This window comes from Streptomyces sp. NPDC050439 (genome assembly GCF_040655335.1).
Classification (GTDB): domain Bacteria; phylum Actinomycetota; class Actinomycetes; order Streptomycetales; family Streptomycetaceae; genus Streptomyces.
The window spans coordinates 1,231,427-1,288,398 of record NZ_JBFAJT010000001.1 but is presented as its reverse complement, the minus strand read 5'-3'; the positions used below and the strand labels follow the sequence as shown (position 1 = coordinate 1,288,398).

General features: G+C 70.3%; 48 protein-coding genes and 1 pseudogene (2 of these 49 running past the window's edge). 23 read left to right on the top strand and 26 right to left on the bottom strand.

Annotated features, from left to right (window positions below; translation table 11 throughout):
* A protein-coding gene (locus tag AB0I66_RS05715) for an FtsX-like permease family protein (protein WP_363206700.1) crosses the window boundary here: on the top strand, positions 1-1,145 show its final stretch. Its footprint begins 1,426 nt before the window's first position; the window shows 1,145 of its 2,571 coding nt (coding positions 1,427-2,571); its start codon lies beyond the left edge, outside the window; it ends in the stop codon at positions 1,143-1,145.
* Between the two features lie 38 nt (positions 1,146-1,183).
* Here the strand turns inward: AB0I66_RS05715 and AB0I66_RS05710 are convergent, their stop codons facing one another.
* Positions 1,184-1,723 carry an ATP-binding protein gene (locus tag AB0I66_RS05710; protein ID WP_363206699.1) on the bottom strand — a complete coding sequence of 180 codons (540 nt, stop codon included), beginning with the start codon at positions 1,721-1,723 and terminating at the stop codon, positions 1,184-1,186.
* On the opposite strand from AB0I66_RS05710, the gene AB0I66_RS05705 reads away from it, so the two are divergent.
* Positions 1,695-1,859, top strand: coding sequence for a hypothetical protein (locus AB0I66_RS05705; protein ID WP_363206720.1), 165 nt, complete (start codon positions 1,695-1,697; stop codon positions 1,857-1,859). The genes AB0I66_RS05710 and AB0I66_RS05705 overlap by 29 nt on opposite strands.
* An 86-nt stretch (positions 1,860-1,945) precedes the next feature.
* Here the strand turns inward: AB0I66_RS05705 and AB0I66_RS05700 are convergent, their stop codons facing one another.
* On the bottom strand, positions 1,946-2,275 hold the full coding sequence (locus tag AB0I66_RS05700) for a hypothetical protein (RefSeq protein WP_363206400.1): 330 nt from the start codon (positions 2,273-2,275) through the stop codon (positions 1,946-1,948).
* A gap of 330 nt (positions 2,276-2,605) precedes the next feature.
* On the opposite strand from AB0I66_RS05700, the gene AB0I66_RS05695 reads away from it, so the two are divergent.
* Entirely contained in the window at positions 2,606-3,700 is a 1,095-nt protein-coding gene (locus AB0I66_RS05695) for a PLP-dependent cysteine synthase family protein (RefSeq protein WP_363206698.1), read from the top strand.
* A 24-nt stretch (positions 3,701-3,724) separates the two neighbouring features.
* On the opposite strand, the gene AB0I66_RS05690 is transcribed toward AB0I66_RS05695, so the two are convergent.
* Positions 3,725-4,213: an SRPBCC family protein gene (locus tag AB0I66_RS05690; RefSeq protein ID WP_363206399.1), complete on the bottom strand. Its 489-nt coding sequence runs from the start codon at positions 4,211-4,213 to the stop codon at positions 3,725-3,727.
* 65 nt (positions 4,214-4,278) lie between these two features.
* Positions 4,279-5,172, bottom strand: a complete 894-nt coding sequence (locus AB0I66_RS05685) for a DeoR/GlpR family DNA-binding transcription regulator (protein ID WP_363206398.1) — start codon at positions 5,170-5,172, stop codon at positions 4,279-4,281.
* 279 nt (positions 5,173-5,451) lie between these two features.
* Here AB0I66_RS05685 and AB0I66_RS05680 point away from each other — a divergent pair, with 279 nt between their 5' ends.
* Positions 5,452-7,749: a hypothetical protein gene (locus AB0I66_RS05680; protein WP_363206697.1), complete on the top strand. Its 2,298-nt coding sequence runs from the start codon at positions 5,452-5,454 to the stop codon at positions 7,747-7,749.
* Here the strand turns inward: AB0I66_RS05680 and AB0I66_RS05675 are convergent.
* The 4 genes from AB0I66_RS05675 to AB0I66_RS05660 all read right to left on the bottom strand — a co-directional run bounded on the left by AB0I66_RS05675 (position 7,709) and on the right by AB0I66_RS05660 (position 12,296).
* Positions 7,709-10,132, bottom strand: coding sequence for a right-handed parallel beta-helix repeat-containing protein (locus AB0I66_RS05675; RefSeq protein ID WP_363206397.1), 2,424 nt, complete (start codon positions 10,130-10,132; stop codon positions 7,709-7,711). The genes AB0I66_RS05680 and AB0I66_RS05675 overlap by 41 nt on opposite strands.
* Before the next feature lie 187 nt (positions 10,133-10,319).
* Positions 10,320-10,925 (bottom strand): hypothetical protein, encoded by a 606-nt coding sequence (locus AB0I66_RS05670; protein WP_363206396.1) that lies wholly within the window; start codon positions 10,923-10,925, stop codon positions 10,320-10,322.
* A gap of 74 nt (positions 10,926-10,999) precedes the next feature.
* Positions 11,000-11,824: an MOSC N-terminal beta barrel domain-containing protein gene (locus AB0I66_RS05665; RefSeq protein WP_363206395.1), complete on the bottom strand. Its 825-nt coding sequence runs from the start codon at positions 11,822-11,824 to the stop codon at positions 11,000-11,002.
* A 46-nt stretch (positions 11,825-11,870) separates the two neighbouring features.
* Entirely contained in the window at positions 11,871-12,296 is a 426-nt protein-coding gene (locus AB0I66_RS05660) for a DUF6643 family protein (protein ID WP_363206394.1), read from the bottom strand.
* Positions 12,297-12,589: 293 nt separating this feature from the next.
* Here AB0I66_RS05660 and AB0I66_RS05655 point away from each other — a divergent pair, with 293 nt between their 5' ends.
* Positions 12,590-13,900: a TerD family protein gene (locus AB0I66_RS05655; protein WP_363206393.1), complete on the top strand. Its 1,311-nt coding sequence runs from the start codon at positions 12,590-12,592 to the stop codon at positions 13,898-13,900.
* Between the two features lie 8 nt (positions 13,901-13,908).
* Here the strand turns inward: AB0I66_RS05655 and AB0I66_RS05650 are convergent, their stop codons facing one another.
* The gene (locus tag AB0I66_RS05650; RefSeq protein WP_363206392.1) at positions 13,909-15,084 is read right to left on the bottom strand and encodes a glycosyltransferase; all 1,176 of its coding nucleotides are present in this window, start codon (positions 15,082-15,084) and stop codon (positions 13,909-13,911) included.
* Between the two features lie 58 nt (positions 15,085-15,142).
* On the opposite strand from AB0I66_RS05650, the gene AB0I66_RS05645 reads away from it, so the two are divergent.
* Both AB0I66_RS05645 and AB0I66_RS05640 read left to right on the top strand, forming a co-directional pair.
* Positions 15,143-15,928, top strand: coding sequence for an aspartate/glutamate racemase family protein (locus AB0I66_RS05645; protein WP_363206391.1), 786 nt, complete (start codon positions 15,143-15,145; stop codon positions 15,926-15,928).
* Positions 15,929-16,001: 73 nt separating this feature from the next.
* On the top strand, positions 16,002-16,556 hold the full coding sequence (locus AB0I66_RS05640) for a hypothetical protein (RefSeq protein WP_363206390.1): 555 nt from the start codon (positions 16,002-16,004) through the stop codon (positions 16,554-16,556).
* Here the strand turns inward: AB0I66_RS05640 and AB0I66_RS05635 are convergent.
* On the bottom strand, positions 16,513-17,580 hold the full coding sequence (locus AB0I66_RS05635; protein WP_363206389.1) for an O-antigen ligase family protein: 1,068 nt from the start codon (positions 17,578-17,580) through the stop codon (positions 16,513-16,515). The two genes, AB0I66_RS05640 and AB0I66_RS05635, sit on opposite strands and share 44 nt — an antisense overlap.
* Before the next feature lie 219 nt (positions 17,581-17,799).
* Between AB0I66_RS05635 and lnt the strand changes: the two genes are divergently transcribed.
* Together lnt and AB0I66_RS05625 are read left to right on the top strand one after the other, a co-directional pair.
* Positions 17,800-19,416, top strand: a complete 1,617-nt coding sequence (gene lnt / locus AB0I66_RS05630) for an apolipoprotein N-acyltransferase (RefSeq protein ID WP_363206388.1) — start codon at positions 17,800-17,802, stop codon at positions 19,414-19,416.
* A 10-nt stretch (positions 19,417-19,426) separates the two neighbouring features.
* Positions 19,427-19,900, top strand: a complete 474-nt coding sequence (locus AB0I66_RS05625; protein WP_363206387.1) for an NUDIX domain-containing protein — start codon at positions 19,427-19,429, stop codon at positions 19,898-19,900.
* Between the two features lie 18 nt (positions 19,901-19,918).
* Here the strand turns inward: AB0I66_RS05625 and AB0I66_RS05620 are convergent, their stop codons facing one another.
* Genes AB0I66_RS05620 through AB0I66_RS05610 form a run of 3 tightly spaced genes read right to left on the bottom strand, consistent with a single transcriptional unit; the run spans position 19,919 to position 24,562 of the window.
* On the bottom strand, positions 19,919-21,481 hold the full coding sequence (locus AB0I66_RS05620) for a GMC family oxidoreductase N-terminal domain-containing protein (RefSeq protein WP_363206386.1): 1,563 nt from the start codon (positions 21,479-21,481) through the stop codon (positions 19,919-19,921).
* 22 nt (positions 21,482-21,503) lie between these two features.
* Positions 21,504-23,096 (bottom strand): APC family permease, encoded by a 1,593-nt coding sequence (locus AB0I66_RS05615; RefSeq protein WP_363206385.1) that lies wholly within the window; start codon positions 23,094-23,096, stop codon positions 21,504-21,506.
* Positions 23,093-24,562: an aldehyde dehydrogenase family protein gene (locus tag AB0I66_RS05610; protein WP_363206384.1), complete on the bottom strand. Its 1,470-nt coding sequence runs from the start codon at positions 24,560-24,562 to the stop codon at positions 23,093-23,095. Before AB0I66_RS05610 ends, AB0I66_RS05615 begins: the two co-directional genes overlap by 4 nt.
* A gap of 127 nt (positions 24,563-24,689) precedes the next feature.
* Here AB0I66_RS05610 and AB0I66_RS05605 point away from each other — a divergent pair, with 127 nt between their 5' ends.
* Positions 24,690-25,892: a methyltransferase gene (locus AB0I66_RS05605; protein ID WP_363206383.1), complete on the top strand. Its 1,203-nt coding sequence runs from the start codon at positions 24,690-24,692 to the stop codon at positions 25,890-25,892.
* 32 nt (positions 25,893-25,924) lie between these two features.
* On the opposite strand, the gene AB0I66_RS05600 is transcribed toward AB0I66_RS05605, so the two are convergent.
* A complete protein-coding gene (locus AB0I66_RS05600; protein ID WP_363206382.1) occupies positions 25,925-26,755 on the bottom strand; it encodes an oxidoreductase in 831 nt (276 codons plus the stop codon).
* Positions 26,756-26,863: 108 nt separating this feature from the next.
* Here AB0I66_RS05600 and AB0I66_RS05595 point away from each other — a divergent pair, with 108 nt between their 5' ends.
* Both AB0I66_RS05595 and AB0I66_RS05590 read left to right on the top strand, forming a co-directional pair.
* Entirely contained in the window at positions 26,864-27,796 is a 933-nt protein-coding gene (locus tag AB0I66_RS05595; RefSeq protein ID WP_363206381.1) for a LysR family transcriptional regulator, read from the top strand.
* A gap of 151 nt (positions 27,797-27,947) precedes the next feature.
* Complete coding sequence (locus AB0I66_RS05590; protein WP_363206380.1) at positions 27,948-29,024, top strand: glycoside hydrolase family 43 protein; 1,077 nt, start codon at positions 27,948-27,950, stop codon at positions 29,022-29,024.
* Here AB0I66_RS05590 and AB0I66_RS05585 read toward each other — a convergent pair.
* The 3 genes from AB0I66_RS05585 to AB0I66_RS05575 form a co-directional block, all read right to left on the bottom strand.
* Complete coding sequence (locus tag AB0I66_RS05585; protein ID WP_363206379.1) at positions 29,021-30,337, bottom strand: D-arabinono-1,4-lactone oxidase; 1,317 nt, start codon at positions 30,335-30,337, stop codon at positions 29,021-29,023. The genes AB0I66_RS05590 and AB0I66_RS05585 overlap by 4 nt on opposite strands.
* A gap of 32 nt (positions 30,338-30,369) precedes the next feature.
* Complete coding sequence (locus AB0I66_RS05580) at positions 30,370-31,572, bottom strand: histidinol-phosphate transaminase (RefSeq protein WP_363206378.1); 1,203 nt, start codon at positions 31,570-31,572, stop codon at positions 30,370-30,372.
* A gap of 70 nt (positions 31,573-31,642) precedes the next feature.
* Entirely contained in the window at positions 31,643-33,583 is a 1,941-nt protein-coding gene (locus AB0I66_RS05575) for a beta-L-arabinofuranosidase domain-containing protein (RefSeq protein ID WP_363206377.1), read from the bottom strand.
* A gap of 168 nt (positions 33,584-33,751) precedes the next feature.
* On the opposite strand from AB0I66_RS05575, the gene AB0I66_RS05570 reads away from it, so the two are divergent.
* Positions 33,752-34,408 carry a ThuA domain-containing protein gene (locus AB0I66_RS05570; RefSeq protein WP_363206376.1) on the top strand — a complete coding sequence of 219 codons (657 nt, stop codon included), beginning with the start codon at positions 33,752-33,754 and terminating at the stop codon, positions 34,406-34,408.
* A gap of 76 nt (positions 34,409-34,484) precedes the next feature.
* Here AB0I66_RS05570 and AB0I66_RS05565 read toward each other — a convergent pair whose 3' ends face one another.
* Both AB0I66_RS05565 and AB0I66_RS05560 read right to left on the bottom strand, forming a co-directional pair.
* Positions 34,485-34,982 carry a peptidylprolyl isomerase gene (locus AB0I66_RS05565; RefSeq protein WP_363206375.1) on the bottom strand — a complete coding sequence of 166 codons (498 nt, stop codon included), beginning with the start codon at positions 34,980-34,982 and terminating at the stop codon, positions 34,485-34,487.
* A 127-nt stretch (positions 34,983-35,109) separates the two neighbouring features.
* Complete coding sequence (locus tag AB0I66_RS05560; protein ID WP_363206374.1) at positions 35,110-37,593, bottom strand: alpha-L-arabinofuranosidase C-terminal domain-containing protein; 2,484 nt, start codon at positions 37,591-37,593, stop codon at positions 35,110-35,112.
* 263 nt (positions 37,594-37,856) lie between these two features.
* On the opposite strand from AB0I66_RS05560, the gene AB0I66_RS05555 reads away from it, so the two are divergent.
* From AB0I66_RS05555 to AB0I66_RS05540, 4 genes are read left to right on the top strand one after another with little or no spacing between them, the layout of a single operon-like run.
* Entirely contained in the window at positions 37,857-39,209 is a 1,353-nt protein-coding gene (locus tag AB0I66_RS05555) for an extracellular solute-binding protein (protein ID WP_363206373.1), read from the top strand.
* Positions 39,206-40,153 (top strand): sugar ABC transporter permease, encoded by a 948-nt coding sequence (locus AB0I66_RS05550; protein ID WP_363206372.1) that lies wholly within the window; start codon positions 39,206-39,208, stop codon positions 40,151-40,153. Before AB0I66_RS05555 ends, AB0I66_RS05550 begins: the two co-directional genes overlap by 4 nt.
* Positions 40,150-41,013, top strand: a complete 864-nt coding sequence (locus AB0I66_RS05545; protein ID WP_363206371.1) for a carbohydrate ABC transporter permease — start codon at positions 40,150-40,152, stop codon at positions 41,011-41,013. The genes AB0I66_RS05550 and AB0I66_RS05545 overlap by 4 nt, the downstream gene beginning before the upstream one ends.
* 36 nt (positions 41,014-41,049) lie before the next feature.
* Complete coding sequence (locus tag AB0I66_RS05540) at positions 41,050-42,567, top strand: alpha-N-arabinofuranosidase (protein ID WP_363206370.1); 1,518 nt, start codon at positions 41,050-41,052, stop codon at positions 42,565-42,567.
* Positions 42,568-42,593: 26 nt separating this feature from the next.
* On the opposite strand, the gene AB0I66_RS05535 is transcribed toward AB0I66_RS05540, so the two are convergent.
* Positions 42,594-43,532, bottom strand: coding sequence for an arabinan endo-1,5-alpha-L-arabinosidase (locus AB0I66_RS05535; RefSeq protein WP_363206696.1), 939 nt, complete (start codon positions 43,530-43,532; stop codon positions 42,594-42,596).
* Positions 43,533-43,632: 100 nt separating this feature from the next.
* Positions 43,633-45,021, bottom strand: coding sequence for a glycoside hydrolase family 6 protein (locus AB0I66_RS05530; RefSeq protein WP_363206369.1), 1,389 nt, complete (start codon positions 45,019-45,021; stop codon positions 43,633-43,635).
* 439 nt (positions 45,022-45,460) lie between these two features.
* Here AB0I66_RS05530 and AB0I66_RS05525 point away from each other — a divergent pair.
* From AB0I66_RS05525 to AB0I66_RS05515, 3 genes and pseudogenes are all read left to right on the top strand, one after another.
* A pseudogene (locus AB0I66_RS05525) lies at positions 45,461-47,347 on the top strand (glycoside hydrolase family 48 protein); the annotation flags it as partial.
* Positions 47,344-49,650 (top strand): xyloglucanase, encoded by a 2,307-nt coding sequence (locus AB0I66_RS05520; protein ID WP_363206368.1) that lies wholly within the window; start codon positions 47,344-47,346, stop codon positions 49,648-49,650. The pseudogene AB0I66_RS05525 and the gene AB0I66_RS05520, both read left to right, overlap by 4 nt.
* Positions 49,651-49,769: 119 nt before the next feature.
* A complete protein-coding gene (locus AB0I66_RS05515) occupies positions 49,770-50,783 on the top strand; it encodes a LacI family DNA-binding transcriptional regulator (RefSeq protein ID WP_363206367.1) in 1,014 nt (337 codons plus the stop codon).
* A gap of 68 nt (positions 50,784-50,851) precedes the next feature.
* Here AB0I66_RS05515 and AB0I66_RS05510 read toward each other — a convergent pair whose 3' ends face one another.
* The 4 genes from AB0I66_RS05510 to AB0I66_RS05495 all read right to left on the bottom strand — a co-directional run bounded on the left by AB0I66_RS05510 (position 50,852) and on the right by AB0I66_RS05495 (position 53,996).
* On the bottom strand, positions 50,852-50,977 hold the full coding sequence (locus AB0I66_RS05510; protein WP_363206366.1) for a hypothetical protein: 126 nt from the start codon (positions 50,975-50,977) through the stop codon (positions 50,852-50,854).
* 168 nt (positions 50,978-51,145) lie between these two features.
* Positions 51,146-53,047, bottom strand: coding sequence for a rhamnogalacturonan lyase (locus tag AB0I66_RS05505; protein ID WP_363206365.1), 1,902 nt, complete (start codon positions 53,045-53,047; stop codon positions 51,146-51,148).
* 227 nt (positions 53,048-53,274) lie between these two features.
* On the bottom strand, positions 53,275-53,694 hold the full coding sequence (locus AB0I66_RS05500) for a hypothetical protein (protein WP_363206364.1): 420 nt from the start codon (positions 53,692-53,694) through the stop codon (positions 53,275-53,277).
* 80 nt (positions 53,695-53,774) lie between these two features.
* Positions 53,775-53,996: a hypothetical protein gene (locus AB0I66_RS05495; protein WP_363206363.1), complete on the bottom strand. Its 222-nt coding sequence runs from the start codon at positions 53,994-53,996 to the stop codon at positions 53,775-53,777.
* Between the two features lie 605 nt (positions 53,997-54,601).
* Between AB0I66_RS05495 and AB0I66_RS05490 the strand changes: the two genes are divergently transcribed.
* Positions 54,602-55,504, top strand: coding sequence for a hypothetical protein (locus tag AB0I66_RS05490; protein ID WP_363206362.1), 903 nt, complete (start codon positions 54,602-54,604; stop codon positions 55,502-55,504).
* Here the strand turns inward: AB0I66_RS05490 and AB0I66_RS05485 are convergent.
* The gene (locus AB0I66_RS05485) at positions 55,476-56,045 is read right to left on the bottom strand and encodes a hypothetical protein (RefSeq protein ID WP_363206361.1); all 570 of its coding nucleotides are present in this window, start codon (positions 56,043-56,045) and stop codon (positions 55,476-55,478) included. The genes AB0I66_RS05490 and AB0I66_RS05485 overlap by 29 nt on opposite strands.
* A gap of 370 nt (positions 56,046-56,415) precedes the next feature.
* Between AB0I66_RS05485 and AB0I66_RS05480 the strand changes: the two genes are divergently transcribed.
* Together AB0I66_RS05480 and AB0I66_RS05475 are read left to right on the top strand one after the other, a co-directional pair.
* Positions 56,416-56,949, top strand: coding sequence for a SigE family RNA polymerase sigma factor (locus AB0I66_RS05480; RefSeq protein WP_363206360.1), 534 nt, complete (start codon positions 56,416-56,418; stop codon positions 56,947-56,949).
* Positions 56,949-56,972: the 5' end (the start) of a hypothetical protein gene (locus AB0I66_RS05475; RefSeq protein ID WP_363206359.1), read on the top strand. It continues 858 nt past the right edge of the window; 24 of the gene's 882 nt are visible here — the first part of the coding sequence; the start codon lies at positions 56,949-56,951; its stop codon lies off the right edge, out of view. The genes AB0I66_RS05480 and AB0I66_RS05475 overlap by 1 nt, the downstream gene beginning before the upstream one ends.

The following is a 56,972-nucleotide window of genomic DNA, read 5'->3' as shown; positions in this document are numbered from 1 at the left end:
ACCGGCTGCGCGGTGTCACCGGCGGACTCGCCCGGCGCAACGCCCTGCGCAGCCCCAAGCGGACCGCCGCCACCGCGAGCGCCCTGATGATCGGTGTCGCCGTCGTCTCGCTCTTCACGGTCTTCGGCGCCTCACTGAAGGCGACCATGGACCAGACGGTGAACCGCTCCTTCGCCGGTGACCTCGCCATCAGCACCCCGGGCTTCGGCGCGGGCGGCAGCGGACTCAGTCCCAGGCTGGCCCCCGCGCTCGCCGAGCGGCCGGAGGTGGCGACCGCGGTCGGCCTCGGCAAGGGCGCGGCGGAGGTCGACGGGGAAGGCCGCGCCCTGACGGTCACCGACCCGGGCCCCTTCGCCAAGTCCTTCGACCTCGGCAAGGTCGACGGGACGCTGGACGGCCTCGGCACCGACGGCATCGCGATCAACAGGGAGGAGGCCGGGAAGCAGGACCTGAAGGTCGGCTCCAAGGCCGAGCTCGCCTTCGCGGACGGCAAGAAGAACACCTTCACCGTCCGCGCGTTGTACGGCCGGTCGGAGCTCGCGGGGGACTACGTCATCACCCGCGAGGCGTGGGCGCCGCACCGTATGCAGGACGCCGACAGTCTCGTCTCCGTCAGCTTCGCGGCAGGCGTGAGCGCGGACGAGGGCAGGGCCGCGGTCTCCGAGGTCGCCCGGGAGTACGGCAATCCGGATGTGCAGACGCGTGGTGAGTACGCGCGGTCGGCGGCCGGCGGCATCGACATGATGCTCACGCTGGTCTACGCCCTGCTGGCGCTCGCCGTCCTGATCGCCCTGCTCGGCATCGCCAACACGCTCACCCTCGCCGTCCACGAACGGACCCGTGAACTGGGGCTGTTGCGTGCGGTGGGTCAGACCAGGGCGCAGCTGCGGGCCATGGTCCGCTGGGAGTCGGTGCTGGTCGCCGCCTCCGGCACGGCCGGTGGCCTGGTGCTCGGCGGCTTCCTCGGCTGGGTGCTCGTCAAGGCTTCGGACGGCGCGACGAGCAGTGCCTTCGCGTTCTCGGTGCCACCCGTGCAGTTGGCTGTGGTCGTCCTGGTGGGCCTGACGGCGGGAGCCCTCGCGGGTCTGCGTCCGGCGCGGCGGGCCGCACGCCTGGACGTGCTGCGTGCCATCGCCACCGAGTGACGTAGGACGCGCGCTCCACGGGGCCTGTCACCGCCCGGTCAGCCGACAACGGCCGACCGGGCGGGAGCATGTCCGGGCGCGTGCCCGTCGGCGAGGGACCGCGGTCCCGCACCCAGGTCCGCGAAGGGACCCGCGGTGGCCGCGCCGTACGCCGGATAGGTGGACGGCAGCGCGACGGTGGTCGTAGGGGCCGGGAGGGTGAACCAGACGACCTTGCCCGTGTCGCCGTGGGGGCGCACCCCCCAGCTCTCGCTGACGGCGGCGACCATGGCGAGCCCGCGGCCACAGGTCGCGAACGGCTCCGCGTCGTTGACCTCGGGAAGGCGGGGATCGTGGTCGTGCACGGAGACCGTGAGACGGTCGAGCAGCAGCTCGATCTCCACGGTGCACACCTTGTCCGGCTGTGCGTGCCGGTGCACGTTGGTCAGGAGCTCGGTCACACCGAGCGCGGCCTGGTCTATCAACGGATCGAGATGCCAGTAGCGCAACTGCGCCGATACGATTCTGCGGACCTGGCCGATCCGCGACGGCAGAGCCTGGAGCTCCACCGTGCAATATCTGCTTGGCTGGCTGATCACGACTGCGGCTCCCCGAATTGTGGTCCGGAAGAAGACGACGATCGGATCCAGCAGCGGCCGCGGGGTCTGCCGGTCGCTGTATGTGACCGGCGGGCTGGTTCGCAGCGTCATCGCCGATGAACCCAGAGTGATGTGAGACCAGAGTGACTCAGGGGGTGCGGGCGTGCAACTCGCACCGTCCCGGCCGGGAGCGCGCGGGCTCCTCCGGCACGTGCCCCGCGGTCAGGCAGGTGTCCGGTGACCCTTGGCCCTGCGCACCGCGTCTATGAACTTGCGGACCGTGGGCGGCCCCGCCTTGCCGGGCGCCGGATCATGATCGGCGAGGGTGAGGCGATAGCGCGTGCCGTTCAGTTCGGCAAGGGCCCGGTCGTCGGCGGCGAACCATGGCTTGCCGGCTCGCACCGTCTGCACGGGCGCGCTGTCGATCTCCCTGCCATAACTGGTCAGCAGCTCGAACCTGCCGTCGGTGATACGGATTTGACCCGCCCGGGTGAGGGAGCGCAGCCGTCGTCCGATCCGCACGCCTGTGGCCGTGAACTCCGGCTCCGCCATGACGTTCCGCCCCCTTGAGCGCTTCGGTATGTCGTTCCGTACGGGACCGCCTTCCCGTGCGGTGCAGTCTGCACGCACCTGACGTCGAGCACCAGTGCGTATGAAGACGTGGTCACCACTGGACCACATCTTCTCCCCAGTGTGTCGTGCCTATGTTTCAGTCAACTGTGGAAGGTGTGCCTTTGAGGTGCTCAAAGGTGTGTTTATGCAGGTGAGAAGCGTGCGGAAGGTGCCTATGATCGAGGTGTCCGGCCCGCTCCGAGCGCGGCCAGGTTGACGCCAAGGAGCCGCGCGGTGAGCACCACACAGCAGGATCAGGCCGACGAGCCGATGACCACGCTCGACGTGGACCGCAGCGACGCGGAGTACCGCGCCTGGCTCAAAGAAGCCGTGCGCAAAGTGCAGGCGGACGCCAATCGTTCCGCCGACACGCACCTGCTGCGCTTCCCGTTGCCGGAACAATGGGGCATCGACCTGTATCTCAAGGACGAATCGACCCACCCGACCGGCAGCCTCAAGCACCGTCTCGCCCGCTCGCTCTTCCTCTACGGCCTCTGCAACGGCTGGATCCGGCCGGGACGGCCGGTCATCGAGGCGTCCAGCGGCTCGACGGCCGTCTCCGAGGCGTACTTCGCAAAGCTGATCGGGGTGCCCTTCATCGCGGTGATGCCTCGCACGACCAGCGCCGAGAAGTGCCGCCTGATCGAATTCCACGGCGGTCGATGTCACTTCGTGGACGACCCACGCACGATGTACGCCGAGTCGGCCGCCCTCGCAGTCGAGACCGGCGGCCACTACATGGACCAGTTCACCTACGCGGAACGGGCCACGGACTGGCGGGGCAACAACAACATCGCCGAGTCGATCTACCAGCAGATGAGGCTGGAGCGCTATCCGGAGCCCGCGTGGATCGTCGCCACGGCGGGCACGGGCGGTACGTCGGCGACCATCGCCCGCTACGTCCACTACATGCAGCACGACACCCGGCTCTGCGTCGCCGACCCCGAGAACTCCTGCTTCTTCGACGGCTGGACCCACCACGACCCGGACGCCACCAGCGACTGCGGGTCCCGCATCGAGGGCATCGGCAGGCCGCGGATGGAGCCGAGCTTCGTGCCCGGCGCGATCGACCGCATGATGAAGGTGCCGGACGCGGCGAGCGTCGCCGCCGTGCGCGCCCTGGAGCAGGCGATCGGCCGCAAGGCGGGCGGCTCGACCGGCACCGGCCTGTGGAGCTCCTTGAAGATCGTCGCCGAGATGGTGGCCGAGGGCCGCACCGGAAGCGTCGTCACGCTCATCTGCGACCCGGGCGACCGCTACCTGGACAAGTACTACTCGGACGCGTGGCTGGCCGAACAGGGGATGGACATCACGCCCTACTCCGCCGCGATCAAGTCGCTCCTGGCGAACGGGACCTGGACCTAGAAGGCCGCAACTCCTGTGTGCGGCTCAGGCGTTGGCCGCGGACAGGCGCCGGTCCAGGGCGGTGGCGGCGTCGCGGAAGGCGCGGCCCATGCCCGGCCTGCCGAGCTTCAGGGCGAGGCGGAACGGCGCGACGCCGTCCGCGGCGAACGTCCACTGCACACGGGTGCCGGTCCCGGCCGGGGTGAGCCGCCACTCCTCAAGGAGGGCACGCACGCCCGGGGCGTTCGTCTCGTCGACACGGTAGGCGTACCGCTGGGAGGGTTCGGCCGCGACGATCGTCTCCCAGAAGCGGGTGCCGCCCTTGAGTCGGACCTCGCGGCCCTTGCCGCCGTCCGCGCAGTCGATGGGTTGGCACAGCGTGACAGCCGTGAACCACTCGGGCCAGGCGGTCATGTCGTCGGCGAGCGCGCCGTACACCGCCTCCGGGGGCGCGCTCACCTCACGCGCGAAGACCAGACGCAGCGGAGCGGACTCGACGAACCGCAGTCCCACGGGCTTCAGTCGGCGTGCCATCGAACTCAAGCCCCCAAGCGGAATCGGGTCGTTGACCGAGCACCGACACCATAGCTGGCGGGCTGTCAGATGTCTGCGGTGCTCCCGGCGTTCTCGGCTCGCCCCGCGTCCACGCCGTCTCCGACCCGCTCGTCGGCCCCCGGCTCCTCGGGCTCGCCCGTGATCACCAGACGCCGCAGCCGCTCGGAGATCTCCGTCCGCGCCTCCGCGGGCAGCCCCGCGTCCGTCACCAGCGTGTCGACCTGGTCCAGGCCGGCGAACGAACTGAGGCCCACCGTCCCCCACTTGGTGTGGTCGGCGACCACGATGACGCGGCGCGCCGACTGCACCAGACGCCGGTTGGTCTCCGCCTCCGCGAGATTGGGCGTGGACAGACCGGCCTCCGCCGATATGCCGTGCACCCCCAGGAAGAGCACGTCGAAGTGCAGCGCGCCGATCGCCTGGTCGGCGACCGGGCCGACCAGCGAGTCCGACGGCGTGCGCACACCGCCCGTGAGGACGACGGTCGCCGCTCCCTGGCGCTGGCCCGAGGTGCGCTGCGCGGAGTGGAAGACATCCGCGACCCGCACCGAGTTCGTCACCACCGTCAGGTCCGGCACGTCGAGCAGATGATGGGCCAGCGCGTACGTCGTCGTGCCGCCGGAGAGCGCGATCGCCGTGCCCGGCGCCACCAGGGAGGCCGCGGTGCGCGCGATGTCCTCCTTGGCGTTCAGCTCAAGACCTGACTTGGCCTCGAACCCCGGCTCGTGCGTGCTCGCCTCCACCACCGGGACGGCGCCGCCGTGCACCTTCTCCAGGACACCCTGGCGGGCGAGGGCGTCGAGATCGCGGCGGACCGTCATGTCCGACACACCCAGCTTGCGGGTCAGTTCATTGACACGGACCCCGCCCCTGCGGCGTACCTCGTCGAGGATCAGGGCGCGGCGCTGCTCCGCGAGGAGGTTCTGATTCTCACTCACGTCCGACCCGGCCCTTCTGCCTCGTCACACCCGTCGCGCCCGTCCATCACGCTTCCTCATCCTCGCATGTGCCGCCGACAGGCGGTCCACCGCCCGATTCCGCGCGGTCACCCGGAACGGGGAGATTACGTGATGGCTGGTGTGGACGGGGTCAGGAATGGAGATCCTTCTCTCTGACCACGCGCACATCGGGGGAAGCGAACAGTGGCGGCTGACCACAGAGAAGAGACGGCTCTCGAACTCCTCGTCCACGGGGTGGGGGGCACGACACCCGAAGAGATGCTGGGCGATCCGCGGACCGTGCGGATCTCCGGCGACGAGACGGCGGCCGTGTTCCGCCGCGCCGAGGACGCCGACGCCGAGAAACGCCCGGACGACTACCGGGGCAAGCCGGTCCCGGAGGCGTACGTCTGGTGCAATCTGACCTCCGGCAACGGCTCGCGGGCCCTGTGGCTCCTGCTGCTCCCGTTCATGGTGGTCAACCTCGCGCACTGGATGCGCCCCACCTCACGGCGCATGCGCAAGACCGTCCGGACGTACGGCCTCCTGGTGCGCCTGACCGGGCTCACCCTCACCGTCCTGCTGGTCGCCGCCGCCTGTGAGGTCGCCATCGACCTGATCGCCTGGCAGTGCGCGGGCACTCCCGAGTGCGCCGCCGAACGCTCCTGGCTCGGCTTCCTCGCGACCGACGCCTCCGGACACGGCGGCTGGTGGAGCCAGCCGGGACGCCGGCTCGCCTTCGCCGCCCTGCTGCCGGCCGCGCTCACCGGCCTGCTCTGGTATCTGTCCCAGCGCACCTGGAGCGCGTACGAGTCGCAGACGCCGCTGCCCCACCAGGACGACCCGGAGGAGGAGGCCGGCCGCACCGCGCTCGGCAAGCCCGGCTTCTGGTACGGCCGCCGCCTCGTGGCCCGCCTGCGCGCCGCGCACACGGCCGCCGGGTTTCTCACGGTCGCCGCCGCGGTCGGCGCCGCGGCCGCACGCCACGACCGGCGGCCCGGCGGCTCCGCGCTGCTCGACGCCCTCGGCTGGATCCTCGTCGTGACACTGGTCCTGGGCGGCGGCCTGGTCGCCCTGGTGGTCTGGCGCAGGGGCCGCAGCGAGAACAGGCTCGACCGGCACCTCGACGAGAAACTGATCCGCAGGCTGCCCCTCGGCGCGCTCACCCTGCTCGTCCTGACGCTTCTGTACGCGGGATGGTCACGCCCCGACTGGACCTCCGAGGGCAGGCTCCCGGGCAACGCGACCTTCGGCGGCATCGCCCTGGTCCAAGGGCTCCTGGTCATCGCGCTCGCGGTGGTCGCCCGCGCGCTCTACCGCACGGCCCCCGACCCGCGCACCGCCCTGCGTGGCTTCGCGGGTCCCTCCGTCGCCATGCTCGCCTGCGCGCTCGGCGGTGTGATGTCCGGGGGCGGCGCCCAGCGGGTCGCCGACTGGCTCGACGGCGCGGGGGAGCCGGGCTCCGGCGGCACCATCGACGGCCCGCCCGTGCTCCTGACCTGGCAGGCATCCGTCATCCCGCCCCTCCTCGTGGTCGTCGCCGCACTGTGCGGCTGGCTCGGCGTCCGCACCTGGCGGCGGGCACGCCGCGACCGGGAGGACATCCCCCTCGAATACCCCGGTGAGCCGAAGGACGCGGCCCGCAGCCGCCGCATCGCGGGCACACGCGCACGTGCCGCCCTCACCGACCGCGCGCCCCTCCTGGTGGGCATCACCTCGGCGGTGACGCTGCTGCTCGGCGCGGGCGCCCTGGTCGGCGCGTGGGTGAGCGAGGAAGTCCCGAGCAAGGCCGCACAAGGCCTGCCGCTCTTCTTCGAGGGCGCGGCCGAGACCTCGCAGGCGCTCGGCTCCTGGCTGATCGGCTTCGGCTTCATACTGTTCGTGACGTGGGGCCGCCGCGCCTACCGCGATCCCTCCGCACGGCGCACCATCGGCATCCTGTGGGACGTCGGCACCTTCTGGCCGCGCGCCGCCCACCCCTTCGCCCCGCCCTGCTACGCCGAGCGTGCGGTGCCCGATCTCACCTGGCGCATGCACACCTGGACCCGCGCGACGCGCGCCACCGGGGGCAGGCTCGTCATCTCCGGCCACTCGCAGGGCAGCGTCCTCGCCGCCGCTGCCGCCTGGCAGTTGTGGCCGTCCGTCCGCAAGAGGGTCGCCCTCCTCACCTACGGCTCACCCCTGGAGCGCCTCTACGGCCGCTGGTTCCCCGCCCACTTCGGCCCGGCCGCCCTCGGCTCCCTGCATCGCGAGGTCGACTGCTGGCGCAACCTGTACCGCAGCACCGACCCGATCGGCGGTCCCGTCCGGGTGCAGGCCGACGACGGCGGGCCGAAGGTCGACCACGACGCGCTCAAGGACCCCCTGGTCTACGGACGCACGGAGGAACACCCGCTCCCCGCACCGATCCTGGGCCACTCCGACTACCGGGCCGACCCCGCCTTCGCCGAGGAACGGGCAAAACTGCTCGCCCGGCTCAAGCCCGCCGTGCCGGCGCCGCGCGCCCTCGAACCCGCTGCCGAGCCCGTGGCGGCGGTCACGGCAGCTCCGGCAGATCCTCCGGATACAGCAGGGTGAGGTCGTCCTTGCTCGGTTCCTCGAACTGGGCGACCCGGCCCGCGTGCCGCTCCACCATCGCCTCGAACGTCTGGCGCGCGGTGCGGCCGTTGCCGAAAGCAGGACCCTTCGGAAGCGCCGTGAAGTACTTCAGGAGGGCCTCGCCCGTCCCCGTGTCGAGGTGGTACTCGTGCTCCTCGGCCTGCTGCTCGACGATCCGCAGCAGCTCCTCGGGGGCGTAGTCGCCGAAGGTGATGGTCCGTGAGAAGCGGGAAGCCACACCGGGATTGACCGAAAGGAAGCGCTTCATCTCGGCCGTGTAGCCCGCGACGATCACCACCACGGCCTCGCGGTGGTCCTCCATCAGCTTCACCAGGGTGTCGATGGCCTCCCGGCCGAAGTCACGCCCGGAGTCCTCGGGCGACAGGGCGTACGCCTCGTCGATGAACAGCACACCGCCGCGCGCCCGGTCGAACGCCTCCTGCGTGCGGATCGCCGTCGACCCGATGTGCTCGCCCACCAGGTCGACCCGCGACACCTCGACGAGATGCCCGCTCTCCAGGACGCCGAGCGAGGCGAGGATCTCGCCGTAGAGCCGTGCCACGGTCGTCTTGCCGGTGCCGGGGGAGCCGGTGAACACCAGATGGCGGCGCACGGAGGCGGCCTTGAGGCCGGCGAGCTGCCTGCGGCGCCCCACCTCGATCATGTCCGTGAGGGCGCGCACCTCGCGCTTGACGCTCTCCAGGCCGACCAGGGTGTCGAGTTCACCGAGCACGTCCTTGGAGGAGCGGGACGGCGGCTCGGGGGGTGTGGCCGTCGCGGGCGCCAGATCCGTGCGCTGACCGGGGATCGCGCCGAGCAGCCCCACGGACTGCTTGGCCGTCCGCGGAGCCGCCTCCGGCGCCGCGGAAGCCGAGGCCGCCGCGGTCCGGACCCCGCCGCTCTCGTCGCTCGTGCAGTCCTCGACGAGCGGCCCGTCCTCGGCGAACTCGAAGCCGCCGCGCGCGCACCGCTCCGTGCGGCACTTCTTCAGCGTCGTACGACAACCGTCGATGACGTGGAAGCCGTACCCCCCGCTGTCGGTCACCCGGCAGCCGTGCAGGCTGCCGCGGCCGCCCGCCGAGACGTAGAAACCCGCCTCCGCGGGTGAAGTGACCGTGCAGCGCTCCAGGGTGGGGTCGGCGCCCTTGGTGACGATGACGCCCGTCTGGACGCCGTCGACCGTGCAGTTGGCCAGGGTGCCGCCGCTGCCGTGGTCGCGGAACCACGCGCCGGTGGCGGCGTCGCGGATGCGGCAGTCGTCCAGCTGCGCCGTCGCGCCGTCGCTCACGGACACCGCCGTGTTGCGCACCTGGGAGAGATCGCTGTCGACTACGTCGGCGCGCGAGCCGCGGTCGAGAACGAACAAGGCGTCCGGCACGTCGTGCACCCGGCAGGACTCCAGGACGGCCGTCGCGCCGTCGCTGACCCACACCGCGGGGTAGTCGCCCGTGCTGTCGTGGATCTCGCACTGGTTGGCGTCCACGCGCGTGCCCGGGTCCCACACCGAGAGGCCGTTGCGCCCGAACTGGCGCACGGTGGAACGCGTGAGGGTCAGGACCGAGCGGGAACGCAGGTCGATCGCGTTCTCCGGGATGTCGTGGATGCGGCAGTCGGCCAGCGTGAGGACCGCGTCCGTGTCGAGCGTGACGCCGTCCGACGTCGTGCGGTGCACGTCGCAGTCCGTCAGATGCGCCGCGGCCCGCCCGGTGATCTGCACGCCCGAACCCTTGACCTCGTACACCTCGCAGCCGATGGCCTCCAGGCCCGAGTGCTCACCGGTCACCGAGAGCCCCGCGCCGGATGCGTGATGCACCCGGCAGCGCTCGAGGCGGGGGTGCGCGCCGCCGCGCACCGCTATGCCCGACTGTCCGGCCGAGACGACCTCGCACTCCTCGAAGACCCCGCCCCCGCCGTCGAGCACGGCGATGCCGATGCCGCCCGGGTTGTCGACCGTGCAGCGCCGCACGGTGGGGCGCGCACCGCCGCGCACCTCGATGCCGCTGGCGGAGCGAGTCACCACGCGTACGTCGATGAGTTCGGGCGCACCGTCCTCGACGAGCAGCGCGGGCGCGGCCGAGTCCTGGCCCTCGACATGCAGGTCCTGCACCACGGCGGAGGACCGGACGGTGAGCGGCACCCCGTCGGAGGGCGCGATGCGGACGGAGCCGGGGGAGCCCTCGGGGCCGCGCAGCGTCACCGCCCGCTGGACGACGAGGTTCTCGCGGTACGTGCCGGGGGCGATGGTGAGGACGTCCCCGTCGCTCGCGGCCTCCAAGGCGGCAGCGAGCGATGCGTACTCACCCGTGCGGCGCCGCCACCGCGAGGTTCCGGTGTGCGTCACCTGGACCGTGCCCTGTGCCATGGAGTTGCTCTGCCCCCACCTTGTCGTACGCGGGTCCTCACGACCTCGCGCAAGGCGCCGAAGAGTTCGGCCGGTCCACCGTAGCGCGCGCGGCGAGGGCGAGTTGACCCGATCGCCAGGCTCTCACCTGGTCATCGCCGCTCTCTCACCGGACCGGGAGGTCTCCACCGGTGCTGCGAGCAGGGCTTCATGAGCCGGTGCCGGTCCGTCCCCAGTCCGGGCCCGCCTTCTCCCAGGCCTGGTCCCAGCGGTCGTGACGCCGCACCACGATGCGCCAGACGACGATCCGGCGGGCTCCTTCGACGAGTCCGGCGACCGCCACGGCGGCGCCGATCCCGGCCAGTGCCGCGTGCGTGCTCGCGGTCGCGTCGTCCAGCGGGCGGCCGACCACCTGGCCGTGCTCGTCCGTCCAGAGCCGGAAGCGGTCGCCCGGGTCGGGGGACTCGAGGGCGGCCACCACCGTGCCGGTGTGCGCCGTGCCGTCCGGGGCGGTCCACTCGGCGAGCACACGGCTGTGCCTGTCGCGCGCGGAAGACGTCTCGGGATCGGGGTCGACCGGAGGTCTCGAAACCTTCTTGATCACCGTGCCCGCGACCTCGTGCCGCACCTCGCGCTGTTCCCGCACCGACTGGAGCAGGGCGTCCCGCGAGGCGTTGCCGACCGCGAAGCCGGCCAGCGGCACGGACACGGCGATGAGCAGCACGGCCACGAGGGCCACCCAGGCTTCGACGAGGTCGGTCCTGCGACGCAGCGGATTGCGCCGCCAGCGCCAGAGCCCGACGAGTGCTCGCACAGTCCTGCACCCCCTTCCGCGTCCGTCATGACCAACGACCGTGCCGGGCCTTCGAGTTCCCGAGCGGGCGACTCTCAATCGAGGACGGTGAACGCGTCGCCGACCCGGATCGATCCGGTCGTCTCCGGCACCAGATTCTGGCCGAACACCAGCTGGTCGCCGAAGCGGCGGTGCTTGGCGAGCGTGCGCAGCGGCTCCTTGCCGCGCTCCGCGCTGCGCTGGTCGGTGGTGGTCACGACACAGCGGCCGCACGTCTTGGCCACCCGGAAGGTGACCTCGCCGATGGCGACGCGGGACCAGTCGTCCTCGGCCCAGGGCGCCGTCCCGTCCACGACCACATTCGGCCGGAAACGGTTCATGGGAAGCGGCCCCTCGTCGGAGTGGTCGCCCTGCGCGATGAGCGAGTTCAGGGCGTCGAGGGAGGAGAGCGTGGTCAGGAGCAGCGGATACCCGTCGGCGAAGGAGACGGTCTCGCCGTCCTTGGCGTACGCCGGGTCGATGGGGCGCTTGGTCGCGGGATCGTCGAGGTGGACGAGCCGGGCGTCCGTGTCCAGGTAGGCGCTGAACCAGGCGTGCGCCGCCGGGTCCGCGGGCACCGCCTCGACCATGTCCTTCCAGATGTCCACCGTGACGGTCTCGCCGGGCGGTGGTACGGCGACCGTCAGCGGCTCCCGGCCGGGCGCGGACATGCGTATGCCGCCGCCGGGCAGGAGCTCGGCGGCGGCCAACGCCAGCCGCGGATGCGGCCGTTGCGTGACGATTCGTCCGTCGCTGTCCACCAGGACCCACCGCCGGTCACCCGCGAGCCCCCAGGGCTCGACGACGGCCTCACGCGGAGCGTGTCCCCCGACCGCCTTGAGCGGGTAGAAGTGGATCGAGTGCAGCGCTGGATTCGGCATGCGGCCATCCTGCCAGCAGCCACTGACAGGGGCGCATGCGGCCGAATCAGTAGCCGCGGTAGGGGCGGTTGTACGGGTCCTCGTACGTCGCCGGGGCGGGGCGGGGTGCCGCGGGGCGCATGGCCTCGTAGCCCGTTCCGGCCGGGGGACGCTGTTGTTGTTGCTGGGGACCCGGGTAGCCGCGCGGCGCCGACGGCTGCTGCGGGATGTACGGCGCGGGCGCCTGCTGCAGCGGTGCGGGCTGCTGCGCGTAGCCGTACGAGGGGTTGTGGTGGGACGGGGCTGCGGGCAGCGCGGGCAAGGCCGACTGCAGCGCGGGCAGGTGACTGCCCGTGTCGTACGCGGAGGGGACCCGGATCGGGGCGATCTGAGGAGTACCCCGCTCGGCGACAAGGGAGTCGTAGATCGGAGTGTCCGGGAAGGACGGCGCGGAGTAGTAACCGCCGCCATAGGTGGAGCGGGGGGAGGTCATGACACATAAGTTAAGCCCTTGATGTGCTGGTTGGGGAGACCGATAAGAGGGTTGTTTTACGTGTCGGTAGTGACCGGACGTCCCCAATGTGAGCGAACTTAGGAAAAATCGGTCGCGCAGCGACGTAGGGATCCTGTAAAAGCCAAGCTCCGTACGGGTTACCGGCGGTTGACGCACGGTTGACGTGATGGCCGTGCGGCAGGGTGTCGAGGGTGGACATGGGCCTCTCGGGGGTCCGGGTAATAGGTTGGTCATGAACGGGACGGCGGCCTGGCCGGACGTGGCGACTTGCGATGGGGGCGGACATGACAATGCCTAAAGGATCGAATGTTCCCGTGCCGGCACCTGCCGTGCGCGTCGAACTGGGGTGGGCCTCGGGAGCCGGGGTGCCGGACGCCGACGCGTCGGCCCTGCTGCTCGCCGCTTCCGGAAAGGTCCGCTCGGACGACGACTTCGTCTTCTACAACCAGGCGGTCCACACCTCCGGTGCGGTGCGCCACGAGGGCAAAAAGACCGACGGCGGCCGGGTGACCGACGCGCTCGTGGTGGACCTCGCGCGCGTGGAGCCCGCCGTGGAGACCGTGGTGCTAGCCGCCTCGACGGACGGCGGCACGTTCGGGCAGGTCCCCGGCCTCTTCATCCGGGTCGTCGACGCGGCGAACGGCGCCGAGATCGCGCGGTACGACAGCGAGGACGCGACCGTGGAGACGGCGTTCGTCCTCGGCGAGCTCTACCGCCGCCAGGGCGCGTGGAAGTTCCGCGCCGTCGGGCAGGGTTACGGCAGCGGACTCCAGGGCCTGGCCACCGACTACGGGATCTCGGTGGACGAACCGCAGCAGGCGCCCGCGCCCGCCCCGGCCGCGGTGCAGCCTCCGCCCGCTCCGGCCCCGGCCCCGGTGGCTCCCGCGGCCCCCGTCCAGGCCCCGCCGCCGCCCGCCGCGTCCCCCGCACCCGCGGGCCCGCCCGTGCGCCTGACCAAGGTCACGCTCACCAAGGACGCCCCGTCGGTCTCCCTCACCAAGCAGGGCGGCACCTCCGGCGCGATGCGCGTGAACCTCAACTGGGAGGTGCGCAAGCAGTTCAAGGGCTGGGCCAGCAAGCTCGGCCGGGCCGTGGCCATGCATGCGGACCTCGACCTCGACCTGTGCGCCCTGTACGAGTTGAGCGACGGCCGCAAGGGCGTCGTCCAGGCGCTCGGCAACGCCTTCGGATCCCTCGACCGGCCCCCGTATCTGCTGCTCGACGGCGACGACCGCACCGGAGCGGTGGCCAGCGGCGAGAACCTCACGGTCAACCTCGACCACATCAAGGACTTCAAGCGCATCGTCATCTTCGTGACGATCTACGAAGGCGCGCGCAGCTTCGCCGACCTGAACGCCACGGTGACCCTGCAACCGCAGCACGGCGCCTCCATCGACTTCTCGCTGGACGAGTGCACGGTGCCCTCCACGGTGTGCGCGCTCGCCCTGCTCACGAACAACAACGGCGACCTCTTCGTCCAGCGCGAAGCCCGCTACCTGGTCCCGGAGCGTGGCGTCAGCCCGCAGCGCACCATCGACTACGCGTACGGCTGGGGCATGAACTGGACGCCCGGCCGGAAGTAGCGGGGGTCTCAGTTCCGCTCGGGAGCGGGGTCGGGGCGGGTGTAGGTCCGCCCCTTCCACGCCGCTCCGCGCCCCCTGTAGTGCTGCACCGCCGAATCCACCGTCATGAGGAGGTAGAGGAAAGCGGTGAACGGCAGCAGGGGAGCGAGCCAGAGAGTCTGCCGGTAGTAGCGCAGCATCGGGACGTACGTCGCCGTCATCACCAGCCACGCGATGCCGCCGAGCACGGCCGGTGCCGCGCTGCCGGTGGCCAGGCCGCCGAGCAGCGCGACCGGGGGCAGCAGATAGATCAGGGCGAGCCCCAGGACCGTGCCGAGCAGGATCAGCGGATTGTGGCGGAGTTGGGCGTAGGCGCTGCGCGAGACCATCCGCCAGAGGTCGCCGAGCCCGGGGTAGGGGCGCACGCTGTCGACGCGCTCCGCGAGCCCCAGCCAGATGCGGCCGCCCGAACGCTTCACTGCCCGCGCCAGCGTCACGTCGTCGATCACCGCGTGCCGGATCGAGTCGGGGATCGCCGCGCGCTCGGCGGCGGCCGTGCTCAGCAGGACGCATCCGCCGGCGGCCGCGGCCGTGCGCGAGCCCTTCTTCGCGATCCAGCGGAACGGATACAGCTGCGCGAAGAAGTAGACGAACGCCGGGACGACGAGCCGCTCCCACATGCTCGCGACGCGCAGCCGCGCCATCTGCGAGACAAGGTCGAATCCGGCCGTTTCCGCCGCCGCGACCAACTCCCGCAGGCTGTCCGGCTCATGAGCGATGTCCGCGTCGGTGAGCAGCAGATAGCGGGGCGCACGCGCGCGTGCCAGGCCGATGCCGTGCCGTACGGCCCACAGCTTGCCGGTCCAGCCCGGCGGTGGCTCTCCCGGTGAACCGACGGTCAGCGGCAGGCCGCCGTGCCGGTCGGCGAGGGAGCGGGCCAGCGTCCCGGTGCCGTCCGAACTCCCGTCGTCGACAAGGAAGATCTCCGCCCGGCCCGGGTAGTCCTGGGCCAGCAGCGAGGGCAGGCTCTCGGGCAGCACGGAGGCCTCGTCGCGGGCGGGCACGACGACGCAGACCGAGGGCCAGAGGTCCGGTTCGCGGCGCGGCGGCAGACGCAGGTCGGTGCGCCAGAAGAAGCCCTGTCCCCACAGCAGCCACAGCCAGGCGGCAAGCGATGCGGCGGCGGTCCACACAACGGCGCTCATCCGCCGCAGTCTGCCCCACGCCACCGGGCCCAGGAGGCCGATCGACTATGGTGACCGGGTGAAGATCGCGCTCATGGACTCCGGTATCGGCCTGCTCCCCGCCGCGGCGGCGGTACGTCGTCTGCGGCCGGACGCCGATCTCGTCCTTTCCTCGGACCCCGACGGACTGCCCTGGGGACCGCGTACCGCGCAGGACATCACGGAGCGCTCGCTCGCCATCGCGGAGGCGGCCGCCGCGCACCACCCCCAGGCGCTGATCGTGGCCTGCAACACCTCGTCCGTGCACGCCCTGCCCGCCCTGCGCGCCCGCTTCGAACCCGACCTGCCCGTCATCGGGACCGTGCCGGCGATCAAGCCAGCCGTGGCCGGTGGTGGCCCCATCGCCATCTGGGCCACCCCCGCCACCACGGGGAGCCCCTACCAGCGCGGCCTCATCGAGGAGTTCGGCGGCGGCGTCGCCGTCACGGAGGTGCCCTGCCCCGGCCTCGCGGACGCCGTGCAGTCCGCCGACGAGGCGGCCATCGACAGGGCGGTCGCCGCGGCGGCGGCACTCACCCCGCGTGACGTAAGTGCCGTCGTCCTGGGCTGCACCCATTACGAGCTGGTCGGCGAGCGCATCCGCGCGGCCCTCCAGCAACCCGAGCTGCCGCCCCTTGTCCTGCACGGCTCCGCCGGAGCCGTCGCCGCCCAGGCGCTGCGCAGGGCCGGAGAGCTTCCCGGCCCCGGCAGCGGCACGGAAGGCGGCCTCACGGTCATCCTCAGCGGCCGTGCCGCCGAGCTGCCCCTCGCCGCGCACACGTACGCCGAAGGCAGGCTCCTGGCGGCGGCCACCCCCGCACGCTGAGTCTCGGACAAGTGGAGTGGTGACGCTCCGCGATGCCGTGCCTTCCCACCGGAACGTCGGTACTCTCGGTCGCATGAGGGACCACACCCACGGCGAGCGGGGCAGCACAGCCGACGCCCCGCCGGAAGTCTGGACCGGAAGCGCGACCAACCGCGTGCAGTGGCTGCTGGCCCTGGCCGGCGCTCTCTGCCTCGCGCTGGGGATCGAGCTGGCCGTCGACAACATGTGGACGTCCGGGATCGCCGCCCTCGCCATGTCCGTCGTGGGATGCATCGCCGCCGGGCTGCTGATCCTGTTCGGGACCCTCGCCTTCGTCCATGTGGCCGTGACGGTCGACAAGGACTGCCTGGAAGTGCGCTGCGGGCACATGGGCCTGCCGCGCCGCCGCATCCTCCTCTCCCACGTGGTGGGGGCCGAGTTCGCGCAGGTCGTCTGCCCCCGGCAGTGGGGCGGCTGGGGCTACCGCTCGCGGCCCGAGCTAGGCACCGCCGTCGTCGTCAGGCGCGGTGAGGGCCTGGTCCTCAGCCTGGGTGACGGCCGGAAGTTCACGGTCACCGTCGACGACGCCGAAGCCGCCGTACGGATCATTCGCCACCGGTTGTCCCTGGCGGGGCGCCAGGCGGCCTGACCTGCGCCGGTTCATCGGCCAGCGGTCGCGCCGTGGCGATGCCCGCGAGATAGCCCGCGCCCGTCGTCACCGCCGTGAGGCTCAGCGCGTTGCCGACCGACGCCACCGCGGCCAGCGCCGTCAGGGCCGCGCCCGCCGACAGGACGACCTGGGTGGAGCGCGGCGAGCGGTACAGGGCGTACAGAAGCCAGCAGAAGACCGCCGCGAGAAGGACCACGCCCACCAGGCCCTGCTCGGCCACCTGCTGCAACGGCGCCGAGTGGGGCTTGCCGTCGGTCAGGAGATGTTCGGCCACCGTCGGGCTGGCGTCGGCGAACCGGCCGGGGCCCACGCCCACCGCGGGTTCCTGGCCCGCGAGCGTCAGCGCGTCCTGCCACAGCTCGACCCGGTAGCCGTCGAGCTGACCCTCCAGGGACGCGCTCAGCCCCTCCGGCAGTACGTCGTCGGCGATCGCCCAGGTCAGACCGGTCACCACCGCCGTCGCGAGGGCGAGACCGGCCAGGCCGAGCACCCTGCGCCGCATCAGCGCGGTCGCCAGCGAGCACAGCAGGATCCCGGTGCAGGCGACGACTCCGGCCACCGAACCGAGCGCCGCCGCGGCCACCGATATGCCCACGGCGAGCAGCCGCATCGCCAGCCGCGCCGAGGCACTGCGGGCCGCCCATGCCGCGGCGCAGGCCGCCCCCGAGGCCAGGATCAGGAGCGCCGCCGTGGCGCCGGTGTGGCCGAGCGGCGCCGCGCTGACCGGGCCCGGCGAGAGCTGCGGGGCAGCGGCGGCGAGGCCCACCCCGGCCAGCGCACCGGCGCAGGGCGCGGCGACCGGCAGCAGCGCGCCGCAGATGCGGCCGCCCGCGTAGCCCGCGGCCACGGCGAGCACCGCGAGCAGCACCCCCTCGGGCCGGCCCCCGTGCACCCCCGCTGTGATCAAGGTCCAGGCGGCGCACACGCCGAGCAGCGCGCAGCCCGTCGCGTCGGACGCGCTGCGTCTTTCGTATGCCCCTGGCGGCCCGGCCGTAGCGGCCATCCCCGTTGTCCCCACCCCGTCGCCCCCCGCCGTATGACGGGCCCCGAACGCTGTGGCTCGATCCGGCCGCAGGTCAGGGACTCGGGCACACCGTAGTCGCTGGAACCGTGAGATGTGGACATCTTGCGCAGGAACGATCCGGCACGCGCGTGGACAGGACCCCCGCGGGGGGCACGACCGTCCTGTCTTTGTCCAAGTGACGCGCCGTACACTCCCCGAGTGACCGCCACCACCACCCCCGTAGACGAGTCGGAGCAGCTCGGGCCGCGGCCCGCGCCCGTTTCGCGCAAGGCCCGCTTCCTGCGAGCGCTCGTCCCGGCCGCCGCGGCGGCACTCTCCGGAGTGCTGCTCTACGTCAGCTTTCCGCCACGCACCCTGTGGTGGCTGGCCCTCCCCGCCTTCGCGGTGTTCGCGTGGTGCCTGCACGGCCGCGGCTGGAAGGCGGGCCTCGGGCTCGGCTATCTCTTCGGCCTCGGCTTCCTGCTGCCGCTCCTGGTGTGGACCGGGGTCGAGGTCGGGCCCGGCCCCTGGCTGGCGCTCGCCGCCATCGAGGCGATGTTCGTCGCCCTCGTCGGAGCGGGCATCGCCGCCGTCTCCCGGCTGCCGGGACATCCGCTCTGGGCCGCCGCCCTGTGGATCGCCGGTGAGGCGGCACGCGCGCGCGTGCCGTTCAGCGGATTCCCCTGGGGGAAGATCGCCTTCGGACAGGCGGACGGCGTCTTCCTGCCGCTTGCCGCGCTCGGCGGCACCCCGGTGCTCGGGTTCGCGGTGGTCCTGTGCGGCTTCGGCCTGTACGAGATCGTGCGCCAGGCCCTCGACTCGCGCTCCGGCGGCGTCCTGCGCCGCGGCGCCGCGGCAGCCGCCTTGCTCGCCGTTCTCGTCCCGGTCGCCGGCGCCTTCGCCGCACGCCCGCTCGTCAGCGACGACGCCGAGGACGGCACCGCGACCGTCGCGGCCATCCAGGGGAACGTCCCGCAGGCGGGCCTGGAGTTCAACGCCCAGCGCCGCGCCGTGCTCGACCACCACGTGCGGGAGACCGAGCGGCTCGCGGACCGGGTGAAGGCGGGCAAGGCGAAGCAGCCCGACTTCGTCCTGTGGCCGGAGAACTCCTCCGACATCGACCCGTTCACCAACCCGGACGCCCACGCGGCGATCGAGCGCGCGGTGAAGGCGATCGGCGCCCCCATCTCGGTGGGCGGGGTCGTCGAGTCCAAGGACGGCAAGCTCTTCAACGAGCAGATCCTGTGGGACCCGGAGAAGGGCCCCACGGACACCTACGACAAGCGGCAGATCCAGCCCTTCGGCGAGTACATCCCGCTGCGGGACGTCGTCGGCTTCTTCAGCAGCGACGTCGGCATGGTGCGCCAGGACTTCAGCCGCGGCACCGAGCCCGGCGTCTTCACCATGGCGGGCACCAAGGTGGGCCTCGCCACCTGCTACGAGGCCGCCTTCGACTGGGCCGTGCGCGACACCGTCACCCACGGCGCGCAGCTCATCTCGGTGCCCAGCAACAACGCGACGTTCGACCGCAGCGAGATGACGTACCAGCAGCTGGCCATGTCGCGCATCCGCGCCGTCGAGCACAGCCGCACCGTCACCGTCCCGGTGACCAGTGGCGTCAGCGCGATCATCATGCCGGACGGTCATGTCTCGCAGAAGACGAAGTGGTTCACCGCCGACTCACTCGTCGAGGAGGTGCCGCTGCGTTCCTCGCAGACCCCGGCCACCCGCTTCGGCACCCTGCCCGAGGGCATCCTCGTGCTGATCGCCGCGGGCGGTCTCGGCTGGGCGGTGACGGTCGGCGCGCGGGCCAGGCGCGCCCGCCAGGCCCGTTAGGGTCGACTGCATGGCAACTCCTGACTTCATCCGCACGATCCGGGCCGACGCCGGCCACCAGCTGTTGTGGCTTCCCGGAGTCACCGCCATCGTCTTCGACGACGAGGGCAGAGTGCTCCTCGGGCGGCGCTCCGACAACGGCAAGTGGTCGGTCATCGGCGGCATCCCGGACCCGGGGGAGCAGCCCGCCGCATGCGCGGTGCGCGAGGTCTTCGAGGAGACCGCGGTGCACTGCGTCGCCGAGCGCGTCGTGCTCATCGAGGCCCTGGAGCCGGTGACGTACCCCAACGGGGACACCTGCCAGTTCATGGACATCACCGTGCGCTGCCGTGCCGTCGGCGGTGAGGCCCGCGTCAACGACGACGAGTCGCTCGAAGTGGGCTGGTTCGCGCTCGACCGGCTGCCCGACCTGCACGAGGCCGGGGTCTTCCGCATCAAGCAGGCCATGGCGGAGGACCAGCCGACGTGGTTCGACCGGGGCTGATCCTTGTACCGCGGGGCCTCAGGTCGCCTTGATCATGTCGGCGCACTTCTCGCCGATCATCATGGTGGTGATGCACGGGTTGACCGCGGGCAGGAACGGCATGACCGAGGCGTCGGCGACCCGGAGCCCGGTGACGCCCTTGACGCGCAGCTGCGGGTCGAGCGGCGAGTCCGCGTCGTCCGTCGCGCCCATCCGCACGGTGCCCGCCGGGTGGTAGACGGTGTTGTGGGTCTGGCGGATGTACGCGAACAGCTCGTCGTCGGTCGTGGCGTCCGGGCCCGGGGCGAGTTCGGCGCCCGCCCAGTCCGCCATCGGGGCCTGCGCCGCGATCTCCCGGGCGAGCCGGAGCCCGTACGTCATGACGCGGATGTCGTGCTCGTGCGTGAAGTAGCGCGGGTCGACCTTCGGCTTGTCCCGGAAGTCGCGGGTGCGCAGCCGGACCGTGCCCATCGAGCGGGCCCGGGTGACGTTCGGGGTGAGGCAGAAGGCGTTGTCGGTGGTCGGGTAGCCGCGCCGGTAGGTGTTCATGTCGAAGGGCACCGAGCCGTAGTGGAACATCAGGTCCGGGCGGTCGAGGCCCGGTTCGGTGTCCGCGAAGATGCCGATCTCCCACCACTGGGTGGAGGAGGTGACCATCGGCTGCTTCGCCTCCCACATGATCACGCCCTCGGGGTGGTCCTGGAGGTGCGAGCCGACACCGGGGGAGTCCACGCGCACGTCCACCCCGCACTCCCGCAGATGCCCGGCGGGGCCGATGCCCGACAGCATCAGGAGCTTCGGTGAGTCGATGGCCCCGCAGGCCACGATCACCTCGCGGCGCGCGGTGACGCTGCCGCTGTGGATGGTGTCGGGCTCCAGATACTCGACGCCCGTGCAGCGCCGGTTCTCGTCGAACAGCAGCTGCCTGGCCTGCAGGCCGGTGCGCACCTCGAGATTGGGCCGCTTGCCGAGGATCGGGTGCAGATACGACACCGAGGCGGACGAACGGGTGCCGTCCGGACGGGAGTTGATCTGGAACCAGTGCGCGCCGCGCTTCACCGTCGTGCCGGTGTTGAACGGGGTGGTGGGGATGCCCGCCGCCGCGCACGCCTCCAACAGGGCTGATCCGCACGGATCGTTCGGCGGGACGCTCATGATGTTCACCGGGCCCGAGCGGCCGTGGTGGTCACCGGGCGCGTCGTTGGTCTCCAGGCGCTGGTAGAGGGGGAAGCAGTCCGCCGCGCTCCAGCCCGTACAGCCCAGCGAGCCCCACTCGTCGAGATCCTCGGCGGGAGCCCAGAACGCGATGCAGGAGTTGTGCGAGGAGCAGCCGCCGAGCACCTTGGCGCGGGCGTGCCGCATGAAACTGTTGCCGTTCTCCTGCGGCTCCACCGGATAGTCCCAGTCGTAACCGGACTCCAGGAGGGCCATCCAGCCCTCGAGGCGCAGGATGTTGTCGTCGCCGACGTCCGAAGGCCCGGCCTCCAGGACGCAGACGCTGACGTCCGGGTCCTCGGTCAGCCGCGCGGCGACGACCGCGCCTGCCGTACCGCCGCCGACCACCACGTAGTCGTACTCGGACCGAGAGCTCTCTGCGGGCATGGTGACTCCAGATCAGCGGGGTTCAGGGGGCGGCCGGGGGCGACGGGGGAGTGGTGGGGTCGACGGCCTCTTCTTCGAAGCGGTGCTCGGCGAGTACGCCCGCCTTGTGCCGCTGCACGAACCAGTAGTAGGCGAAGCCGCCGCAGGCCACGATGCCGATGAAGAGGAACGCGCCCCAGCGCAGGTACCAGTGCTGCGGTCCCGTCGCGTTGTAGACCTCCGCGCGGGGCCAGGCCAGGTTGAGGGACATGGCGGCGCCCCAGAGCACGGCCAGGATGTTGACGGGCAGGCCGAACCTGCCGAGCGAGAACTTGCCCTCGACGGGCTGCCACTGGCCGCGCAGCCGCCTGATCAGCATCGGCAGGGTGACAAGGAGGTAGGCCAGGTAGATCATGATGATCGCGATGCTCGTGATCACCGAGAAGATCTGCGGCTGGTTGATGTTGATGACCAGGATGGCGACGCCGACGACGCCGATGACGATCGCGGGCAGTACGGGGGTCTTGAACCGCGGGCTGACCTTGGCGAGCAGCGAGGACGCGGGCAGCGTGCCGTCGCGGGCCATGGCGAACGCGAGCCTGATGCCCGCCGCCTGCACGGCGAGTTCGCAGACCGTGATGGCGACGACCACGCACCACAGCACGATCTCGCCGATCGTGGAACCGAGCGTGCTCAGGACCACGTACTGCAGGCCGTCCACGGACAGTTCCTTCGCGTGCAGATCCGGCACGGCCAGGAGCGCGAACAGCAGGATGAGCCCGCCGATCAGGAACGAGAAGATGAGCGCCCGCAGGATCGCCCGCGGGGCGTTGCGGCTCGGGTCGAGCGACTCCTCGCCGAGCGAGGACGCGGTGTCGAAGCCGTACATCACGTACGCCGAGGCGAGCGACGCCGTCAGGAACGCACCGAAGTAGCCGAGGTTCTGCCCCTGGCCCAGGCCGCCGGTCTCCGTGATGGCGCTGGGGCCACGCGTGATGTGGGCGGCGAGCAGCACGATCAGGACGACGGCCGCGATCAGCTCGATGAGGACGCCCGCGGAGTTGATCCGGGCCATCAATTTGACGCCGAACGCGTTGACCAGGGTGGTGAACAGAATCAGCACGGAGCCGAGCAGCACCGCGTTCTTCGCCGCGTCGGTCGTCCCGCTGCCGTCCCCGATGAACTGGAACGTGTCGGAGATCTGCGGCAGCGTGATCTGGTACGCGAGGGCGACCGCCGCGAGGGACACCATGGTGGCCGTCAGCATCATCCAGCCGCCGAGCCAGCCGATGTGCTTGCCGCCGAGCTGCTTGGCCCAGTTGTAGACGGACCCCGCGACAGGGAAGCGGGCGGCCAGCTCGCAGAAGCAGAGCGCCACCATCAGCTGGCCGAGGAAGACCATCGGCCAGGACCACCAGTAGGCGGGACCGCCGAAGCTCACACCGAAGTAGAAGAGCTGGAAGGTGCCGGTCAGGATCGAGATGTAGCTGATCCCGGCGGCGAAGGTGTGGAAGTTGCCCAGGGTGCGCTTGAGTTCGGGCCGGTAGCCGAGCTTGCCGAGCGCGTCGTCGTCGTCCTGGTGCTGTTGCCGGGCGGCGTCGGCGGCCTCGGCGCCCTTGCCGGGATCCGTGCTCATTCGAACCACCTCTGTGGTGTCGGGGCGAGGTTGCGCCAGATGTGCTTGGCCTCCTGGTACTCGGCGAGACCGGCAGGACCCAGCTCGCGCCCGAAGCCGGACTGCTTCATGCCGCCCCACTCCGCCTGCGGCACGTAGGGATGGAAGTCGTTGATCCACACCGTGCCCGCGCGCATCCGGGACGCCACCCGGTGCGCCTTGCCGCCGTCCTGCGTCCAGACGGCGCCCGCGAGCCCGTACACGGTGTCGTTGGCGAGCGCGACCGCCTCGTCCTCGTCCCGGAACCGCTCGACGGTGAGCACCGGGCCGAACGACTCGTCGGTGATCACGGACATGCCGGGTGTGCACTCGTCGAGCACGGTCGGCGGGTAGTAGTAACCCTCCGAGAGGGCGGGGTCGTCGGGGCGCGCGCCGCCGCACCGCAACACGGCGCCCTCGGCGATGCCCGCCGCCACGTAAGCCTCGACCTTGTCGCGGTGCGCCGCGGAGATCAGCGGGCCGGTGCGGGCGTCGTCGTCGAAGGGGCCGCCGAGCCGGATGCGCTGGGCGCGTGCGACCACTTCGTCGACGAACCGGTCGTGCAGTTCGTCCTCGACGAGGAGCCGTGCCCCGGCCGAACAGACCTGGCCCGAGTGCAGGAAGATCGCCATCAGGGCGTAGTCGACGGCCGCCTCGAAGTCGGCGTCGGCGAAGACGATGTTCGGGTTCTTGCCGCCCAGCTCCAGGGCGACCTTCTTCACCGTGGGGGCCGCGGCGGCCATGATGCGGCGGCCCGTGACGAGCCCGCCGGTGAACGACACCATGTCGACCCGCGGGTCCTCGCTGAGCGGCGCGCCCGCGGTGGGGCCCGCGCCCAGGATCAGGTTGGCGGCACCGCCGGGCAGCCCGGCCTCGGTGAGCAGGCGCATCAGGATGATGGAGGTGTGCGGGGTCAGCTCGCTCGGCTTGAGGACGAAGGTGTTGCCGGCGCCGAGCGCGGGGGCGACCTTCCAGGCCGTCTGGAGGAGCGGATAGTTCCACGGCGTGATCAGCGCGCATACCCCGACCGGCTCGTGCACCACCCGGCTGTCCACCTCCGGGCTGCCGGCGTCGACGACGCGGTCGGTGCCGCCCGCCGCCGTCAGGTTGCCGAAGTAGCGGAAGCAGTTCGCGATGTCGTCCATGTCGTACTCGCTCTCCACGAGCCGCTTCCCGGTGTCCAGGGATTCGGCGCGGGCGAGCGCGTCCTTGTCGCGTTCGAGGAGGTCGGCCACGCGCAGCAGCAGACGGCCGCGTTCGGCCGCCGGGGTGCCGGGCCACGGCCCGGTGTCGAAGGCCTCGCGCGCGGCGGCGATCGCCGCCGCGGCGTCCTTCGGCCCTGCTTCGTCGACGGTGGCGACCAGGGTGTTGTCCGCCGGGCAGCGGATCTCCCGTGTCTGACCGTCCACGGCAGTGGTCCATGTTCCGCCGATGAACAGCTCCGGCATGACGGCTCCTCGGGGGGATGGGATGCGCGGGTGCTCCACCAATGGACGCTATGGAGAACGGCCCGCACGCGCACCACAGGAGCCGCTGATCGGGGCAGCCGCCCCACTCCGTTAGCCTGAAGGCACGATGAACCGGCTGAGCACGTCATGGGGCGCGTACGACCTCACACGATTTCCCGAGGACCCGCGCGACCCGCTGCGCGCCTGGTCCGCCGCCGACGCCTACCTGCTGCGGTATCTCGCGGGCGAGGACGGCGGGCCCGTCGGGGCCGAGGAGACGGCGAAGCCCGTCGACCTCTCCGGCACCGTGGCCGTCGTCGGCGACCGCTGGGGCGCGCTGACCACCGCGCTCGCCGATCACGGGCCGACGCTGATCACCGACTCGTTCCTCGCGCACGAGGCGACGCGGGCCAACGTGGCGCGCGCCGGGCTCGCGCCGGACGCGGTGCGCCTGACGACGACGGGTGACGCCCCGCCGAGCCGGATCGACGTGCTCCTGGTCCGCGTGCCGAAGAGCCTCGCGCTCCTGGAGGACCAGCTGCACCGGCTCGCGCCCGCCCTGCACGCGGGCACGGTCGTCGTCGGCACCGGAATGGTCACCGAGATCCACACCTCGACGCTCGACCTCTTCGAGCGGATCATCGGGCCCACGCGCACCTCGCTGGCCCGGCAGAAGGCGCGGCTGATCTTCAGCACGCCGGACCCGGAGCGCGACCCCGGCCCCAGCCCCTGGCCGCGCAGCTATGTCCTCGACGACGACTCCGGGGCGGGAAGGGGACTGACGGCCGTCAACCACGCCGGGGTGTTCTGCGCCGAGCGGCTCGACATCGGCACCCGCTTCCTTCTGCAGCACCTGCCGGCCGGCAGGGGAGCCGCGGATGGCGCCGCGTCGCACGTCGTGGACCTCGGCTGCGGCAACGGCGTGCTCGGGACGGCCGCCGCCGTCGCCGACCCCGAGGCCACGGTCACCTTCATCGACGAGTCGTACCCGGCCGTCGCCTCGGCACAGGCCACCTTCCGCGCCAACGTCGCCGAGACGACGCGGGCGCAGTTCATCGCGGGCGACGCGCTGGCGGCCGTACCCGCGGGGACGGTGGACCTCGTCCTGAACAACCCGCCCTTCCACACCCACCAGGCGACGTCCGCCGCGACCGCCTGGCGGATGTTCAGCGGAGCGCGCGCCGCGCTGCGCCCCGGAGGCGAGCTCTGGGTCGTCGGCAACCGCCACCTCGACTACCACGTGAAGCTGCGAAAGCTCTTCGGCAACGCTCAAGTCGCCGCGTCCAACCCCAAGTTCGTGGTCCTGCGGGCGGTCAAGCGCGACCGCTGACACCGGCCGCCCGCCGCACGCCCTCGACCGTCTCAGGCGTCGAAGGCGGTCGCCCGGGTCACCTTCTCCCAGGTCGCGATCTCCGCGCGGACCGAGTCGAGGTGGCCGACGACCGCGTCCACGGCGTCCTCGCCCAGCGGGAGGCGCAGCGGAGTCTCGTCGGCGTCGAGCGCGGTGATGATCGCCGCGGCGGCCTTCGCCGGGTCGCCGGGCTGCGTGCCGTCGCCGCCCGCGACCATGGTGCGGGTGGCGCCCGCCGTCGGCGCGTAGTCCGGGATCTCCACGGGGCTCGCACTGGTGTTGCCGAACAGGCTCGTCCGGAACGCGCCGGGCTCCACGACCAGGACCTTGATGCCGAGCGGCCCCACCTCGGCGGCCAGCGCCTCCGACATCCCCTCAAGGGCGAACTTCGTGCCGCTGTACGCCGAGAAGCCCGCGAAGGACATCTGCCCGCCCATGCTGCTCATCTGCACGATCGCCCCCGAGTGCCGGGCCCGCATGTGCGGAAGGACGGCGCGGGTCAGCGCGGCGGGACCGAAGACGTGCACCTCGAACAGGGCACGCAGCTCGGCGTCCGAGTCCTCCTCCAGGGCGCCGACGTGACTGCGGCCCGCGTTGTTCACCAGGACGTCGATGCGGCCGTGCCGATCGGTGACGTCACGTACGGCGGCCTCGATGCCGGCCGTGTCCGTCACGTCCAGAGTGAGGGCCTCGACCTGGTCGGGGTGGGCCGCGACCAGGTCGTCCAGGGAGGAGGCGTTACGTGCGGTGGCCACGACCACGCCGCCCGCGGCGACGGCCGCCTCGGTGATCGCCCGGCCGAAGCCGCTGTTCGCGCCTGTCACGAGCCATACCTTCGTCATCCTGAACTCCCGTTGTATGCAGGCCGGTTCACTCGTCCCCGGCTCCGTGGATCATCCTGCGGCAGAATCGGGTGGCCCGTCCAAGATCTGACGTGATAGCTGATGGTTATGGACTCTCATGGCGCAGAGCTGCACGGCAGGGACGTACACAGCAGGGACCTCCGCTACTTCGTCGCGGTGGCGCAGGAGCTGCACTTCACGCGGGCCGCCGAGCGGCTCTTCGTCTCGCAGCCCGCGCTGAGCAAGCAGATACGGTCCCTGGAACGGCAGCTGGGTGCCGACCTGTTCGTGCGCGAGAGCCGAGGCGTGCGCCTCACTCGCGTGGGCGCGACACTTCTGCCGTACGCCCAACAGGTGCTCGAACACTGGCGTTCGGCGGTCGGCGCGGTGGAGCACGCCAAGACCGAGGAGCGGGCGACGCTCTGCGTGGGCATGAGCACGCGACCGGCCCGCGGAGGCCTCCTGCCGGCGGTACGGTCCCGCTTCGGCGACGCCCGCCCGCAGGCCACGGTCCGCCTGCGGCAGGTGAGTTGGGAGGACGCCAGCGCGGGCCTGGCGGACGGCACGGCGGACGTCGCCTTCGTCTGGCTGCCGCTTCCGGACCTGGAGCGCTACGGCTGGGTGGTGGTCGCCGAGGAGCCGCGCCATGTCGCCCTTCCCGCGACGCACCGCCTCGCGGACCGGGACGAGATCGACTTCGCCGAGCTTCTCGACGAACCCTTCCTCGCGCTGCCCCGGAGTGCGGGCGCGCTACGGGACTACTGGCTCGCCCTGGATGCCCGCGCGGGTCACCCGCCGCGCGTCGGCGCGGAGATCGCCAGTACCGACGAGACGTACGAGGCGCTGGTGGACGGCCGCGGGGTCTGCCTGGTCGCCGCGGGCAACGCACCCCTGATCACGCTGGGCGGCGTCGTCACGCGTCCGGTCCGCGGCATCACACCCAGCCGGTTCGCCCTGGCCTGGCGTGTGGGTGACGACCGGCGCCCGCTGGTGGCCGCGTACATCAAGGCGTGCGGGGAGGCGCTGGGGCGGGCGGAGTAGGGACACGCGGACACCCGCCCAGACGCCCGCGGGCCCATCTCGTTGCATCTCGCCGCAACCGTTGACCTTGCCCCAACACCCCTTTACCGTTTCGGCGTTCGGAGTATCAGATGGCGTTCGAAATGACGAACGTCGGCGCGAGGGGAGCCGCATGGACCACAGTGAAGTACCCAGCCGCAGAACCGTGTTGAGGGGCACGCTGGCCGTCGGCGCACTCGCCGCCGCACCCGCCCTCACCGCCACGCCCGCGCTCGCCCAGGCGCCCGCCCACGCGGCGACCCGGGCCCCCGCCTACCGCAACCCGCTCGTCGAGCAGCGCGCCGACCCGCACATCCAGCGCCACACCGACGGCCACTACTACTTCACGGCGACATCCCCCGAGTACGACCGCATCATCCTGCGCCGCTCCCGCACCCTGCGAGGCCTGACGCGCGCGGACGAGTCCGTGATCTGGCGGCGGCACACCAGCGGCGACATGGCCTCGCACATCTGGGCTCCGGAACTGCACCACATCAACGGCAAGTGGTACATCTACTTCGCCGCGGCCCCCGCCGACGACGTGTGGAAGATCCGCATCTGGGTCCTGGAAAACGCCAACGCCAACCCCTTCAAGGGGACATGGGCGGAGAAGGGGCAGCTCACCACGGCCTGGGACACCTTCTCCCTAGACGCCACCACCTTCACCCACCGGGGCAGCCGCTACCTCGCCTGGGCGCAGTACGAGCCCGGCATGGACAACAACACCGGTGTCTTCCTCTCCCGCATGGCGAACCCATGGACCCTGACGGGACCTCAAATCCGGCTGACCACACCCGAGTACGACTGGGAGTGCGTCGGCTTCAAGGTGAACGAAGGCCCCTCCGTCATCCAGCGCAACGGCCGCGTCTTCCTCTCGTACTCGGCGTCCGCGACCGACTTCAACTACTGCATGGGGCTGCTCACCGCCGACACCCGCAGCGACCTCATGGACCCCGCGTCCTGGTCCAAGTCGCCGACCCCCGTCTTCACCAGCAACGACACGACCAAGCAGTACGGCCCCGGCCACAACTGCTTCACCGTGGCCGAGGACGGCCGCACCGACGTCCTCGTCTACCACGCCCGCCAGTACAAGGACATCGTCGGTGACCCCCTGAACGACCCCAACCGCCACACCCGCGTCCAGAAGTTCGGCTGGAAGGCGGACGGCGCCCCGGACTTCGGCATCCCGGTCGCCGACGCCGCCTCCTAGGAAAGCGGCCGAAGGAAGCGCCGCACGAAGGCGTTGCGGAACTTCCCCGCCGGGTCGAGTCGATCGGCAAGCGCGGCGAAATCCGCCGCGTGCGGATAACGGGCGCCCAGCTCGGCGGGGTCGGCGGCGAACACCTTGCCCCAGTGCGGACGGGCCTCCCAGCGCGCCATGTGCTCCTCCACGCGGGCGACCACCGGGAGCACGGCCGCCGCGTCAGGCACCCAGGTGAAGTGGAACGCCACGGTGTCGCGGCCGTGCGCGGGACTGAGCCACTGGCTGTCGGCGGCGACCGTGCGCACCTCGCAGACCTGGAGGACGGGCGCCACCTCGTCCCTGAGGGAGTCCAGGGTGTGCAGGGCCGCAAGGGCGTGCTCGCGCGGCAGCAGATACTCCGACTGGAGCTCGGCGCCGCTGCTCGGCGTGAACTCGGCCCGGAAGTGGGGCAGCCGCTCGTGCCACGGGCCCGGCACGCCCAGCTGCTGAGTGCAGTTGACGGCAGGCATGCCCGGCACCGGATGCTGCGGTGCCGTCGCGGGCGCCGCCCAGGGAAAGTCCACGGGAGCCTCGCCGCGCTGCTTGAGCCACACCTGGTCGAAGCGCGGCCCGCGCCAGTCGGTGAACAGACTCACGCTGTACGCCGCCGACGTCACCGCCTCGAAGTCGAGCCCTGCCAGCGGGAGTTCGCCGAACACGTGCTGGCTCACCCCGAAATCCGGCTCCAGATCGAGAGTGAGCGAGAGGACCACGCCGAGCACGCCGAGCGAGACGACGGAGCCGTCGAACCCGTCGTCACCGCGGTTCAGGACCACCGTCTCCCCGTCGGCGGTCATCAGCTCGACCGCACGGACGATCTCCGCGAGCGACTGATTGCCGTTGCCGGAGCCGTGCGTCCCGGTGGCGACCGACCCAGCCACCGAGATGTGCGGCAGCGAGGCCATGTTCGGCAGTGCGAGCCCGAATGAGGCTACGTAGCGGGCGAGTTGGGCGTACCGCACGCCGCCCGACACGCGCACGGTGCGCGCCGAGGTGTCCACGTCGACGGACGGCTCGAAAGCGGAGAGGGAGAGGAGGGACGCACCCGCCGTGTCACCGTCCACGTCGGCGATCCGGTTGAACGAGTGGCCGCTGCCGAGCACCCGCACCTGCCGACTGCCCGCGACGAGCGCCCGCAGGTCGGACAGCGACCCGGGCCGGTGCAGTTCACGGGCCGAGAAGGTGATGTTCCCGGCCCAGTTGGTCACGGCGCCCACGGTGCCGTCCCGGCCCGTGGTCGTGCTTCGTCGGCTGTCCGCGCCTGCCCCCGCTGTTTCCATGGTCACGATTTTACGGCTCGGGGTCGGCGGCATCAGGCCCGCATCACCAGCCGGTCCACCGCCGGGTTCCCCGAGCCGTAGGGGACCGGCAGCAGGCCGGGGTCGGCGCCCCCGGTCGCGTACAGCGCCTGTTCCAGGCCGCTGATCAGGGGCTGCACGTCGACCGGTGGGCGGACCACCAGGCGCAGGAAGCGGCTCGAGCTGCCGATCTTGTTGCCGCACTCGCGCACCAGGATGCCGTGCTCCGCGAGCAGCCGGTCCCGCAGGACCGCTCCGTCCACCCCGTCGGGCAGGCGCACGTACACGAAATTGCCCTGCGAGGGGTAACTGGTGAGTCCGGGCAGCCGGCCGAGGTGCCAGATCATCTCTTGGCGGTCGCGGCGCACCTGACGCAGGCTCAGGTCGTAGGCGTGGCGGTGCTGTCTCAGCATGAACACCACGGTTTCCGCGAAGGAGTTGAGGTTCCACTTCGGCAGTGCGGCGCGCACCCGGCCCGCGAGGCCGGGGTTGGCGACGAGGTAGCCGAAGCGCACGCCGTGCAGCCCGAAGTTCTTGCCGAGGCTCCGCAGCACGATGACGTTGGGCCGCAGGACCGCGTCGTCGACGACGCTCGACTCCGGTCCCGCGTCGGCGAATTCCAGGAACGACTCGTCCACCACGACCAGGTCGAGATCCTGCAGCGCGTCGAGCAGCGCGAGCACCGAGCGGCGCGGCAGCATGCCTCCGTCCGGGTTGTTGGGGTTGCAGATGACCGCCGTGCGGGAGCCGCGGGCCCGTACGAAGTCGACGAAGGCCGCCGGATCGAGCGCGAAACCGTCGGCCTCCGGGAGGAGGTACATGTCGACCCGTTTGCCGGTCTCCATCGACTGATCGGTCCACCGCCCGAAGGTCGGCACGGGCACCGCGAGCGCGTCACGCACCAGCAAGTGGTCGATCCAGGTGATGAGTTCGGTCGAGCCGTTGCCCATCACGACGGTCTGCGGGTTGAGCCCGAGCACGGCGCTGAGCTCGGCGGTGATGGTGTCGGCGCCGCTCGGGTAGTACGTGAGGATGTCCCGCAGCCGGCCGCCCAGCTCCTCGTACATCTCGGGTGTGGGGAAGTACGGGTTGCACGGGATGCAGAAGTCGACGAGCGGACGCCCGCTGTCCGCCGCCGCCCTGTTCAGCGCGGAGTACGAGGGGGTGTGCGCGGTGGACGCGCGGAAGAGGGCGGTGACGTTGCCCGCGTCTGCCATGGGAGGACTCCGGATGGGGGAGGGTGGTGTCTCCCGTACATACGTACGCGGGTGAGGGTGTGCTCATCCGTCAGCCCCGTGGAATCCAGACCCGCATGGCCCCCTCTTCCCGGTGCGCCCACGCGTAGTAGGGCACCGCCGTCAGCGGGGTCGGTGTCCCGTCCGAGCGGCGCCGGCCGGTGGCGGTGACGACCGTGACGCTGCCCAGGAGGTCCGGGCGATGCTCGGCGACGGTGCGCCCGTCGGGTGTCAGAGTCACCGCGTCCAGACGCAGGCCCACCGGCTGATCAGCGCTTTCCAGGCAGTACACGAGGGGTCCGCGCTCGATGGCGAGGCAGCCGCGCACGGCGTCCACCCGTGGGTCCGGTTCCGTGAGGCGTACATCCAGGGCGAGGTCGAGGACGACGCGCTCGCCGGGCAGCCAGCGACGGCGTATCCGCAGCCAGCCGCCGTCCGCTTCGGTGCGGTCCTGCCGGTCCGGCGCGGCCACCGTGAACTCGGCGCACCAGGAGGGGATGCGCAACGAGAGCGTCCACTCGCGGTCAGCCGGTGCCGCGTCGACGGTGACCGTGACGCGGCCCTTCCACGGATAGTCCGTCCCGACCGTGACGGCACCGCCCGTGTCCGTCGCGTACGAACCCGTCGCGTACTGGTGCAGCTGCAGGCCGTCCGCGTCGCCGCTCGCCACGTAGTGGGGGAGCGAGGCGAGCAGCCGCATGACGTTGGGCGGGCAGCACGCGCAGCTGAACCACGGCGTGCGGCGGGGCGCCTGGTCGCCGGTGCGGGTCTCGTGATCGTCGCGCACCTGGAGCGGGTTGACGTACAGCCAGCGGTCGCCGTCGAGGGCGACCCCGGACAGGAAGCCGTTGTAGAGGGTGCGCTCGACGAGATCGGAGTAGCGGGTCTCGCCCGTGAGCAGCGCCATCCGCCAGGACCACTGCACGGAGGCGATGGCCGCGCAGGTCTCCGCGTACGCCCGGTCCGGCGGCAGCTCGAAGGGTTCGCCGAACGCCTCGCCCTCGTGGCGTGCGCCGACACCGCCCGTGAGGTACGTCTTCGTCCCGGCCATCGCGTGCCAGAGCCGTTCCAGGGCCTCGCGCAGGGCCTCGTCGCCCGTCTCCGCGGCCAGGTCGGCGGCCCCCGCCAGGAGGTACAGCTGACGCACGGCGTGCCCCGTGACGGTCGGCGCCTCCCGCAGGGGCAGGTGGTCCTGCCAGTACGCCGGCCCCGGATCGCGGGCGCGGTCGATGCCTTCCGCGAGCAGTCCGTGGCCGCGGCGGTCGGTGAGGTGGCCCGCGAGATCCAGGAAGCGCCGCTCGCCGGTCTCGCGGTACAGCTCGACGAGGGCGGTCTCTATCTCCGGATGCCCGCAGATCCCGTGCTTCTTCTCCGCTCCCTCGCTCGTCGCGTCCGGTCCGAAGAGGGAGTCGATGTGCGCGGCGAACCGGACGGCCACGTCCAGGAGTTCACGGCGCCCGGTGACCCGGTGGTGGGCGACGGCGGCCTGGATCAGGTGGCCCGCGCAGTACAGCTCGTGGCCCCAGTCGAGCCCGCTCCAGCGCCGGTCGGGGCGGGCGACCTGGTAGTACGTCTGGAGGTACCCGTCGGGGTCCTGAGCGGCGGCGACGAGCGAGGTCAGCCGTTCCACGTCCGCGGCGAGACCGTGCGGGTCCGGCTCGTCGGCCAGCTGCCAGGAGGCGGCCTCCAGCCACTTGTGGACGTCGGAGTCCTGGAACGGGAAGTCCCCGGCGAAAGCTCCCGCGCCCTGCGCCGCGGCACGCAGGTTGGCCAGGTTGCCGGCCTGTTCGAGGCGCGCGGGTCCCTGCGGGATGCTCACCGAGGCGTTGGTGTGCCGCCGGGCGGCCCAGAAACCGCCGGTGATCCGTGCGGTGGCCGCCGGGCGCAGCGCGGTGTGGGCGTGGGAGCGGAGGCGGATGGGCCCTTGCGAGCCCTGGGGCTCCTGAGACCCCTGTGATTCCTGGGGTGCGGGCGGGGGCGTGAGATCGGGCATACGTGCCATTCCTCGGTGCCATGTGCGTTCGATATCTAGAACATCGTTCGGACATCTGCTACTGGCGCTGACGCTACCGTGGGCCGCGGGGCCCGGGGGAGTGGTCGGCCGCATCCGGCACTTTCGCCTCACGCCCGGCCGCGGTCGCGGCTCCTACGATCGGGGGCCATGAGCCTCCGCCTGCTGATCTACAGCCGAACGACCGCCTACCGGCACGCCTCGATCCCCGCCGGGGTCGCCGCCCTGCGCGAGCTCGCCGCCGGAATGGGCTGCCCGGCCGACGCGACCGAGGACCCGGCCGCCTTCGAGCAGGATCTTTCCGGCTACGCGGCGATCGTCTTCCTCTCCACCAGCGGCGACGTCCTGACCCCGGCCGGGCGGTCGGCGCTGCGCGCGCACCGGTCGGCGGGCGGAGGTTTCATGGGCGTTCACGCCGCGGCCTGCACCGAGTACGACTGGCCTTACTACGGAGAGCTCCTCGGCGCGCGCTTCGCCCGCCACCCCGTGCTCCAGCCCGGCCGCCTGATCGTCGAGGACCACGCGCACCCCGCCACCGAACACCTCCCCACCACCTGGGAGTTCACCGACGAGTGGTACGACTTCCGGGCCTCGCCGCGCGGCGCGGTGCGGGTCCTGGCGTCCGCCGACGAGACCTCGTACGAGGGAGGCGGCATGGGCACCGACCACCCCCTCGTGTGGTGTCACGATCACGGCGGCGGTCCGGTGTTCTACACGGCCCTCGGTCACGCCGACGAGGCCTACGCGGACCCCGTCTTCCGCGCGCACCTCCTGGGCGGCCTGCGGCATGTGACCGGCATCGGCTGACGGGGCCCGGCATGGGTGAGCCCCCGCCCGGTGGGGGCGGGGGCTCATGCACCAGGTGCCAGAGGTACCAGGGGTGCTAGAGGGTGCCGGAGGCGGAGATGGCGACCTCGGCCTTGGTGGCGCCCGACTGCGAGCCGAAGCTCTCGATCTTCTTGACGAGGTCCATGCTGGCCTGGTCCGCGACCTCACCGAAGACCACGTGCTTGCCGTCGAGCCAGCTCGTGACGACCGTGGTGATGAAGAACTGCGAGCCGTTCGAGTTCGGGCCCGCGTTGGCCATCGAGAGCAGGCCCGGCTTGGTGTGCTTGAGGTTGAAGTTCTCGTCGGGGAACTTCGCGCCGTAGATGCTCTTGCCGCCGGTGCCGTTGCCGGCGGTGAAGTCACCGCCCTGGAGCATGAAGTCCGGGATGACGCGGTGGAACTTCGAGCCCGCGTAACCGAAGCCCTGCTCGCCGGTGGCGAGCGCGCGGAAGTTCTCCGCGGTCTTCGGCACGACGTCGTCGAAGAGGTTGAACGTGATGCGGCCTTCGGGCTTGCCGTCGATGGTGATGTCGAAATAAGCCTTGATTGTCATGGTCCTCATCCTGTCATTGCCCTGTCCCCACTCGCCAACCGAACCCCCCGAAGGGCCTGCCTTAACCCGTTTGACCAGGCATGACGGCGTTTGTGCGCAGGGCGCGAGCCGCGCTGAACGATCTTCTTCAGCCGGTTCTGACCCGCATGAACGTGATCGAGTTCGCCGGGAACGTGTACGAGAACGTGTCGGACACGCCCCGGAACGTCGAGGTCACCGGCTTGACCGGGGTCGCGTCCTTCGTGTTCTCCGCGGCCGGGTCGGCGGCGAGCGTGGTCACCCTGGCGCTGGGTCCCACCTTCGTGGCCGCGCCGAGGGCGATCTTGGTGCGCGCATCCGAACCCTGTGCGTTGACGACCTTGACGATGAGGTCACCGGTGGCCTTGTCGCGCGTGACGACCTGGCGGAACGGCTCGGCGGGCTTGTCGTCCGTGAAGGAGCCCCACTTCTCGCCGTCGAGGAAGAGGGTCACCTGGCGGCCCCGTACCTCCACGCGCAGGTCGTAGGTGTGGCCCGTCTCGATGGCCGTCGTGTCCTGGACCATGGTCTGCTTCGCCCCGTCGACGCTCTTCTCGACGGCCGACTGGGTGTTGTTCCAGCCGCCCAGGTTCCACCAGTAGTGGTTGCCGGTGTCCTTGACCCCGAAGGCGACCATGAAGCCCTCCTTGCCGGACTTCTTGGTGGCCTTCACGCTCAGGTCATAGTTCTGCCAGCTCTTGTCGCCGGCTGTGACCAGGGTGTTCTCGGCGGCCTCGTCGGACTGGACGTACGCACCGTCCTGGATGGCCCACGTGCCCTTGTCAGCCGCCTTGCTCCACTGCTCGTCACCGGCGGAGAAGTCGTCGGTCAGGAGCGTCCTGCCGTCCTCGCCGGTGACCTTCACGTCGTCGTACGCGGCACTGGTCGCCCAGGTGGACAGGCCGACGGCGCCGGTGATGGGGCCGGATGTGGCGGGGGTGCCGGAGGCCGTCGACGGCACGACCTCGTCGCCGACGTTGCGCATGAAGAGCTTCTGCGTCTCGTAGTTGGCCGAGCCCCATGACTGGTCGTTGTCGTACCAGATCATGTTCGGCTTCCACTGCACGTAGTCCTCGTTGGCGAGCAGCGGGGCGTACGAGGCGAGCTTGACGACGTCCGCGTTGCGCTCCAGGCCCGTCATGAAGGCGGCTTCGGAGAGGGCGTTGGAGAACTTGTTGCCCTGCGAGGCGTACTCGCCGAGGAAGACCTTCGGGCCCGTGCGGTCGTAGGAGTCGTAGCGGTCGTTGTTCTCCAGGAACCACTGCGGGCTGTTGTAGTAGTGCTCGTCGACCATGGCGACGTCGGCGTCACGGTTGAGCTGCCAGGCCTTGTCGAACGTCGAACCGCTGTCGTCAGGGCCGGAGTTGGAGATGACGGTGATGTCCGGGTACTTCGCCTCGATGGCCGCGCGGAACTCCTTGAAGCGGGCGAAGAACTCCTCGGGGAGGTTCTCCTCGTTGCCGACTTCCAGGTGGGTCAGGCGGAAGGGCTTGGGGTGGCCCATCGCCGCCCGCTTCTTGCCCCACTCGCTGGTGGCCGGGCCATTGGCGAACTCGATGAGGTCCAGGGTGTCCTGGATGTGCCGCTTGAGGAGCGCCGGGTCATCGGTGGCCTTGTTCTGGCCGCAACCGGTCACCAGGGCGGGCACCACGGGCAGCGGCATGGCGCCGGTGTCCTCGGCGAACTGGAAGTACTCGTAGTACCCGAGTCCGTAACTCTGGTTGTAGCCCCAGAAGTTGGCGTTGGTGGCGCGCTGTTCGACCGGCCCGATGGTGTCCTTCCACTGGTAGGAGCGCTTGCGCTGCCAGCCGGACTTCTCGTCGTACGCCTCGTGCGAGCCGGTGTTGACCAGGCAGCCGCCGGGGAAGCGCAGGAAGCCGGGGTCCAGGTCGGCGATCTTCTGGGCGAGATCCTTGCGCAGGCCGTTCGCGCGTCCCTTGAAGGTGTCGCGGGGGAAGAGCGATATCTCGTCGAGGGCGACGGAGGCGCCCGAGGTGACCGCGAGCCGGCCGGTGGCGGAGGTGCGGCCCGCCGTGAAGGTCGCCTTGTACTTCGCCCAGCCGCCACGCGCGGTGACACGGCGGGCCGGGGCGAGGTCGCCGGAAGCGTCGCGCAGGCCGAGGGTCAGCGGCGCCTTCTGCGCACCGCTGGTGCGGGCCCAGACCGAGAAGTCGTAGCGCTTGCCCTTGGTGACCGCGATGCCGGTGTTGTAACCGGAGTTGGTGACGGTCGAACCGCCCTCCAGGGAGAGGTAGTTGCGGTTACGGGCATTCAGGCGGCCGTCGTCGTTCACGACCTTGGCGGCGCCGGACGTGTCCCAGGAAGTCAGCGGTGTGTAGGCGGTGTTGTCGGCGGTGGAGTACTCGAAGGAGCGGTTCTGCACGAGCTCGGCATAGAGGCCGCCGTCCGCCGCGCGGTTGATGTCCTCGTAGAAGACGCCGTACATCGAGTCGTCGATCTTCGCGCCGGTGCGGGCCGGGTCGACGTCGATGGTGTAGTCGGTGGGTTCGGCCGCGGCCGTGGGTCCCGCGGCGAGCGTTCCGGCGAGCAGGGCCCCCAGGGTGAGCCCGAGTCTCCATCGTCTGCGTGCCATGCGTACCCCAGTCCTGTGCGGTATATCGAACGTTGGTCAATGGGTCGAACGGAAACCTAGGCAGCGGAGAGCAGTGCGTCAACGCCTGGCACAGGAAGTGGCCGAGGTGGGTGCCGGGGTTCGTGATCTCGAACAACTGCCGTGCAATTCGGGGGACTTCACCCCGGGCTCTGTCCGAACCGTTGACTGGCCCCGCGTTCGACCTTACGGTCCCGTTCGAAGTTGCGAGCAGCATTCGAAATATCGAACAGAAGTGAGCCGCAATGTCACCACCCCTCCCGAGCCGACGAGGTGTGCTCGGCGGCATCGGAGCGCTCGCCGTCGCGGGCAGCTTCGGACTCGCCGCCGCGAATCGCAGCGCGTCCGCGATCGCGTCGGACGCGGACGTACGGGTCCGCTACTGGAATCTGTTCTCCGGCGGCGACGGCGCCAACATGATCGCGATGCTGGACGCGTTCCGCGCCGCGAACCCCCGGGTCGACGTCAAGGACTCGACCCTCCAGTGGGGCAACCCGTACTACACCAAGCTCGCCATGGCCGCTTCGGGGAACCGCGCCCCCGACCTCGCGGTGATGCACCTGGGGCGGATACCCGGCTTCGCGCCCGGTCGGCTCCTCGACCCCTGGGACGTGCGGCTGCTCGCCCGCCACGGGGTGCGCGAGGCGGACTTCGACCCGGTGCTGTGGAAGCGCGCCGTGGTCGACGGCAAGCTGTACGGCCTGCCCCTCGACATCCACGCCCAGCTCTGCTTCTACCGCCGGGACGTGTGCGAGAAGGCGGGGCTGCTCGACGCGGGCGGCGACCTCGCGCAGGTCACCTCGACCGAGGACTGGTTCAAGGCGCTCAAGGCCGCGAAGAAGGCCGTCAAGGGTGACGTGCACACCATCGGCATCAAGGCCGACGAACCCAACTTCTCCTGGTGGTTCTTCCTGTCCTTCTACACCCAGCTCGGCGGCACCTGCCTCAGCGCCGACGGCCGGGACGTCACCCTCGACACCGACAAGGCCACCGAGGTCCTGGAGTTCCTGCGCCGGCACCTGACCGACGGCTACTCCACGGCGATCGGCATCGCCGACGCCGAGGCGTTCGTCAACGGCTCCGCCTTCACCTGGGAGGGCAACTGGTCGGTGCCCGTCTTCAGCGGCGCGAAGCTCAAGTACGGCGCGACGCCGCTGCCGCCCGTCTTCGGGAAGCCCGCCACCCACACCGAGTCGCACTGCTTCGTCCTGCCGCACCAGGCGCAGCGCGGCGGCGCCACCAACGAGGGCGCGCACCAATTGGCCGCGTACGTCGTCAAGAACGCGACGGCCTGGGCGCGCGGCGGCCACATCCCCGCGGATCTGCCGACGCTCGACGACGAAAAGTACGTGGCACTCAAGCCGCAGTCCGAGTACGTGTCCGCCATGGACCACATGGCGGTCGAGCCGCCCGCCTGGTTCGCGGGATCGACCGGGCTCCTCGCCCAGCGCATCGGACCCGTCATCGCCTCCTCCAACGTCGGCTCCGCCAAGCCCGACGCCACCGCGCGCCGCATGAAGGACGTACTCGAAAAGCTGGTCGCGATGAAGAACCCGATGGAAGGCAGAGCCGCCACCGAGGGAGGGTCCGCCGCATGAGCGCCGTCGACACCGCGGTGGCCCCGGCCGCCGTACGGTCCGCCCCGGCGGCGGACGCCGATTCGCTGCGCGCCCGGCTGACGCGCCGCGTGCAGCACGGCGGCTGGTTCGTCGCCCCGTTCCTCGTCCTGTTCGCGCTGTTCGTGCTGCTGCCGATCGGCCGCGGCCTGTGGCTGAGCTTCACCGACGCCAACATCTCCGGCACGGGCGAGAGCTTCGTGGGCCTCGACAACTACCGCGAGGCACTCGACAGCCCGCTGCTGTGGGACTCCCTCGGACACAGCGCGTACTTCACCCTGCTCGTGGTGCCCTGCATCGTCGTCCTCGCGTTCCTCCTCGCGATGCTCGCCCACCACATCGAGCGCGCCAAATGGCTGTGGCGGCTGTGCTTCTTCGCCCCTTTCCTGCTGCCGTCGACCGTCGCGGGCAACCTGTGGCAGTGGCTGTTCAACCCGGGCACCGGAATGATCAACCACGTCTTCGGCCTCGACACGCCCTGGCTCACCCAGAAGTCCACCGCCATGCTCGCCGTCGTGATCACCACCCTGTGGTGGACGGTCGGCTTCAGCTTCCTGCTCTTCCTCGCGGCGCTGCAGAACATCCCGAGGCATCTGTACGAAGCCGCCGAACTCGACGGCGCGGGCGCCTGGCAGCGGATGGTGCACATCACCCTGCCCATGCTGCGCAACATCACCGGCCTGGTGATCACGCTGCAGATACTCGCCTCACTCCAGGTCTTCGACCAGGCCGTGGTCATGCAGGACTTCGGCCCGGGACCGGAGGAAAGCACCCGCACCTTCGTCCAGTACACCCTCGAAGAGGGCTTCACCGCCTACCGCGTGGGCTACGCCTCGGCGATCTCCATCATCTTCTTCGTGCTCATCGCGGCCGTCGCCCTCGGCCGGATGTGGCTCCTGCGCAAGCGTGAGGAGGGCGTGCGATGAGTGCCACGGCCCCGGGCAGAACCGCCGTACCCAAGAAGAAGTGGACCCCGAGCCAGATCGTGCTCACCGCGCTCGGCGCCGCCGTCTCCGCGCTGTGGATGACGCCCCTGCTGTGGGCCCTGTTCACGTCCCTGAAGTCGGAGACCGAGGCGGTCGAGGTGCCCACCCACTGGGTGCCCGAGGAGTGGACGGGCCAGGCGTGGAAGGCGCTCTTCGAGAGCGGCAACATCGCCAACTGGTTCGTCAACTCACTCGTGGTCTCGGTCTGCGTCACCTTCGTCGTGGTGTTCGTCAGCGCGCTCGCCGGGTACGGCTTCGCGCGCACCGAGTTCCGCGGCAAGAACGTGCTCCTCGGCCTCGTGATGGCGGGCCTGATGGTGTCGCCCGCCGTGCTCGGCGTCCCGCTCTTCACGACCGTTCAGTCCATGGGGATGGTCGACACCTACTGGGGCATGATCCTGCCGCAGTGCGCGCCCGCCGCGATGGTCTACATCCTCTACAAGTTCTTCCAGTCGATCCCGCACGAGCTGGAGGAGGCCGCGTACATCGACGGCGCCGGACGCTGGCGGGTCTTCTTCACGATCGTCCTTCCGCTGTCCAGGCCCTCGCTCTCGGCCGTCGGGATCTTCACGTTCATCGCGTCCTGGAACAACTTCCTGTGGCCGTACATGGTGACCAACAACCCCGACCTGATGACGATGCCGAACGGCATCGCGACCGTCATGAACTCCTACGGCATCCAGTGGGCGCAGCTCATGGCGGGCGGCCTCATGGCGGGCCTGCCCCTGATCGTCGTCTTCGTCTTCTTCCAGCGCCAGATCGTCAGCGGCGTGGCCCACACGGGCCTGGCCGGACAGTAAGCACCCCTGCACCGCAGCCCCGTCGAAAGGTCACGCATGGCCCCCCGCACCGCCCGCTTCACCCTCGACCCCGCCTTCACGGTGGGCGACGTCGACCCCCGGATCTTCGGCTCCTTCGTCGAGCACCTCGGCCGCTGCGTCTACACCGGCATCCACGAGCCGGGCCACCCCACGGCCGACGAGGACGGGCTGCGCACCGACGTGCTCGACCTGATCCGCGAGCTCGGCGTGACCGCCGTGCGCTACCCCGGCGGGAACTTCGTCTCGGGGTACAAGTGGGAGGACTCCGTCGGCCCCGCCGACGAGCGGCCGCGCCGCCTCGATCTGGCCTGGCACTCCACGGAGACCAACCGCTTCGGGCTCTCCGAGTACATCGCGTTCCTGCGGAAGATTGGCCCGCAGGCCGAACCGATGATGGCGGTGAACCTCGGCACGCGAGGCGTCGAGGAGGCCCTCGAACTCCAGGAGTACGCCAACCACCCCGCCGGCACCGCCCTCTCGGACCGGCGCGCGGCGCACGGCGACAAGAACCCCTTCGGCATCCACATGTGGTGCCTGGGCAACGAGATGGACGGGCCGTGGCAGACCGGCCACAAGACCGCCGAGGAGTACGGGCGCCTGGCCGCCGAGACCGCGCGCGCGATGCGCCAGGCGGACCCGGACGTCGAGCTGATCGCCTGCGGCAGCTCCGGCCAGTCGATGGAGACCTTCGCCGCGTGGGAGGCCACGGTCCTCGCCGAGACCTACGACCTCGTCGACCACATCTCCCTGCACGCCTACTACGAGGAGACCGACGGTGACCGTGACTCGTTCCTTGCCTCCGCCGTCGACATGGAGTCCTTCATCGAGAACGTCGTCGCCACCTGCGACCACGTGGGCGCCCGTCTGAAGTCCAAGAAGAAGATCAACCTCTCCTTCGACGAGTGGAACGTCTGGTACCAGTCCCGGCCGCACCCAAAGGTCGAGGAGAGCCTGCGTGACTGGCCCGAGGCCCCACGCCTCCTGGAGGACAACTACACCGTCACGGACGCGGTCGTCGTCGGCTCGCTCCTGATCGCCCTCCTGCGGCACGCCGACCGGGTGGCCGTCGCCTGCCTGGCCCAGCTGGTCAACGTCATCGCGCCGATCCTGACCGAGCCCGGCGGCCCGGCCTGGCGGCAGACCACCTTCTTCCCCTTCGCGCAGGCCTCACGGCACGGCCGCGGCCAGGTCCTCGACGTGCGCGTGGACTCGCCCGCGCACGGGACGCGGAAGTTCGGCGAGGTGCCCCTGCTGCATGCCACGGCTGTCCGCGCCGACGACGGCACCGTCACCGTCTTCGCGGTCAACCGCAGCCAGAGCGAGTCGCTGCCGCTCGAAGTCGCTCTACACGGCCTTGAGTTGGTGGACGTCATCGAGCACAGCGTCCTTGCCGACGCGGACCCGGACGCCCGCAACACCCTCGCGGAGCCGGAGCGCGTGACCCCGCACGACGTCACCGGGACAGCACTCCAGGACGGCACACTGAGCGCCGTCCTGGAGCCGCTGTCCTGGAACGTGATCCGCCTGGGCTGAGCTGGGCTGAGCCCTTCACGCGTGGATCAGTAGGCGACGGGCCACCCCGAGCTCCAGTTCAGGAGGTTGACGCCGAGCTTCGGGGTGCCGTTGTCCTGGCCGTCGTAGTAGTGGTAGACGAGCAGGTCGCCGTCGGTGTCCTTCATGACCGACTGGCCGCCGGGGCCGATGTAACGGCCGTGGCTCTCCTGGACCGGTGTGCCGCCGTTGTTCATCATGCCGACGCCGTTCTTGTCGACGTACGGCCCGGTGACCTTGGCGGAGCGGCCCACCTTGATCTTGTACGTGGAGCTGGTGCCGGCGCAGCACGTGTCGTACGAGGCGAAGAGGTAGTAGTAGCCGCCCCGCTTGACGATGTAGGGCGCCTCGACGGCCTTGGTGCCGGTGGGGCGCGAGGCGAGCGAGCGCCGGGTGGTGTCGCCCGCGTACTGCTTGCCGGTCGAGGGATCGATCCGGATCATCTTGATGCCGGTCCACCAGGAGCCGAAGGACAGCCACCACTTGCCGTCGTCGTCCACGAAGAGATTCGGGTCGATGGCGTTGTAGTCGCTGGAGGTGGTCGAGGTGTAGACGGCCCCGTAGTCGGTCCATGAGCCCGGCTCACCGGTGGCGGAGCCCGCGAGGCCGATGGCCGACTTGTTCGAGCCGAACGACGAGACGGAGTAGTACATGAGGTACTTGCCGCCGTGGTACGAGATGTCGGGCGCCCACACGTCCCCGGTGGAGTTGTAGTTGTTCCACCAGCTCGGCCGGGTGGGGAAGGCGGACCCGCTGCGGCCGAAGGCGATGCGGTCGGTGGAGGTGCGCAGCTGCAGGCCGTCGCCGGTCGAGTAGAGCAGGTACTTGCCCGATGAGGTGCGGGCCAGGGTCGGGTCGTGCACGACGATGTCCCCGGTGACCTGACCGGGGTTGGGATAGGCGCTCGCGCTGCCCGGGACGAGGGCGAGCAGGGCGGCGGCGGGCAGGGCGACGAAGGCTCTGCGCCGGAATCGGGTGGGGGTGCGGCTGGGGGTACGGCTGGGGGTGCGGCTCACTCCGGTCTCCTCGGGGTGGGAAGAGGCGCGCTCACAGCGCCGGATACGCGTTCGTCAGAAGCTCCTGGAACTGCGCCGAGAACCACTTCCCGGAAACCGGCGCCTCGGGCAGCGCGCCGGAGGGGTTGAAGCCGTTGCGCGAATTGCCCTGGTAGGCCGGGTCACACATGCGGTCGAAGCCCTTGCCCTCGTCGTTCGGGATCTCCTTGCTCGACCCGTCGGACTCGCCCGGCGGCTTCATCCACACATAGGCGTCGACGCCGGACTCCGGGGCCACGGTGGGCCGTTCGCCGAGGCCCGCGCCCGACTGGTTGCACCAGTTGCCGATGTGCAGGCGTCGGTCGTGACGGCCGCCCTCCACATAGGTGTCGACGTCCGTGGCGGGTCCGGGGCCCGTGGGCCGGTCCGCGCCGCCCCAGCCGTTGCGCGAGGTGTCGATGAGCATGCCGATGTCGGACCTGAAGCCGGTGGAGACGAGCTGGTCGCGGAACGACTGGGCGAAGCTGAGCTCGTCGACGGAACGGTTCCAGTCCACCCACGTGGACTCGCGGACCGACCGGCCGTTCACGGAGTCGCCGACGGTGAAGTTGGTCTCCTTCAGGGCGCTGTAGTTGGCCGTGTTGGTGATGAAGCCGTGCACGTTGTCGACGCTGCCGCCGTCGGCGGTCGCCGCCTCGTGCATGACTTGGGCGGACGCGGCGAAGTTGTCGTCCCAGCCGATCCAGCCGTGGTGGCCCGCGTCCACGTAGTTGTAGACGTTCGGCACCGCGCCGAGCTCGCGCAGCGCGTAGCCGACGCCCTTCACGTAGTTGCCGTTGGCCTTCATCACGTCGCACTCGGGTGTCGCGGTGGGGCGGCTGCCGGTGTTGGTGACCAGGTTGGGCAGCGAGTCGATCTCGACGGTCGTGACGATGCGCAGGTTCGCGTACTTGCTGTCGGCGAGGATCGCGGCGATGGGGTCGATGTAGTCGCTCCGGTACCTGCCGATCTCGGTCGGGCCGAGCTCGCCGTTGGAGGCGAGCGCGGCACAGTCCCGGCCCGGCAGGTTGTAGATGACCAACTGGATGACACCCGCGCCCTGTTGGAGTGCCTCGTCGAGGTGGTCGCGCAGCCCCATCGCGTCGCCGGCACCCTCGATCGCGGCGATCCGGTCGAGCCAGACGCCGGTGGGCTGGTCCGCGACGGCGTCCCCGCCGGGCTCGGCGGCGGCCTTCGCCGACCACTCGGGGTTCACGTAGGGCTTGGCGCCCGAGTACGGATTGTCGACGCGGGCCGCGGCGGACGCCGTCCGGGTCGCACCGCTTCCGCTGTCGCTCACGGCCAGCGCGGTGCCGCCGGTGGTGGCGAGGACGGTGGTGAGCGCCGCCAGTAAGAGGGAGCGGGATCTGCGGTGCCGGGTGTGCGTACGGCTACGGCTCATGGTGGGGGTGTCCCTTCGGGCGGGTCGGATGGGGGGAATCAGCCGTCGAGCGCGGTCGGCCGGTCGCCAAGGAGTCGCCGCCGGGAACAGAAAGGTTGTCGGGTCTTTCAGATTGTTCGGATCGCCTCCGTCGAATTCATTCGACAACTCCCTTTCGTGTGCGAGCTCTTGACATCGGACCCGTCCCGCTGAATTTTGGGAGCGCTCCCACCGGTGCTCCCACTGATTACCCAGCTCCCCGTCCGGAGCTCGCCCCCATCGAGCCGTCAGGAGATCTCCCCGCATGTCCGCATTCCCCCCATCCCCCCGCTCGGGCCCCTCCAGACCGGAAATCAGCCGCCGCAACCTGCTGACCCTCGGCGCCGGGGCCGCGCTGGCACCCGTCATCGTGGCCCTCAACCCCGCAGGTCACAGCGCCCAGGCCGCCCCCGCGGTCACCGAGTACGAACAGCGTTTCCTCGACCTGTACGCGAAGATCACCGATTCCGCCAACGGCTATTTCTCGCCGGACGGCATTCCCTACCATTCCGTCGAAACCCTCATTGTCGAAGCCCCCGACCACGGGCACGAGACGACATCCGAGGCATACAGCTATCTGCTCTGGCTGCAGGCCATGTACGGCAAGGTCAGCGGCGACTGGACACGTTTCAACGCGGCCTGGGAAACCATGGAGAAATTCATGATCCCGTCCCATGCCGACCAGCCGACGAACAGTTTCTACAATGCGGCGAAACCAGCCACGTACGCGCCCGAACACGACCAGCCGTCCCAGTACCCCGCCCGTCTCGACCCCGCCGTCCAGGCCGGCGCGGACCCGATCGCCGCCGAGCTGAAGAGTGCGTACGGCACCGACGACATCTACGGCATGCACTGGCTCCAGGACGTCGACGACGTCTACGGCTACGGCGGCGAGACCGCGGGACCCGTCTACATCAACACCTTCCAGCGCGGCTCCCAGGAGTCGGTCTGGGAGACCGTCCCGCACCCCACGCGCGACGAGTTCGAGCACGGCGGCAACAACGGCTACCTCGACCTGTTCACCGGCGACGCCTCCTACGCCAAGCAGTGGAAGTACACCAACGCGCCCGACGCCGACGCCCGAGCCGTCCAGGCCGCCTACTGGGCGCACGTCTGGGCCTCGGCCCAGGGCAAGGAGTCCGAGGTCGCGGCGACGGTCGCCAAGGCGGCCAAGATGGGCGACTACCTGCGCTACGCCCTGTTCGACAAGTACTTCAAGACCATCGGCGACTGCACCGACCCGTCCGGCTGCGCGCCCGGCAGCGGCAAGAGCGGCGCGCACTATCTGCTGTCCTGGTACTACGCCTGGGGCGGCGCCACCGACACCTCCGCGGGCTGGGCCTGGCGCATCGGCTCCAGCCACAACCACGGCGGCTACCAGAACCCCCTCGCCGCCTTCGCCCTCAGCGCCTACGCCCCGCTCGCCCCCAAGTCGGCCTCGGGCAAGTCGGATTGGGCCAAGAGCCTGACCCGGCAGATCGAGTTCTACCGCTGGCTGCAGTCCGCCGAGGGCGCCATCGCGGGCGGCGCCACCAACAGCTGGCAGGGCCGCTACGCCCAGCCCCCGGCCGGAGCCCCCACCTTCTACGGCATGGCCTACGACGAGAAGCCCGTCTACCACGACCCGCCGTCCAACCAGTGGTTCGGCTTCCAGGCCTGGTCCATGGAGCGCGTCGCCGAGTACCTCCACGAGACCGACGACCCCGCCGCGAAGACCGTCATGGACAACTGGGTGAAGTGGGCGCTCTCCGAGACGAAGATCGCCGCGGATGGCACCTACACCTTCCCCTCGACGCTGAAGTGGTCCGGCCGGCCCGACACCTGGAACCCCTCAAGTCCGGGCGCCAACACGGGACTTCACGTCTCCGTGGTCGACCGCACCAACGACGTGGGCGTGGCCGGCGCCTACGCCAAGACCCTCACGTACTACGCCGCCGCCACCGGCCACACCGAGGCCGCCACCACGGCCAAGGCCCTCCTGGACGGCATGTGGCAGCACCACCGTGACCCCCTCGGCATCGCCGTCCCCGAGACCCGTGCCGACTACGACCGCTTCGACGACGCCGTGTACGTCCCGAACGGCTGGACCGGCACCATGCCGAACGGCGACACCATCGACTCCGGGTCCGACTTCACCTCCATCCGCTCCTTCTACCGCGACGACCCGGACTGGCCGAAGGTCGCGGCGTATCTCGACGGGGGAGCGGCCCCGCGGTTCACGTACCACCGCTTCTGGGCGCAGGTGGACATCGCGCTGGCCATGGGCGCCTACGCGGAGCTCCTCGAACCTGGGGCGGGGTCGCGATGACCGGCCGTATGACACGCGGCGGGAAACTGCTCGGCGCCCTCGCCCTGATCCCGGGCCTGCTGCTCGCGGCCGCCCCCTCCTCCGGCGCCGACGACGCCACCAAGAAGAAGCCGTCGGCCGCGTACACCTGGAAGAACGTGCGCATCGACGGCGGCGGCTTCGTCCCCGGCATCGTCTTCAACCGCGCCGAGAAGAACCTCGCCTACGCCCGCACCGACATCGGCGGCGCCTACCGCTGGCAGGAGTCGTCCCGGAGCTGGACCCCGCTGCTCGACTCCGTGGGCTGGGACGACTGGGGCCACACCGGGGTCGTCAGCCTCGCGTCCGACACCGTCGAGCCGGACAAGGTGTACGCCGCCGTCGGGACGTACACCAACGACTGGGACCCCGGAAACGGCGCCGTCATGCGCTCGGCCGACCGGGGCAGGACCTGGAAGAAGGCCGACCTGCCCTTCAAGCTCGGCGGCAACATGCCCGGCCGCGGCATGGGCGAACGCCTCGCCGTCGACCCGCACGACAACCGCGTGCTGTACCTGGGCGCGCCGAGCGGCCATGGCCTGTGGCGCTCCACCGACTCCGGGGCCACCTGGTCCGAGGTGACCGCGTTCCCCAACCCCGGCAACTACCGGCAGGACCCCTCGGACACGACCGGCTACGCCTCCGACAACCAGGGCATCGCCTGGGTCACCTTCGACGAGTCGACGGGGGCATCCGGCGACCGCACCAAGACCTTGTACGTGGGCGTCGCCGACAAGGACAACGCCGTCTACCGCTCGACGGACGCGGGCGTCACCTGGACCCGCCTCGCGGGCCAGCCCACCGGGTACCTGGCCCACAAGGGCGTGCTCGACGCCGAGAACGGCTACCTCTACCTCGCCTACAGCGACAAGGGCGGCCCCTACGACGGAGGCAAGGGCCAGGTGTGGCGGTACGCGACCCGTACCGGCGAGTGGAAGAACATCAGCCCCGCCACCGACGCCGACACCTACTACGGCTACAGCGGACTGAGCGTCGACCGGCAGCGTCCGGGCACCGTCATGGTCACCGGCTACAGCTCCTGGTACCCGGACACCCAGATCTTCCGCTCCACCGACAGCGGCGGCAGCTGGACCGGCGCCTGGAACTACGGCGCCTATCCCGAACGCTCCAACCGCTACACCATGGACATCTCGTCCGTGCCCTGGCTGTCCTGGGGCGCGAACCCGGCGCCGCCCGAACAGAGCCCGAAACTGGGCTGGATGACCGAGGCCCTGGAGATCGACCCCTTCGACTCCGACCGGATGATGTATGGCACCGGGGCCACCGTCTACGGCACCAAGAACCTGCGGCAGTGGGACAGCGGAGGCAAGTTCACCGTCACCCCGATGGTCAAGGGCCTGGAGGAGACGGCCGTCAACGACCTCGCGGCGCCCGCCTCCGGAGCGCCCCTGCTCAGCGCGCTCGGCGACATCGGCGGCTTCCGGCACACGGACGTCACCAAGGTGCCGCCCCTGATGTACACAGAGCCCAACTTCACCACCACGACGAGCATCGACCACGCCGAGTCCGACCCGGACATCGTGGTGCGCGTCGGCCAGCTCGACAGCGGGCCGCGCATCGCCTTCTCCGGTGACAACGGCGCCACTTGGGGGGCGGGCAAGGAGCCGTCAGGTGTCTCCGGCGGCGGGACGGTCGCCGCGTCCGCCGACGGCAGCCGCTTCGTGTGGAGCCCGGACGGTGCGGGCGTGCACACCAGCGGCGACCGGGGCGCCTCGTGGACGGCGGCCACCGGCATCCCCCAGGGCGCCGTCGTCGAGTCCGACCGGGCCGACCCGAAGACGTTCTACGGCTTCAAGTCCGGCAGGTTCTACGTCAGCAGGGACGGCGGGGCGACCTTCACCGTGCAGGCGTCCACCGGCCTTCCGGCCGAAGGAGCGGCGCGTTTCAAGGCCGTACCGGGAGAGGCGGGGGACATCTGGCTCGCGGGCGGCAAGGCCGGCGGGACGTACGGCCTGTGGCACTCGACAGACTTCGGCGCGAGCTTCAGCCGCGTCCAGGGCGTCGAGGAGGCCGACACGATCGGCTTCGGCAAGGCCGCGCCGGGATCCGGCCACCAGACGCTCTTCACCAGCGCGAAGATCGACGGGGTGCGCGGCATCTTCCGCTCCACCGACGCCGGCAAGAGCTGGGTGCGCGTCAACGACGACACCCGTCAGTGGGGCTGGACCGGGGCGGCCATCACCGGCGATCCCCGGATCTTCGGGCGGGTGTACGTGGCCACGAACGGCCGTGGCATCGTTTACGGGGACAACTCCCGCCGCTGAGTGACCAGTCGAAGCGCTTCGACGGGTCTATGGACAGCACATGGGTGTCCCTCTAAGGTCAAGAAGGCCCCAAGTCGAAGCGCTTCGCCACCGCCTCCAGAACTGCCCAGGAGAGCCGCATGGTCACCCTTGCCGAGGTAGCCCACCACGCCGGAGTCTCGGCCAGCACGGTGAGCTACGTACTCAGCGGCAAGCGGTCCATCTCCGCCTCCACCAAGGACCGCGTCGAGCGCTCCATCCGCGAGCTCGGCTACCACCCGAACGCGGGCGCCCGCGCCCTGGCCAGCAGCCGGTCCAACATCATCGCGCTGATGGTCCCGCTGCGCACCGACATGTACGTGCCGGTGATGATGGAGATAGCCATCGCCGTCGCCACCACCGCACGCACCCATGGGTACGACGTGCTGCTCCTGACCGGCGAGGAGGGCCCCGAGGCGGTCCGCCGCATCGAGGGCAGCGCCCTCGCCGACGCCATGATCTTGATGGACGTGGAGCTGCACGACGAGCGACTCCCGCTGATCCGCGAGACCGACCGGCCCACGGTCCTCATCGGCCTCCCCGCCGACCCCACGGGCCTGACCTGCGTCGACCTGGACTTCATGGCGACCGGCGCCCAGTGCATGGAGCATCTCTCCGGGCTGGGCCACCGGGAGATCGCCGTGATCGGCGAGGCGCCCGCCGTGTACGAGCGGCACACCGGGTTCGCCGAGCGCACCCTGGAAGGGCTGCGCACGCGGGCCGGAGAGCTCGGCGTGCGGGTGCTGCACCGGCCCTGCGAGGGGACGTACGACGCGCTCGCCGCGACCCTCTCGCGCATCTCCGACGAACGCCCCGGCACGACGGGGTTCGTCGTACAGAACGAATCGGCGGTGGAACCGCTCCTGAGCCTCCTGCGCCAACAGGGCCGCGCCATACCGGAAGACGTCTCCGTCATCGCCGTCTGCCCCGACCAGGTGGCCACCCAGGCATCGGTGCGACTCACTTCCGTGGCCATCCCGGCCCAGGAGATGGGACGCCAGGCGGTGGAGCGAGTGGTCGCGAAGCTGCGGGGGCAGGATGTGGGCGAAGTCGTTTTGCTCGCACCGGAGTTGACGGTGCGGTCGAGCACGGGGCCGGTGCCGGGGGCGGGCTGAGCGCGGGGGCGGGAGTCGAGCGGGTGGCTCAGGCGGGGGTGTCGGAGGGAGGAACCCGCGTAGTTGGCCTACCGCCGGCGCCGGAAGTGGAGCCACAGGCGGGCGAGGATCAGGCCCAGGACCACGATGCCGACCGTGATCTGCACCCAGCGAGGGAGGGCGCCCGAGCCGGGGAGGTACAAGGCGATCACCATCGAGAACGTCGTTCCTCACGGTTGCGGCTCTCGCGACTGGAGGGGCGAGGTATCGGACATTCTCCTACGCGCGGCCCGCTGACCCCTGTATTGATGTCCCGCGTACTGCTGTCAGGAGTACGCGGGATCATCGAAACCGTCGACCGCAGAGCTATTAGGCTCTCGGCTTCACGGAGTGGACACCATGGGACGCGGTGCCTTTGGCATGCCTGAGCCTATGTAGAAGCTTGGGTGTGGGGGCTGGTTGTATGCCGTGTTTTGCCACGTCAGTGCTGTGCGGTACTGGATGTCGTGGAGCAAGGTGGTGATCTTCGTCTTTGTTTCGTGTGGGGTGGAGTAGATCCGTAGCGCCTTGTTGTCCGACGTGCGCCAGACGACCTCCTCGCGCCAGTCGCCGAGGATGTCTCCGGAGAGGGCCGGGGTCGCCTTCGTGCCGTTGTTGGACGAGACCGAGGACCCGGTCAGGAGGCGGGTCTCGCCGCCCGTGCCGTACTTGTCGATGCGGGTGCCGTCGAGGAGTTCGCGCGTGGTGTCGCCGTCCCACCAGTTCACGAAGTTGACGCTGGACGGCTCGCGGCCGACCGATGCCCCGGACGGCGAGCGCAGGGTGTTGTCGGCCGCGGACCAGGACTCGGCGCCCGCCGAACCGGCGTAGATGTCGGCGGACACGCCACGGCCGTTGTCGGAGCCCGAAGCCGTGGTCCACAGGCGCTGGCCCGTGCGGGCGTCCGCCATCCAGGAGCCCGGCTTGGAGCTGTCCTCGGAGACCTTGAAGTACTCCAGGCCCGTGCGCGAGGGGTCGAGGTCGCCGACGTGGCCGGCGTCGCCGTGTCCGAGCTTGGTCGTCCACAGGCCGCTGCCGTTGTCGTCGACGGTCATCGCGCCGTAGACGATCTCGTCCTTGCCGTCGGCGTCGACGTCCGCGACCGACAGGCTGTGATTGCCCTGGCCGTCATATCCCTTGCCGGTGTTCGTCGAGGAGTTGGTGTCGAAGGTCCAGCGCCGGGTGAAGGCGCCGTTCCGGAAGTCCCAGGCGGCGATGACCGAACGTGTGTAGTAGCCGCGTGCCATGATCAGGGACGGTCTGCTGCCGTCCAGGTAGGCGGTCCCGGCGAGGAAGCGGTCCACGCGGTTGCCGTAGCTGTCGCCCCAGCCCGCGACGCTGCCGCGTGCCGGGACGTAGTCCACCGTGTCGAGCGCGGCGCCGGAGCGGCCGTCTAACATGGTCAGGTACTCGGGACCGGCAAGGACGTAGCCGCCGGAGTTGCGGTGGTCGGCGGAGGAGCTGCCGATCACCTTGCCCACGCCGTCCTTCGTGCCGTCCGCCGTCTTCGTGGCGACCTCGGCCCGGCCGTCACCGTCGTAGTCGTACACCTGGAACTGCGTGTAGTGCGCGCCCGAGCGGATGTTCCTGCCCAGGTCGATCCGCCACAGCCGGGTGCCGTCCAGCTTGATCCCGTCGATGATCGTGTTGCCGGTGTAGCCGGACTGGGAGTTGTCCTTGGCGTTGGTGGGCTGCCACTTCAGTACGAAGTCGAGGGCGCCGTCCCCGTCGAGGTCGCCCACGGACGCGTCGTTGGCCTCGTAGGTGTACGCCACGCCGTCCGGGGTCGTGCCCCCGGCGGGCGGCGTGATCGGAACGTCCTTGTACCCGGCGCGGAACTGCACCGCGTGCACGGAGTCGCCCTGTTCGGTGCCGTCGACCACCGCGCGCACCGTGTAGTCGGCGCTGTTCGGTGCGCCCGCGTGGAAGTAGTTCGTCGAGCCGGTGACCGGGGACGAGTTGACCTTCGTACCGCCTCGGTAGACGTTGAAGGCGACGTCGTCGTCATCGGTGCCGAGCCAGCGCCAGCTGACCAGGTTCCCGGCGTCGGTGTGCACGCTGACCACGCCCCGGTCGAGGGCCTCGGCCTGGCGGGTGGTGGCCGCGGACGAGGTCGACGACAGGGCGATGAGCCCTCCGGCGGCGAGTGCGCCCGCGATGACGGCGGTGACCAGGACGCGGCCGCGGGACCGGCGTGCTCTTCGCCGTCTGAAACGGTGGGGCGCGGTGTAGGGATTCTCGAACATGGATGCTCCTGCGGGGAGAGGGCGGGACGGTACCTCGGCTGAGTTGCCGCAGGGAGCGCAGAAAGTTGCCGCTAGTACAAAGTCCTCGCCCGGCGCCCGGGGCGCGCCAAGTCACCTATGGCCGCAAGGCTTCCGGCATCGCCGTCCGCGCCTTCTCCTCGTCGCCGCCCTCGACGAATCCCTCACTCGCCCCGCTGCGCCCCTGTTCGCATGCGCGGAGGATCCGGTCAGGACGACTGGGTGCGCCAGGGGACCGCGATCTCGAATTGGTGGGAGCCGCGCCACACCTTGACCCAAAGTTGCGGAGGATGGTCCGTGCTTGAGGTGTGGGTCACCGAGAAGCGGATGGCCTCGCCTGGGTCCAGCTCACTACGGGGCGGCGTCAGTGAGACGGCCCCGGGAAGATCACGGGAGAGCAACTCGAATCGAATCGTTTCGTCGCCCAGGTAGCGCAGAAGGTTCCCGGAAAGGTCCTGCTCGATGCTGAATTCCGCAGTCCTCTGGAGGGCACTCCTTGCGATGGCAGCGGCCTGTTCGGCCGCCTCAGTGCTTCTCTCCGCTGCCTTGAGCATCCTTCGCCCCAGCAACAGCTGTGCAGAGCCCAGAATCACCGGGATCACCGAAAAGCAGACAGAAACCGGCTCCATGCTTGGCTTCCTCTGTCAGCGTGAATATTCCGATGCTCACAACGACACACGAGACGCGAAGGTACTGGAGCGCAGCAACTTCACTCGTGCGTGGCGGCCCGCTCCGGCTGATTGACGCTGCCCGTCTTATGTACGGAGGCCACCAGATTGGAAGTGACTTCCGCCGACTTCGCTGCCTGTTCGGCGAACCTGGCACTGTTGCGTGCCGCCGCCACGAGCCTGCGCCCGACAATGATCATCCACGCGGACACAGCCAGAGCGAACGAACTGGCGACTATTGGAGCTAAGTTCCATCCGGCCATCGGGTCCACCTCTCCTTGCCTGCATGCCCGATCCAACAGCAGTGCTGGGAGTGATCGGCCTCCTGATCGAGATTGGGGCACGGCTGATCTGAATTGTTCCGGCACACGCAAGAACGATGCAGGAGAACCGTGCGTTACGGGGGCAGGTCCACGGTCACCGTCACTCAAATGAATGACACAGCAAAGCCTGCGCGCCGACGTGCCCGAGCTGACCGATCCGCGCCCAAGGCCACACACCACCGCCACAGGGTGTGGCCGTCCGCATGATGTTGTCGAACCGCACAGTCCCGAAGGCGGATCGTGTACGCCCTCTTGCCGCCGATACCTGGCGATTGCACTCTTTGAAGCGGGGCTGTCGCGATCCGTGACCGGGGGAGGGGCGCATGTCGGAGCAAGGTGGTGGCTTGACCGAGCCAGTTGAACCTGGTGTTCCAGTGCTTCGAGACGGGATACTCCTGCACACCCGCACCGCGGTCGAAGCTACGGTCGGCGACGGTACCGACGGAACTGTTCTCTGCAGCACCGAAGCAGTCCACCGAGCCAAGAGTGCCCGGCGTGACCTAGGTGGCGCCCTGTTGCTCGATCCAGGGCGCTATGAGCAACATATGGCCAGCACCGCCAACTCCTTTTATGTGCAGCCGCGGGATGGCGGCATCCCCGCGCTCTACGCCACACAGCGTTGCGTCGGCTATCCCGGGCGTGAGCAGCTGGACGCCGGAGCCACGGCTGTCCTCACCCCGACCCGATACTTCACGTCCGGAGACATCTGGTCCGTCACTGCGGCCGTGCGACGGGTGCGCGAACTCGACCCGGAAGAAGTCATCTTCACCGTGCCACTGGCTGCCCGGTGGCTGCAGTCGGACCAGGACACCCGCCGACTCATCGACTCCCTCAACGGGATCCCGCACGTAAAAGCGATCGCCCTGGGCTCCTCAAGCGATCCATTGCCGGACCTGACCGCGGCGCGACGCCTCCGCGATTTGATCGACGACGTCTACAACGTGGCCCTTATCCGTACCGGGCTCGCCGGCCTCGATGCCTATGCCCGCGGCGCCACCTTTGTCTCCATCGGGGTTCGCAACTCATGCCGAGCTTTCTGGCCGCCTGACGCGCGACATCCCGACGCCAATCGAAAGGGCGCAGCGCATCCCTACGTCCTGCACCCCATCCTGATGGAATATTTTCCCGGCGGCGATCTCGCTCACCTGTATGGACATGGCAAGCCTCCCGAATGTCCATGCCACGTCTGCGACGGTCAGTCCTTCGCTCGCTTTGTCGGCGACGACTGTGACGACGTCAGGGAAGCCGAACGGCACAACGTGGCCACCTGGCTGCCCTGGGCCGAAGAACTGCGACGAGCGTCACCTGGCAGAGCACGGCGCGAGTTATGGCGGCAGCGCTGCTATCAAGCCATTGATGCCCGCGGGGCGATCGAACGGCGATGGCGCAGCAGGCGGAGTCCGCCCGCATCCGCATCCCTCACGTTGTGGGCCTCCGAAGGGGACTGACCTGCCCGGGCGCCGTTGACAAGCCCAACACCTGACCGTACGCGTGCTCGGCGAACCGCCAACCGGCCGGTGTCTCCCACACCTCGGCAAGTGGCTCTGGCGGCGCCAGTACTCGCGGTTCGCCCTTGCCCTGCCAGTGCACGACTCCGGTACGGAAGCGCGCTGCTTCGGCCTGCAGGGCGACCGACCCGTCCTCCGGAGAATCCAGCCAGACCGCCTGCGGGGCATACGCGCCGAACGGCATCACATCCAGTGCCGTCACGTCGGCATGCTCGCTGCGCACCACCGCCAGGTCCACAGTCAGTGGTGGCACCGCCAGACGCTCAACCAGATCCCCGCGACGCACCCACGCGTGCGACTCTCCGCCGCGCACCAACAGGCGCTGGTCCCGGCTCGCCAGCGAACCCCACGGCGTCGGCTGCCTTGTTGGCAAACTCAACAGTGCGTCGAGCGTGCCCAGGTTTTCCAGCGCCCCGCCTTCTACGGCCATTCGACGGGCATGCTCCTCGTCGTTCAGGCGGTACGCGAGTGCCACCTCCACGCCCCACAAAGTCACTTCGGACAGGCGGGAACCGGGTGGGATCTTCCCGCCCGACACTGCCTCAACTACTCGTCGCGCATGAACACTTGCGGACATGAAAACGGACATAACAACCTCGACCATTCCGACGACACCATGCACGCAACCACACGTCGGACAACCCTCGAACAGAAACCGGCAAACGCCGCACCCAGGCAACGCAAATGGGTTGGGCCCAGAGGCCGACGCCGCCTGGCTCAGATCTGCCTGGGATTCCGGACGTTGTTCGATCTCTCGCACGGACGTTGCTATGCTCGCGCACCGCGCTTCGGCGGCACGGGGGCCACCCAGCGCGCGGGCAGAGCCGCGCAAGCACAGAAAGAGGTCACCCGTGGGGACAGCCGTCGATGACGCCGCCGCCGCGGAGTTCCACGACTTCTTCGAGCGGCACTACAACGAACTCGCGCGCCTGGCACACATGCTGACCGGTGAGAAGGACGCCGCGGACGACCTGGCGGCCGACGCCCTGGTCGCGCTCTGGAACCGCTGGGACCGCGTCAGGGCCGCCGATCACCCGGCCGCGTACGCCCGTGGTGTCGTCGCCAACATGGCCCGCAGCCGCATCCGCAGCGCCGTGCGGGAACGCCGCCGCGTGGCCCTTTTCTGGGGCCAGCGCGCGGAGGGCGTCGACGACCCCGACGTACCCGCTGTCGTCGACGTCCAGGAGGCGTTGCGTACGCTGCCGTTCCGTAAGCGGGCCTGTGTGGTCCTGCGGCACGCCTTCGACCTGTCGGAGAAGGACTGCGCGCTCACCCTCGGGATATCGGTCGGTACGGTGAAGAGCCAGACGTCCAAGGGGATGGCGGAGCTGCAACGGCTCCTCGGCGAGCGGGCCGCGTCGCAACTCGTGGGAGGGAGGCAGTGATGGACGACGTACGCAAGCAGCTG

Coding starts and splice junctions, on each gene's coding strand:
- AB0I66_RS05700 (WP_363206400.1), bottom strand. CDS start 2,275: ATGGCGGAGCCGGAGTTCACGGCCACAGGCGTGCGGATCGGACGACGG.
- AB0I66_RS05695 (WP_363206698.1), top strand. CDS start 2,606: ATGACCACGCTCGACGTGGACCGCAGCGACGCGGAGTACCGCGCCTGG.
- AB0I66_RS05690 (WP_363206399.1), bottom strand. CDS start 4,213: ATGGCACGCCGACTGAAGCCCGTGGGACTGCGGTTCGTCGAGTCCGCT.
- AB0I66_RS05680 (WP_363206697.1), top strand. CDS start 5,452: ATGCTGGGCGATCCGCGGACCGTGCGGATCTCCGGCGACGAGACGGCG.
- AB0I66_RS05675 (WP_363206397.1), bottom strand. CDS start 10,132: ATGGCACAGGGCACGGTCCAGGTGACGCACACCGGAACCTCGCGGTGG.
- AB0I66_RS05665 (WP_363206395.1), bottom strand. CDS start 11,824: ATGCCGAATCCAGCGCTGCACTCGATCCACTTCTACCCGCTCAAGGCG.
- AB0I66_RS05660 (WP_363206394.1), bottom strand. CDS start 12,296: ATGACCTCCCCCCGCTCCACCTATGGCGGCGGTTACTACTCCGCGCCG.
- AB0I66_RS05655 (WP_363206393.1), top strand. CDS start 12,590: ATGGGGGCGGACATGACAATGCCTAAAGGATCGAATGTTCCCGTGCCG.
- AB0I66_RS05650 (WP_363206392.1), bottom strand. CDS start 15,084: ATGAGCGCCGTTGTGTGGACCGCCGCCGCATCGCTTGCCGCCTGGCTG.
- AB0I66_RS05640 (WP_363206390.1), top strand. CDS start 16,002: ATGAGGGACCACACCCACGGCGAGCGGGGCAGCACAGCCGACGCCCCG.
- AB0I66_RS05635 (WP_363206389.1), bottom strand. CDS start 17,580: ATGGCCGCTACGGCCGGGCCGCCAGGGGCATACGAAAGACGCAGCGCG.
- AB0I66_RS05625 (WP_363206387.1), top strand. CDS start 19,427: ATGGCAACTCCTGACTTCATCCGCACGATCCGGGCCGACGCCGGCCAC.
- AB0I66_RS05620 (WP_363206386.1), bottom strand. CDS start 21,481: ATGCCCGCAGAGAGCTCTCGGTCCGAGTACGACTACGTGGTGGTCGGC.
- AB0I66_RS05615 (WP_363206385.1), bottom strand. CDS start 23,096: ATGAGCACGGATCCCGGCAAGGGCGCCGAGGCCGCCGACGCCGCCCGG.
- AB0I66_RS05610 (WP_363206384.1), bottom strand. CDS start 24,562: ATGCCGGAGCTGTTCATCGGCGGAACATGGACCACTGCCGTGGACGGT.
- AB0I66_RS05605 (WP_363206383.1), top strand. CDS start 24,690: ATGAACCGGCTGAGCACGTCATGGGGCGCGTACGACCTCACACGATTT.
- AB0I66_RS05600 (WP_363206382.1), bottom strand. CDS start 26,755: ATGACGAAGGTATGGCTCGTGACAGGCGCGAACAGCGGCTTCGGCCGG.
- AB0I66_RS05595 (WP_363206381.1), top strand. CDS start 26,864: ATGGACTCTCATGGCGCAGAGCTGCACGGCAGGGACGTACACAGCAGG.
- AB0I66_RS05590 (WP_363206380.1), top strand. CDS start 27,948: ATGGACCACAGTGAAGTACCCAGCCGCAGAACCGTGTTGAGGGGCACG.
- AB0I66_RS05585 (WP_363206379.1), bottom strand. CDS start 30,337: ATGGAAACAGCGGGGGCAGGCGCGGACAGCCGACGAAGCACGACCACG.
- AB0I66_RS05580 (WP_363206378.1), bottom strand. CDS start 31,572: ATGGCAGACGCGGGCAACGTCACCGCCCTCTTCCGCGCGTCCACCGCG.
- AB0I66_RS05575 (WP_363206377.1), bottom strand. CDS start 33,583: ATGCCCGATCTCACGCCCCCGCCCGCACCCCAGGAATCACAGGGGTCT.
- AB0I66_RS05570 (WP_363206376.1), top strand. CDS start 33,752: ATGAGCCTCCGCCTGCTGATCTACAGCCGAACGACCGCCTACCGGCAC.
- AB0I66_RS05565 (WP_363206375.1), bottom strand. CDS start 34,982: ATGACAATCAAGGCTTATTTCGACATCACCATCGACGGCAAGCCCGAA.
- AB0I66_RS05560 (WP_363206374.1), bottom strand. CDS start 37,593: ATGGCACGCAGACGATGGAGACTCGGGCTCACCCTGGGGGCCCTGCTC.
- AB0I66_RS05555 (WP_363206373.1), top strand. CDS start 37,857: ATGTCACCACCCCTCCCGAGCCGACGAGGTGTGCTCGGCGGCATCGGA.
- AB0I66_RS05550 (WP_363206372.1), top strand. CDS start 39,206: ATGAGCGCCGTCGACACCGCGGTGGCCCCGGCCGCCGTACGGTCCGCC.
- AB0I66_RS05545 (WP_363206371.1), top strand. CDS start 40,150: ATGAGTGCCACGGCCCCGGGCAGAACCGCCGTACCCAAGAAGAAGTGG.
- AB0I66_RS05540 (WP_363206370.1), top strand. CDS start 41,050: ATGGCCCCCCGCACCGCCCGCTTCACCCTCGACCCCGCCTTCACGGTG.
- AB0I66_RS05530 (WP_363206369.1), bottom strand. CDS start 45,021: ATGAGCCGTAGCCGTACGCACACCCGGCACCGCAGATCCCGCTCCCTC.
- AB0I66_RS05520 (WP_363206368.1), top strand. CDS start 47,344: ATGACCGGCCGTATGACACGCGGCGGGAAACTGCTCGGCGCCCTCGCC.
- AB0I66_RS05515 (WP_363206367.1), top strand. CDS start 49,770: ATGGTCACCCTTGCCGAGGTAGCCCACCACGCCGGAGTCTCGGCCAGC.
- AB0I66_RS05510 (WP_363206366.1), bottom strand. CDS start 50,977: ATGGTGATCGCCTTGTACCTCCCCGGCTCGGGCGCCCTCCCTCGCTGG.
- AB0I66_RS05505 (WP_363206365.1), bottom strand. CDS start 53,047: ATGTTCGAGAATCCCTACACCGCGCCCCACCGTTTCAGACGGCGAAGA.
- AB0I66_RS05500 (WP_363206364.1), bottom strand. CDS start 53,694: ATGGAGCCGGTTTCTGTCTGCTTTTCGGTGATCCCGGTGATTCTGGGC.
- AB0I66_RS05495 (WP_363206363.1), bottom strand. CDS start 53,996: ATGGCCGGATGGAACTTAGCTCCAATAGTCGCCAGTTCGTTCGCTCTG.
- AB0I66_RS05490 (WP_363206362.1), top strand. CDS start 54,602: ATGGCCAGCACCGCCAACTCCTTTTATGTGCAGCCGCGGGATGGCGGC.